This window comes from Streptomyces sp. NPDC107575, assembly GCF_055657265.1.
In genome coordinates this window covers 720,590-775,810 of sequence record NZ_JBVKBG010000004.1, presented here as the reverse complement: position 1 = coordinate 775,810, position 55,221 = coordinate 720,590, and the positions used below count along the sequence as shown (strand labels likewise).

General features: G+C 71.3%; 52 protein-coding genes (1 of these 52 running past the window's edge). 31 read left to right on the top strand and 21 right to left on the bottom strand.

The genetic code is table 11. The features are described from left to right. Positions 1-81 precede the first annotated feature (81 nt). The 3 genes from ACZ7L4_RS23225 to ACZ7L4_RS23215 form a co-directional block, all read right to left on the bottom strand. Positions 82-1,812 (bottom strand): purine-cytosine permease family protein, encoded by a 1,731-nt coding sequence (locus ACZ7L4_RS23225; protein ID WP_472105146.1) that lies wholly within the window; start codon positions 1,810-1,812, stop codon positions 82-84. A gap of 189 nt (positions 1,813-2,001) precedes the next feature. Further along, a complete protein-coding gene (locus ACZ7L4_RS23220; protein WP_472105145.1) occupies positions 2,002-2,754 on the bottom strand; it encodes a GntR family transcriptional regulator in 753 nt (250 codons plus the stop codon). Between the two features lie 182 nt (positions 2,755-2,936). Next, positions 2,937-4,052, bottom strand: coding sequence for a threonine synthase (locus ACZ7L4_RS23215; protein ID WP_472105143.1), 1,116 nt, complete (start codon positions 4,050-4,052; stop codon positions 2,937-2,939). Between the two features lie 182 nt (positions 4,053-4,234). Here ACZ7L4_RS23215 and ACZ7L4_RS23210 point away from each other — a divergent pair, with 182 nt between their 5' ends. Beyond that, positions 4,235-6,856, top strand: coding sequence for a discoidin domain-containing protein (locus ACZ7L4_RS23210; protein ID WP_472105142.1), 2,622 nt, complete (start codon positions 4,235-4,237; stop codon positions 6,854-6,856). On the opposite strand, the gene ACZ7L4_RS23205 is transcribed toward ACZ7L4_RS23210, so the two are convergent. The 4 genes from ACZ7L4_RS23205 to ACZ7L4_RS23190 all read right to left on the bottom strand — a co-directional run bounded on the left by ACZ7L4_RS23205 (position 6,793) and on the right by ACZ7L4_RS23190 (position 11,041). Continuing rightward, complete coding sequence (locus ACZ7L4_RS23205) at positions 6,793-8,253, bottom strand: sodium:solute symporter family protein (RefSeq protein ID WP_450811088.1); 1,461 nt, start codon at positions 8,251-8,253, stop codon at positions 6,793-6,795. The genes ACZ7L4_RS23210 and ACZ7L4_RS23205 overlap by 64 nt on opposite strands. Then, complete coding sequence (locus ACZ7L4_RS23200) at positions 8,250-8,480, bottom strand: hypothetical protein (protein WP_472105141.1); 231 nt, start codon at positions 8,478-8,480, stop codon at positions 8,250-8,252. The genes ACZ7L4_RS23205 and ACZ7L4_RS23200 overlap by 4 nt, the downstream gene beginning before the upstream one ends. Positions 8,481-8,517: 37 nt before the next feature. Beyond that, entirely contained in the window at positions 8,518-9,951 is a 1,434-nt protein-coding gene (locus tag ACZ7L4_RS23195) for an amidase (protein WP_472105140.1), read from the bottom strand. Positions 9,952-10,057: 106 nt separating this feature from the next. After that, positions 10,058-11,041: an Lrp/AsnC family transcriptional regulator gene (locus tag ACZ7L4_RS23190; RefSeq protein ID WP_472105139.1), complete on the bottom strand. Its 984-nt coding sequence runs from the start codon at positions 11,039-11,041 to the stop codon at positions 10,058-10,060. A 157-nt stretch (positions 11,042-11,198) separates the two neighbouring features. Here ACZ7L4_RS23190 and ACZ7L4_RS23185 point away from each other — a divergent pair, with 157 nt between their 5' ends. From ACZ7L4_RS23185 to ACZ7L4_RS23160, 6 genes are read left to right on the top strand one after another with little or no spacing between them, the layout of a single operon-like run. Then, positions 11,199-12,467 (top strand): flavin-containing monooxygenase, encoded by a 1,269-nt coding sequence (locus tag ACZ7L4_RS23185; RefSeq protein ID WP_472105138.1) that lies wholly within the window; start codon positions 11,199-11,201, stop codon positions 12,465-12,467. 10 nt (positions 12,468-12,477) lie between these two features. Next, a complete protein-coding gene (locus tag ACZ7L4_RS23180; protein ID WP_450811093.1) occupies positions 12,478-12,927 on the top strand; it encodes a RidA family protein in 450 nt (149 codons plus the stop codon). Positions 12,928-12,929: 2 nt separating this feature from the next. Next, the gene (locus ACZ7L4_RS23175) at positions 12,930-13,607 is read left to right on the top strand and encodes a DUF1028 domain-containing protein (RefSeq protein WP_472105137.1); all 678 of its coding nucleotides are present in this window, start codon (positions 12,930-12,932) and stop codon (positions 13,605-13,607) included. Continuing rightward, positions 13,604-14,743 (top strand): M20 family metallopeptidase, encoded by a 1,140-nt coding sequence (locus tag ACZ7L4_RS23170; protein ID WP_472105136.1) that lies wholly within the window; start codon positions 13,604-13,606, stop codon positions 14,741-14,743. The genes ACZ7L4_RS23175 and ACZ7L4_RS23170 overlap by 4 nt, the downstream gene beginning before the upstream one ends. A gap of 2 nt (positions 14,744-14,745) precedes the next feature. Continuing rightward, positions 14,746-16,086 (top strand): MFS transporter, encoded by a 1,341-nt coding sequence (locus tag ACZ7L4_RS23165; protein WP_472105135.1) that lies wholly within the window; start codon positions 14,746-14,748, stop codon positions 16,084-16,086. A gap of 39 nt (positions 16,087-16,125) precedes the next feature. Continuing rightward, a complete protein-coding gene (locus ACZ7L4_RS23160; protein WP_472105134.1) occupies positions 16,126-17,043 on the top strand; it encodes a LysR substrate-binding domain-containing protein in 918 nt (305 codons plus the stop codon). A gap of 3 nt (positions 17,044-17,046) precedes the next feature. Here the strand turns inward: ACZ7L4_RS23160 and ACZ7L4_RS23155 are convergent, their stop codons facing one another. Next, positions 17,047-17,658 carry a TetR/AcrR family transcriptional regulator gene (locus ACZ7L4_RS23155; protein WP_472105133.1) on the bottom strand — a complete coding sequence of 204 codons (612 nt, stop codon included), beginning with the start codon at positions 17,656-17,658 and terminating at the stop codon, positions 17,047-17,049. A 174-nt stretch (positions 17,659-17,832) separates the two neighbouring features. Here ACZ7L4_RS23155 and ACZ7L4_RS23150 point away from each other — a divergent pair, with 174 nt between their 5' ends. The 4 genes from ACZ7L4_RS23150 to ACZ7L4_RS23135 all read left to right on the top strand — a co-directional run bounded on the left by ACZ7L4_RS23150 (position 17,833) and on the right by ACZ7L4_RS23135 (position 22,774). Further along, positions 17,833-19,305 (top strand): aldehyde dehydrogenase family protein, encoded by a 1,473-nt coding sequence (locus ACZ7L4_RS23150; RefSeq protein ID WP_472105131.1) that lies wholly within the window; start codon positions 17,833-17,835, stop codon positions 19,303-19,305. 17 nt (positions 19,306-19,322) lie between these two features. Further along, complete coding sequence (locus ACZ7L4_RS23145) at positions 19,323-20,675, top strand: aminotransferase family protein (protein ID WP_472105129.1); 1,353 nt, start codon at positions 19,323-19,325, stop codon at positions 20,673-20,675. Positions 20,676-20,770: 95 nt separating this feature from the next. Next, a complete protein-coding gene (locus ACZ7L4_RS23140; RefSeq protein ID WP_472105128.1) occupies positions 20,771-22,282 on the top strand; it encodes an APC family permease in 1,512 nt (503 codons plus the stop codon). Between the two features lie 24 nt (positions 22,283-22,306). After that, the gene (locus ACZ7L4_RS23135; protein WP_472105127.1) at positions 22,307-22,774 is read left to right on the top strand and encodes a DUF7010 family protein; all 468 of its coding nucleotides are present in this window, start codon (positions 22,307-22,309) and stop codon (positions 22,772-22,774) included. A 12-nt stretch (positions 22,775-22,786) separates the two neighbouring features. Here ACZ7L4_RS23135 and ACZ7L4_RS23130 read toward each other — a convergent pair whose 3' ends face one another. From ACZ7L4_RS23130 to ychF, 3 genes are all read right to left on the bottom strand, one after another. Next, positions 22,787-23,200, bottom strand: a complete 414-nt coding sequence (locus ACZ7L4_RS23130) for a PIN domain-containing protein (protein WP_472105126.1) — start codon at positions 23,198-23,200, stop codon at positions 22,787-22,789. Further along, positions 23,182-23,466, bottom strand: a complete 285-nt coding sequence (locus ACZ7L4_RS23125; RefSeq protein ID WP_472105125.1) for a hypothetical protein — start codon at positions 23,464-23,466, stop codon at positions 23,182-23,184. Before ACZ7L4_RS23125 ends, ACZ7L4_RS23130 begins: the two co-directional genes overlap by 19 nt. A 104-nt stretch (positions 23,467-23,570) precedes the next feature. Then, a complete protein-coding gene (gene ychF / locus ACZ7L4_RS23120; protein WP_472105124.1) occupies positions 23,571-24,659 on the bottom strand; it encodes a redox-regulated ATPase YchF in 1,089 nt (362 codons plus the stop codon). 161 nt (positions 24,660-24,820) lie between these two features. On the opposite strand from ychF, the gene ACZ7L4_RS23115 reads away from it, so the two are divergent. Further along, positions 24,821-25,450 (top strand): DUF6542 domain-containing protein, encoded by a 630-nt coding sequence (locus tag ACZ7L4_RS23115; RefSeq protein WP_472105123.1) that lies wholly within the window; start codon positions 24,821-24,823, stop codon positions 25,448-25,450. An 18-nt stretch (positions 25,451-25,468) separates the two neighbouring features. On the opposite strand, the gene ppgK is transcribed toward ACZ7L4_RS23115, so the two are convergent. Continuing rightward, positions 25,469-26,218 (bottom strand): polyphosphate--glucose phosphotransferase, encoded by a 750-nt coding sequence (gene ppgK / locus ACZ7L4_RS23110; RefSeq protein WP_472105122.1) that lies wholly within the window; start codon positions 26,216-26,218, stop codon positions 25,469-25,471. A gap of 29 nt (positions 26,219-26,247) precedes the next feature. Continuing rightward, the gene (locus ACZ7L4_RS23105; RefSeq protein WP_450811107.1) at positions 26,248-27,264 is read right to left on the bottom strand and encodes a 4-hydroxy-3-methylbut-2-enyl diphosphate reductase; all 1,017 of its coding nucleotides are present in this window, start codon (positions 27,262-27,264) and stop codon (positions 26,248-26,250) included. Positions 27,265-27,339: 75 nt separating this feature from the next. Here ACZ7L4_RS23105 and ACZ7L4_RS23100 point away from each other — a divergent pair, with 75 nt between their 5' ends. The 4 genes from ACZ7L4_RS23100 (at position 27,340) to ACZ7L4_RS23085 (ending at position 30,988) form a co-directional block, all read left to right on the top strand. Further along, positions 27,340-28,719, top strand: a complete 1,380-nt coding sequence (locus ACZ7L4_RS23100) for an APC family permease (RefSeq protein WP_472105121.1) — start codon at positions 27,340-27,342, stop codon at positions 28,717-28,719. Positions 28,720-28,785: 66 nt separating this feature from the next. Continuing rightward, positions 28,786-29,997 (top strand): exodeoxyribonuclease VII large subunit, encoded by a 1,212-nt coding sequence (gene xseA, locus ACZ7L4_RS23095; protein WP_472105120.1) that lies wholly within the window; start codon positions 28,786-28,788, stop codon positions 29,995-29,997. 14 nt (positions 29,998-30,011) lie between these two features. Next, a complete protein-coding gene (locus ACZ7L4_RS23090; protein ID WP_472105119.1) occupies positions 30,012-30,257 on the top strand; it encodes an exodeoxyribonuclease VII small subunit in 246 nt (81 codons plus the stop codon). A 140-nt stretch (positions 30,258-30,397) separates the two neighbouring features. Beyond that, positions 30,398-30,988 carry a malonic semialdehyde reductase gene (locus ACZ7L4_RS23085; RefSeq protein WP_422474243.1) on the top strand — a complete coding sequence of 197 codons (591 nt, stop codon included), beginning with the start codon at positions 30,398-30,400 and terminating at the stop codon, positions 30,986-30,988. A gap of 71 nt (positions 30,989-31,059) precedes the next feature. Here the strand turns inward: ACZ7L4_RS23085 and ACZ7L4_RS23080 are convergent, their stop codons facing one another. Then, a complete protein-coding gene (locus ACZ7L4_RS23080; RefSeq protein ID WP_472105650.1) occupies positions 31,060-31,602 on the bottom strand; it encodes a DUF4245 domain-containing protein in 543 nt (180 codons plus the stop codon). 255 nt (positions 31,603-31,857) lie between these two features. Between ACZ7L4_RS23080 and glpX the strand changes: the two genes are divergently transcribed. Then, positions 31,858-32,892, top strand: coding sequence for a class II fructose-bisphosphatase (glpX, locus tag ACZ7L4_RS23075; protein WP_399227650.1), 1,035 nt, complete (start codon positions 31,858-31,860; stop codon positions 32,890-32,892). Between the two features lie 121 nt (positions 32,893-33,013). Here the strand turns inward: glpX and ACZ7L4_RS23070 are convergent, their stop codons facing one another. Both ACZ7L4_RS23070 and ACZ7L4_RS23065 read right to left on the bottom strand, forming a co-directional pair. Then, positions 33,014-33,382 carry a WhiB family transcriptional regulator gene (locus ACZ7L4_RS23070; RefSeq protein ID WP_472105117.1) on the bottom strand — a complete coding sequence of 123 codons (369 nt, stop codon included), beginning with the start codon at positions 33,380-33,382 and terminating at the stop codon, positions 33,014-33,016. Positions 33,383-33,541: 159 nt separating this feature from the next. Next, complete coding sequence (locus tag ACZ7L4_RS23065) at positions 33,542-34,228, bottom strand: DUF1707 SHOCT-like domain-containing protein (protein WP_472105115.1); 687 nt, start codon at positions 34,226-34,228, stop codon at positions 33,542-33,544. A 165-nt stretch (positions 34,229-34,393) separates the two neighbouring features. On the opposite strand from ACZ7L4_RS23065, the gene ACZ7L4_RS23060 reads away from it, so the two are divergent. Beyond that, the gene (locus ACZ7L4_RS23060) at positions 34,394-36,064 is read left to right on the top strand and encodes a fumarate hydratase (protein WP_472105113.1); all 1,671 of its coding nucleotides are present in this window, start codon (positions 34,394-34,396) and stop codon (positions 36,062-36,064) included. Between the two features lie 50 nt (positions 36,065-36,114). On the opposite strand, the gene ACZ7L4_RS23055 is transcribed toward ACZ7L4_RS23060, so the two are convergent. Then, positions 36,115-36,489, bottom strand: coding sequence for a VOC family protein (locus ACZ7L4_RS23055; RefSeq protein ID WP_472105111.1), 375 nt, complete (start codon positions 36,487-36,489; stop codon positions 36,115-36,117). Between the two features lie 98 nt (positions 36,490-36,587). On the opposite strand from ACZ7L4_RS23055, the gene ACZ7L4_RS23050 reads away from it, so the two are divergent. The 4 genes from ACZ7L4_RS23050 to ACZ7L4_RS23035 all read left to right on the top strand — a co-directional run bounded on the left by ACZ7L4_RS23050 (position 36,588) and on the right by ACZ7L4_RS23035 (position 41,634). After that, a complete protein-coding gene (locus tag ACZ7L4_RS23050) occupies positions 36,588-37,982 on the top strand; it encodes a class II fumarate hydratase (protein WP_472105109.1) in 1,395 nt (464 codons plus the stop codon). Positions 37,983-38,055: 73 nt separating this feature from the next. Next, entirely contained in the window at positions 38,056-38,733 is a 678-nt protein-coding gene (gene fomD, locus ACZ7L4_RS23045; RefSeq protein WP_472105107.1) for a cytidylyl-2-hydroxypropylphosphonate hydrolase, read from the top strand. A 419-nt stretch (positions 38,734-39,152) separates the two neighbouring features. Then, positions 39,153-41,159, top strand: a complete 2,007-nt coding sequence (locus tag ACZ7L4_RS23040) for an ATP-binding SpoIIE family protein phosphatase (protein ID WP_472105105.1) — start codon at positions 39,153-39,155, stop codon at positions 41,157-41,159. Between the two features lie 10 nt (positions 41,160-41,169). Continuing rightward, positions 41,170-41,634: a hemerythrin domain-containing protein gene (locus ACZ7L4_RS23035; RefSeq protein WP_472105103.1), complete on the top strand. Its 465-nt coding sequence runs from the start codon at positions 41,170-41,172 to the stop codon at positions 41,632-41,634. Here the strand turns inward: ACZ7L4_RS23035 and ACZ7L4_RS23030 are convergent. After that, a complete protein-coding gene (locus ACZ7L4_RS23030) occupies positions 41,631-42,668 on the bottom strand; it encodes an Lrp/AsnC family transcriptional regulator (protein ID WP_472105101.1) in 1,038 nt (345 codons plus the stop codon). The genes ACZ7L4_RS23035 and ACZ7L4_RS23030 overlap by 4 nt on opposite strands. An 88-nt stretch (positions 42,669-42,756) precedes the next feature. On the opposite strand from ACZ7L4_RS23030, the gene ACZ7L4_RS23025 reads away from it, so the two are divergent. Both ACZ7L4_RS23025 and ACZ7L4_RS23020 read left to right on the top strand, forming a co-directional pair. Continuing rightward, the gene (locus ACZ7L4_RS23025) at positions 42,757-44,037 is read left to right on the top strand and encodes an MFS transporter (protein ID WP_472105099.1); all 1,281 of its coding nucleotides are present in this window, start codon (positions 42,757-42,759) and stop codon (positions 44,035-44,037) included. Further along, positions 44,034-45,293, top strand: a complete 1,260-nt coding sequence (locus ACZ7L4_RS23020; protein ID WP_472105097.1) for an amidohydrolase — start codon at positions 44,034-44,036, stop codon at positions 45,291-45,293. The genes ACZ7L4_RS23025 and ACZ7L4_RS23020 overlap by 4 nt, the downstream gene beginning before the upstream one ends. A 4-nt stretch (positions 45,294-45,297) precedes the next feature. Here the strand turns inward: ACZ7L4_RS23020 and ACZ7L4_RS23015 are convergent, their stop codons facing one another. Continuing rightward, positions 45,298-47,532, bottom strand: coding sequence for a transglycosylase domain-containing protein (locus ACZ7L4_RS23015; protein ID WP_472105095.1), 2,235 nt, complete (start codon positions 47,530-47,532; stop codon positions 45,298-45,300). A 287-nt stretch (positions 47,533-47,819) separates the two neighbouring features. Between ACZ7L4_RS23015 and ACZ7L4_RS23010 the strand changes: the two genes are divergently transcribed. The 5 genes from ACZ7L4_RS23010 (at position 47,820) to ACZ7L4_RS22990 (ending at position 52,705) form a co-directional block, all read left to right on the top strand. Further along, positions 47,820-48,755: an SPFH domain-containing protein gene (locus ACZ7L4_RS23010; RefSeq protein WP_472105093.1), complete on the top strand. Its 936-nt coding sequence runs from the start codon at positions 47,820-47,822 to the stop codon at positions 48,753-48,755. Continuing rightward, positions 48,701-48,964, top strand: coding sequence for a type II toxin-antitoxin system antitoxin (locus tag ACZ7L4_RS23005; protein WP_472105091.1), 264 nt, complete (start codon positions 48,701-48,703; stop codon positions 48,962-48,964). Before ACZ7L4_RS23010 ends, ACZ7L4_RS23005 begins: the two co-directional genes overlap by 55 nt. A 125-nt stretch (positions 48,965-49,089) precedes the next feature. Then, entirely contained in the window at positions 49,090-49,617 is a 528-nt protein-coding gene (locus ACZ7L4_RS23000) for a PadR family transcriptional regulator (RefSeq protein ID WP_472105090.1), read from the top strand. Beyond that, positions 49,614-50,312 carry an ABC transporter ATP-binding protein gene (locus ACZ7L4_RS22995; protein WP_472105088.1) on the top strand — a complete coding sequence of 233 codons (699 nt, stop codon included), beginning with the start codon at positions 49,614-49,616 and terminating at the stop codon, positions 50,310-50,312. The genes ACZ7L4_RS23000 and ACZ7L4_RS22995 overlap by 4 nt, the downstream gene beginning before the upstream one ends. After that, positions 50,309-52,705: an FtsX-like permease family protein gene (locus ACZ7L4_RS22990; RefSeq protein ID WP_472105086.1), complete on the top strand. Its 2,397-nt coding sequence runs from the start codon at positions 50,309-50,311 to the stop codon at positions 52,703-52,705. The genes ACZ7L4_RS22995 and ACZ7L4_RS22990 overlap by 4 nt, the downstream gene beginning before the upstream one ends. Before the next feature lie 6 nt (positions 52,706-52,711). On the opposite strand, the gene ACZ7L4_RS22985 is transcribed toward ACZ7L4_RS22990, so the two are convergent. Then, positions 52,712-53,650 carry a LysR substrate-binding domain-containing protein gene (locus ACZ7L4_RS22985; RefSeq protein WP_472105649.1) on the bottom strand — a complete coding sequence of 313 codons (939 nt, stop codon included), beginning with the start codon at positions 53,648-53,650 and terminating at the stop codon, positions 52,712-52,714. A gap of 156 nt (positions 53,651-53,806) precedes the next feature. Here ACZ7L4_RS22985 and ACZ7L4_RS22980 point away from each other — a divergent pair, with 156 nt between their 5' ends. Next, on the top strand, positions 53,807-54,361 hold the full coding sequence (locus ACZ7L4_RS22980; RefSeq protein ID WP_399227668.1) for a peroxiredoxin: 555 nt from the start codon (positions 53,807-53,809) through the stop codon (positions 54,359-54,361). 2 nt (positions 54,362-54,363) lie between these two features. Beyond that, entirely contained in the window at positions 54,364-54,894 is a 531-nt protein-coding gene (locus ACZ7L4_RS22975) for an alkyl hydroperoxide reductase (RefSeq protein WP_425830090.1), read from the top strand. 95 nt (positions 54,895-54,989) lie between these two features. Here the strand turns inward: ACZ7L4_RS22975 and ACZ7L4_RS22970 are convergent, their stop codons facing one another. After that, positions 54,990-55,221 carry the 3' portion of an AI-2E family transporter gene (locus ACZ7L4_RS22970; RefSeq protein ID WP_472105083.1) on the bottom strand. The gene runs 1,082 nt beyond the window's last position, so the window shows 232 of its 1,314 coding nt (coding positions 1,083-1,314); the start codon falls outside the window, past its right edge; the stop codon is at positions 54,990-54,992.

Genomic DNA, 55,221 nt, shown 5'->3' with positions numbered 1-55,221 from the left:
CCACGGACCGAACGCGCGGACGACGGACGGAGGGGGCGCACCCGCGTGGGTGCGCCCCCTCCGTCCGTCGTCGGTACGGCGTCAGTGGGTACGAGAAGGCGTACGCACCTCCGGCATCGGCATCAGCACCGGCTCCCCCGTCGGCTTCTTGGTGCAGACGTCGCCGCAGTCGGCGTCGAGGGAACAGCAGAGCGAGCAGATCGGGCCGGAGTGGGCCGGGCAGTCGGCGATGTCCGGGAGTTCGTACGCCGTCTCGCAGACGGTGCAGGTGTGGGTCGCGGTGATGTCCTCCACCTCGACGTCCGGGCCGTTCACCGGGTTCGGCCGCGCCAGGTAGTACCTGCCCTTCGTGGCCCAGGCGATGAGCGGGCACAGGACCAGCGCGAGGCCCGCGGCGATGAACGTGGAGAAGGCCTCGGCGTACTCGCCGAAGAGCCCGAAGAACGCCAGGATCGAGACGGTCGAGGCGATCACCATGGCGCCGAATCCGGCCGGGTTCACCGCGTACAGGTAGGCCCGCTTGAACTCGATGTACTTGGGGCTCCAGCCGACCCGCTTGTTGATGACGAGGTCGGCGGCGACGGCCGCGATCCAGGCGATGCCCACGTTCGAGTAGAAGCCGAGGAGCTTGTTCAGGGCCGCGAACATGTTCAGTTCCATCAGCGTCAGCGCGATGGCGAGGTTGAGGAAGATGTACCAGACGCGGCCGGGGTGCCGGTGCGTCACGCGGGAGAAGAAGTTCGACCAGGACAGCGAACCGCTGTACGCGTTGGTGACGTTGATCTTGATCTGGGACACGACCACGAAGAGCGCGGCGATGGGCAGGGCGACCGGGCCGAGCCACGGCTTGAGCGCCTCGACCTGCGGGGCGATGGGTTCGAGGGCGTGCGTCTTGCCGACCGCTTCGAGGGCCACGAAGGCGAGGAGCGCACCACCGATCTGCTTGGCTGCACCGATGATCACCCAGCCGGGCCCTGCCGCCAGAACGGCCAGATTCCACCGCTTCCTGTTCGCCTCCGTCTTGGCCGGCATGAAGCGGAGGTAGTCGGCCTGCTCGCCGATCTGCGCGATGAGCGAGAGCGCGACGCCGGTGCCGAGACCGAAGCCGATCCAGGAGAATCCGCTGCCCGCGCCCTCGGTGCCGCCGAAGTGCGTGAACTCACCGAAGGAACCGGGAGAGTTGAACAGCAGGATCACGAAGGGGAGCACCAGGCCGATCAGCCAGACCGGCTGCGTCCACGCCTGCACCTTGGCGAGCGCACCCATCCCGCGGAACACGATCGGGATGACGATCAGCGTGGTCACCAAGTACCCGATGGGCAGCGGCAGTCCGAAGACCTCGTGCATCGCCTGCGCCATGATCGAGCCTTCGAGCGCGAAGAAGATGAAGGTGAACGAGGCGTAGATGAGGGACGTGAGCGTCGAGCCGAAGTAGCCGAAGCCGGCGCCGCGCGTGATCAGGTCCATGTCCAGGCCGTACTTGGCGCAGGCCCGGGCGATCGGGATGCCGGTGGTGAAGATGATCGTCGCCGCGCACAGGATCGAGGCGAGTCCGCTGGTGAACCCGTAGGTGAAGACGATGGACGCGCCGATCGCGAAGTCCGCGAGGTAGGCGATGCCGCCGAGCGCGGTGGAGGCGACCGTGGTCTCGGACCAGCGCCGGTAGGAGTGCGGGGCGTAGCGCAGCGAGTAGTCCTCGCGGGACTCGTCGGCGGCCAGCTTGGCGTAACTGCGCTTGGGGGCCCGCCCGTCGGGCCCTCCTGCGGGCGACCCGGACGCCGGGTCTGCGTGGGGTACGGCGGTCTCGGTCATGGCGGCTACCCGTTCCTCCGTCGGCGGTATACCAAGTGCGTTCGGAGAGGGAACATAGGAGCCGTACATGACAATCTGCGGCAGGGCTCGATTGCCTGCCTGTTACGGGAGTTGGGGCGCGGTTAACTCGGGATCACACGGCCCGGACGGCGCGCCCCGGCCATCGGGCACTGCTCCGGCTGTCACCGGCTATCTGACCGGCAGGTGGTATGCGATGCGGTAGCGGTCCGCGGGGACGACGACATCGGCCGTCTCGACCGGTCGGCCCGAGGCGAAGAAGGTCCGGTGGATGACGATCACGACATGCCCGGGGACGCCGCCGAGCGCGCTCAACTCCTCGGCGAGGCCGGGGCGGGCGGCCACTTCCTCCGTCACGTTGTCCACGATCACGTCGATCGCGGCCATCCGCTCGGCCACCCCGCAGCCGCCGAGCGGGCCCTCCTCCGGGAGCATCACCGGCGTGCGCCCCGTGACGGCGAGCGGCTCCCACGAGGTCGCGAGCATCATCGCCTCGCCCGCGTCCCGGTACACGTACTTGGTGCGCATCACGCGGTCGCCCGCGCGGATCGCGAGCCGGTCGGCGACGGAGGCGACCGCCTCCATCTGCTCGCTGCGCGACTCCCAGGTCCCGCGCGCGTCGGGATCGGCCTGCTCCTGCCGGAACGGCGTGGAACCACTGCTCGGCCGGTACCCGGAGCGGGCGACGCGGCGCGGCACGGGCAGCTCGCGCACATACGTCCCCGAGCCGGACCGGCCCTCGACGAGCCCCTCCGCCATCAGGACCTTGCGGGCCTCCAGCGCCACCGTGTCCGAAACCCCGTACTCCTCACGGATCTTGGCCTGTGAGGGAAGGCGGGTGTGCGGCGGCAGCGATCCACTGACGATCTTCTTGCGGAGATCACCCGCAACGCGGAGATACGCCGGCTGCTCACCGAATGTCACTGGTCGTCCCCTCAGATCCCCATCAGATTGACAGACAGCAACAGCGTGGCAACCGTGGGTTGAGGCGTGCAAGCAAAGGCCAAAGAATCACTCGATGTGATGACTTCCGACGTCGGAGGCCTTTACGCAGCGACTTTGCCCAGGTAGTGCATCATTCACACATCGGACCACGGTTCGAGCATTCATACGTTTCCGGGGTCGGGGACGAGTCCCGTCTTGAGTCCCGCGCCGCACAGCGGGACCACCGCGCTCCGGCCGCCGACGGTGCCGCCCTCCCGGGTCGCGGCCCAGCACACCGCGCTGGTCGACTCGACGTACAGGCCGCGGGAGGCGAGGTCCAGCTGGGCGTGCCGGATCTGGCTCTCCGTCACCGTGTGGAAGGCGCCGCCGGATTCCCGTACGGCGCGCAGGATCTGGCGGGCGCGCGGCGGGTTCGGGATGGCGATGCCCTCGGCGGCGGTCGGGGCCGGGGCGTCGTCGACCACGATCTCGTCCGAACCGGCCTGCCACGCGCGCGCGAGCGGGGCGACCGCGGCGGACTGCACGGCGTGCAGGGCGGGGCGGCGGTCGATGAGCCCCGCGTGGTGCAGTTCGGCGACGGCGAGGGCGGCGCCGAGCAGCAGCGTCCCGTTGCCGACGGGGAGGACCAGCACCTCGGGGAGGCGCCCGCCCATGTCCTCCCAGATCTCGTGGACGTACGTCTTGGTGCCGTGCAGGAAGTACGGGTTGTAGACGTGGCTGGCGTAGAACACGCCGTCCTCGTCGGCGGCGGCGCGCGCCGCGCGGGCCGTGGCCTCGCGGTCGCCGGGGACCACTTCGAGGCGGGCGCCGTGGGCGCGGATCTGCTCCAGCTTCTTCGCGGACGTGCTCTCGGGGACGTAGATCGTGCAGGCGAGGCGGGCGCGGGCGCAGTAGGCGGCGACGGCCGTGCCCGCGTTGCCGCTGCTGTCGGCGATGACGCGTTCGGGGCCGAGGCGGGCGGCGAGCGCGGCGAGCATCACCGCGCCGCGGTCCTTGAACGAGAGGGTGGGCATCAGGAAATCCAGCTTGGCGTCCACGTCCGCGGTGAGCGGGACGAGGGGCGTCCGCCCTTCGCCGAGGGTGCAGTCCGGGCGGGGCAGGGGGAGGCATTCGGCGTAGCGCCACATCGAACTGGTGCGGCCCGCGAGGGATTTGAGCGGGGCGGGGGTGGGCGAGTAGTCGAGGTCGAGGGGGCCGTGGCAGGTGGGGCAGCGCCAGGTGAGGGAGCCGGCGGGGATGCGGGTGCCGTCGGCGGGGCAGTAGGTGGTCAGGCTCATGCGGTGAGGTTAAGCGGACGTGTTGCGCTGGGACGGTGTTGCGGCCACGGGGCTCTGCCCCGGACCCCGCGCCTCAATCGCCGGCGGGGCTTGATTTGCTCACCCGCCGCAGAGCCTTGATGTACCCGCCTGCTCCGGCGCGCGTCCGCCGTTGGTGGGTGCGGACGGATCACCCTCTCCCCATGAAGCCAGCGCCTTTCCTTGCTCTCGCCACGCTCGTCGTCGGTGCCACGCTCGTTCCCGCCGCCCACGCGGCGCCCGGAGTCCCCGGTTGCGGTGGGCCCGGATGGGCCTTGAGCACCCGTACCGCCGACCCCGAGAGTCCGTACCACGCCTACGTCGGGAACGGGTATCTCGGTGTACGGGTGCCGCCCGTGGGGAGTGGTTATGCGAGGACCGGTGCGGAGGGGGACAAGACCGGGTGGCCGCTCTATACGCCGCCGTACGACGGCGCGTTCGTCTCCGGGCTCTATGGGCGGGGGCCGAAGAACACCGCTCACCGGGAGGCCGTCGCCGCGCTCCCCGGCTGGACCGCCCTCGATGTGCACGCGCGCGGGGAGACGTACGGGCCGGGCAGTCGTACCGCGGGCTATCGGCAGACGCTCGACATGCGCTGCGGCGTCGTGCGGACCGAGGTCACGTGGGTGCACGAGGACGGGAAGCGCACCGACCTCACGTACGAGGTGCTCGCCGACCGGGCGGATCCGCATGTCGGTGCGGTGCGGCTGCGTGTCGCTCCGCACTGGTCCGGCGAGGTCACCGTCACCGACCGCATCGACGCGCGCGGCGCCCGCCGGATCACCGGAACCGGCAGCGGCCCGGCGGGCAAGCGCACGGCCGCCGTCGGCTTCCGCACCGACGGGTCCGGGACCCCGGGCACCGTCGCCTCCACCCTCCGCTCCCCCGGCCGCACCCACACCGCCCGCCCCGCGAAGGGCTCGCTCGGCACCAGCCAGTCCGCCGACTTCCGGGCCACCGAGGGCGTCGCGTACGACGTCACGAAGTTCGTGGGCGTGGACACCGGTCTCACGTCGAAGGATCCGAGGGCCGGAGCGCTGGCGGCCTCGAAGCGCGCGGCGGCCGGCGGGTGGGACGCGCTCGTCCTGCGGCACAACGCCGCCTGGCGGAAGCTCTGGGCCGCCGACATCGAGACGCCCGGCCGCCCCGCGCTGCAGGCGCGGGTCCGCGCCGCCCAGTACGGGCTGCTGTCCTCGCTGCGGCCCGGCGCCCGCAACAGCATCGCGCCGACCGGACTGAGCAGCGACAACTACGCGGGCATGGTCTTCTGGGACGCCGAGACGTGGATGTATCCGTCGATGCTCGCCACGCGGCCCGAGTTGGCGGAGCCGGTCCTCGAGTACCGGTACCGGACGCGCGGCGCCGCCGCCCACAATGCGCTCAAGACCTCGCAGAAGGGGTTCATGTACCCCTGGACCAGCGCGAGTTCGGGCGACCTGTGGAAGGAGTGCCAGAGCTGGAACCCGCCGCACTGCGTCACCCAGAACCACCTCCAGGGCGACATCGCGCTCGCCGCCTGGCAGTACTACCAGGCGACCGGGGACCGTGCCTGGCTGCGCGAGCGGGGCTGGCCGCTGCTCAAGGGGCTCGCCACGTACTGGAGCGGACGCGTCACGCCGAACAAGGACGACGGCTCGTACTCCGTCAAGGACGTCGCCGGGCCCGACGAGTACAGCAACGGCGTCGACGACGGCGTCTACACGAACGCCGTCGCCGCGACCTCGCTGCGGGACGCGACGAAGGCCGCCGCGCTGGTGGGTGAGCGCGCCCCGGCCGTGTGGGAAGAGATCGCCGACCGGCTCCGGATCCCGTACGACCGCGACCGCAAGGTCTTTCTGCAGTACGCCGGGTACGACATCGACAAGGGCGCCGACATCAAGCAGGCGGACGCCGTGCTGCTGCTGTATCCGCTGGACTGGAAGCCGATGCCGAAGGGCGCGGCGGCCGCGACCCTCGACTACTACGCCGCGCACACCGACCGCGACGGACCGGCGATGACGGACTCCGTGCACGCGGTGGCGGCGGCCGGGATCGGGGAGCCGGGCTGCTCGACGTACACCTTCCTGGAGCGGGCCTCGCGGCCCTTCTTCCGGGGGCCGTTCGGCACGTTCTCGGAGTCGCGGGGCGAGAAGGCGGGCGCCGGGGACGCGCTCGCGGGGACGCCCGCGCAGGACTTCCTGACCGGCAAGGGCGGCTTTCTGCAGGTGTTCACCCATGGGCTGACCGGGATGCGGCTCCAGGACGACGACGCCGTGCGGCTCGACCCGATGCTGCCGCCGCAGCTCTCGACGGGCGTGAACGTCAAGGGACTTCAGTGGCGGGGGCGGACGTACGACGTCGAGATCGGGGCCAGGACCACCCGTGTGCGGCTCACCGGTGGCGCGCCCTTCGCCGTCGACACCCCGGGCGGGCGCAAGGTCGTGACAGGCGCCGGGCTCACCCTGCCGACCCGCCGCCCCGACCTCGCGCCGACCACCGACCTCGCCCGCTGCAAGGCCGCGAGGGCGACCTCCGAGGACCCCGGCCAGTACGCGGGCGCCGCCGTCGACGGCAATCCGGCGACGACCTGGCACCCGGCCGCACCCGGCGCCTCGCTCACGGTCGATCTGGGCGGGGACCGGCCCGTGAACAAGGTGGAGGTGACCGGGGCCAAGGAGTACAGGATCGACACGTCGCCCGACGGTGAGCACTGGAAGCCGTTCGACGGCGCGACGACCGGGCGTTACGTGCGGCTCACCGAGACCGGCGAATCGGCCGAGTCCGTCGGCGAGTTGACCGTGTCCTGAGCCCGGGGGCGTACGACGAGCTGGGCACCGGCCGTGACGACGATGTTGACGGCGAGCGCGATCAGGCCGGTGTCCACGGTGCCGACGTCGACCGAGCCGAACGTCAGCCAGGCGAGCACCGCGACGCCGGACAGGATGCCGATGAGCGCGGGCACCGCCCCCAGCCTGACCTTCTTCGCCAGGCCCATCACGATCGCCGGGGCGAGCTGGGTCAGGCCGCCGTAGGTCAGGAGCAGCAGGTCGGAGAGGAGGCCGGGGCGGGTCAGGCCGAGGACGAGGGCCAGGCCCGCGGCGGCCACCACGCACAGGTGGTTGGTGCGCAGCTGGGTCCGCTCGTTGCGGACGCTCAGGAGGTTGCGGGAGAGCAGGCTGGAGATGCCGACGACGATGGCGGCGGACGGCACCATCGCGGCGGAGGCGGCGGCGACCGCCACGAGTCCGACGAGCCAGCCCGGCAGGGTCTGTCCGGCGAGGGTGAGGGCGACGCCGTTCGGCTCGGTGCCCTTCTTCGCGAGCAGGACGCCGGCGAAACCGATGACGATCGGGATGCCGAGGGCGACCTGGTAGAGCGGCAGCCAGATCGCGTTGGAGCGCAGCACGCGACCGCTGCGGGCGGCGAGCACCGGCGGCCACAGGTGGGCCATGGTGCCGAGGCCGCCACCGATGCCGGAGATGATGACGGCGGTGACGAAGAACGTGCCGTCGTAGCCCTCCTGGTTCAGGGTGAGCAACTGCGCGTGGTCCGCGCGGATCGTCTCGAAGAGGCCGCCGATGCCGCCGTTGACGGACAGGGCGACGCCCGCGACCAGCACCACGAGCCCGATGATCATCAGCGCGTCCTTGAGGTAGGCGACCCGCGCGATGCCGCGGATGCCCGACCACAGGACGAAGACGACGGTCAGGACGGTGGCGAGGACCATGCTCAGGTTGCCGCCGGTGGTGCTGCCGGTCGCGAGCTGCACGATCATGCCGAGCCCGGTGATCTGCAGTTGCAGATACGGCAGCAGGAACACCGCTCCGACGACGGCGACGACCTTGCCGAGCAGCGGGCTGCGGTAGCGGTCGACGAAGAAGTCGGCCTGCGTCAAGTACCCGCCACGCTGGCCGAGTTGGCGCATCCGGGGAGCGGTGAAGTACTGCAGGATGAAGTTGATCGCGAGGTAGCAGACCGCGAAGGACGCCGCGACGCCGCCGCCGAAGGCGATGCCCGCGAGGCCGAGGAAGCTGAAGGTCGTGAAGGCCTCCCCCGCCTGGAGGAACCAGGTGGTGAAGGTCGAGAACCCGCGCTTGGCGACGGTCCACTCCCCCAGTTCCTTGCTGGGGGCGCGGCGGCCCGTGACGCCGACGGTCGCGATGGCGACGATGCCGAGGACCGTGATGACCATGGTGCTGTTCATGCGGCGGCCACCTCGTCCTCCACGTCCCCCTCTTCGGGCCGGCCGGCGAACACCAGCCGGTCGACGACGGCGAGAGCCACGGTGGTGCCCACCGTCCAGAGCAGGCACCAGGCCAGGACCGACGGGATGCCGAACCACAGGTGGGGCCCGTTGACGAACGGCAGGAACGGAGTGCTGAGAAAGGCCAGAACGGGCACGGCGGCCCACAACATGTGCGGAGATCTCATCGGGGCTCCAGCAAGGGGGAGTAAGGGCCCTGGGGGCCTAGGGAAGCCTGGGTGCGCGGCGTCCGTGCCCGGTGGCGGCCTCGTAGGCGGCGCCGATCTCCAGGACGGTGCGCTCGGCGCGCGGCGGGCCCACGATCTGCAGGCCGACCGGAAGGCCGGCATCGGTGAAGCCGGCGGGGACGGAGAGGGCGGGTGCGCCCAGGACGGTGAGCAGATACGCGGAGCGCATCCAGTCGAGGTACGTGTGCTGCTGTCGGCCGTCGATGACGGTCGGGTACTCCAGGTCGACGTCGAACGGCACGACCTGGCTGACCGGGGCGATCAGCACGTCGTAGCGCTCGAAGAAGGCGACGCCCGCGAGGTGCAGGCGGCTGTGCTCGGTGCGGGCGCGGGCCAGGTCGGCCGAGGTGAGCCCGAGACCCTCCTCGATGTTCCAGACCAGGCTGGGCTTGAGCTGCTCGCGGGAGGTCTCCAGGAGCGGGCCGAGGCCGGTGCGGAAGGCCTGCGCGCGCAGGATGCGGAAGACGTCCTCTGCGCCGTCGAGGTCGGGGCAGTCCTCGGTGACGTGGGCGCCCGCCGCCTCGAACACCTTGACCTGCTGGGCGACGACCTCGCGGACCTCGGGGTCGACGGGGACGCGGCCGCCGAGGTCGGGGGCGTACGCGACGCGCAGGCCCTTGAGGTCGCGCTCCAGCGGCGCGCGGAACACGGAACCCGGCGTCTCCAGGGACTGCGGGCAGCGCGGGTCCGGGCCCGCCATCGCCGACAGGAGCAGCGCGACGTCGGCGACGGTGCGCCCCATCGGCCCGGCGACCCCGAGCGTCTCCCACAGGTCGCCCGAGGGCAGCGAGGGCACGCGGCCCGGCGTGGTGCGCAGGCCGACGACGTTGCAGAACGAGGCCGGGTTGCGCAGCGAGCCGCCCATGTCGCTGCCGTCGGCGATCGGGGTGAGCCGGGCGGCGAGCGCGGCGGCGGCGCCGCCACTGCTGCCACCGGCCGAGCGGCTCGTGTCGTACGGGTTCCGGGTCGCGCCGAAGACCGGGTTGAAGGTGTGCGAACCGGCCGCGAACTCGGGGACGTTGGTCTTGCCGATGCGGATGGCGCCGGCCCCCTGGACCCGCTCGACGAGGAGTTCGTCCTCGTCGGGCACGTGGTCGGCGAAGAGCGGCGAGCCGTGCGTGGTGCGCATGCCGCGGGTGAGGTGGGTGTCCTTGAACGCGATGGGCAGCCCGTGCAGCGGCCCCAACTCGGCTCCCGACGCGGCCAGTTCGTCCGCCCGCCCGGCCGCCGCCAGCGCGCCTTCCGCGTCGAGCGTGACGATGGCGTTGAGCGCGGGGTTCACGCGCTCGATGCGGTCGAGGTGGGCGGAGACGACCTCGCGCGCCGACAGTTCGCGGCGGCGAATACGGTCGGCGAGCTCGACGGCGTCGAGCTCGCAGAGGGCGTCGGAATCGGTGGGGCGTACGGGCATGACCGTCCTCGGGCAGGAGGCGACTGTGTGCGCCCTCACACTGCGACCGGCTGACCGTTTAAGTCAATGCCTCGTACTGGATGAACTTTTCGGACGCCAAGATTCCTCAGCTGGCGTTTACGGTCATTCCGCTGCGCTTCCACGCCTCGACCACGAGATGGGACTGCACGGACTCGGCCCTGGCCACCCACGGCGCCTCCGTCAGGAAGGCGTGCAGCGCCTCCTTCGACGGCTGGGTCACGTCGACGAGCAGCTGGTGCTCCCCCATGACCACGGCCGCGTACCGCACCAGCGGTGACTCGACGAGCAGCCGGCCCACCTCCTCGACCTCGCCGGGCCGGGTCCTGATCCACAGCAGCGCCTGCACGGGCAGGCCGAGCAGCGCGGGCTCCACGACCGCGCGGATGCTGACGAGCCCGGCGCGGCTCAGCGCCTCGACGCGGCGCCTGGCCGTGGCGACCGAGACCCCGGCGACGGCGGCGAGTTCGTCGTTCGTGCACCGCCCGTCCGCCGCGAGGGCGCGCAGGATGGCCTCCTCGTCGGGGGCGAGTTCGATGTCGGTGAGGCCCACCCGGTCGTCCTGCCGCTCGCCGCCCCCGAGCGCCTCGGCCTCGGCGTCGTCGAGGATGCCGGGCGACCACTCGTGCACGGTGCGGAAGTAGCGCAGGACGGGCGAGACCTGCTGTTGCACGAGGCCGGGCAGGGCGGGCACGTCGTCCAGCATCAGGCGGCCCAACCGTCCGGGCGGGCATTGCAGTTCGGCCACGCAGTCGGCGACGCCCGCCAGCACGTACGAGAAGACGACGTCGGGCCGCCGCGCCGTGGCGAGCGCGGCCTCCCGCACGGACCCGGGCCGGCAGTTCATCCGCAGGATCACGGTCTCGCCGCGCACGACGAGCCCGCGCACCGCGACGTCCCCGCTCTCCACAAGCCGGTGCCCGCGCCGCGCCACCTTCCGCTCCGGCTCCCCCAGCACATCGGCGATCCGCCGCCAGGAGGCCCGCCCGTCGATCTGCAGGGCGGCGACGATGCGGCGGTCCAGCTCGTCGAGCGGGGCGGGGGGCGCGGTCGGATTCTGCTCGATGGTCACGGGACGACCCTAGTCGAGCCCTCCCAGGCCACATCTGAAAAACCGATCACTCTCCCCGGAAACATCTGTTGGACAGGGGTGGGAGCGCGTCGAAAGATGTCTCGTGCGGTGCCGCGGAACCAGCGATGGACCAACTACCGCTCAAGTGGAGGCTTTAATGCCCAATGAAGCTGCATTGCCCGGCGAAGAGACAGAGGTCGTCGTCGTGGGCGCCGGCCAGGCCGGCATCGCGATGAGCGAGCACCTGGGGAACCTGGGCATCCGGCACATCGTCCTCGAACGGGACCGGATCGCCGAGCGGTGGCGCACCCAGCGCTGGGACTCGCTCGTCGCGAACGGACCGGCCTGGCACGACCGCTTCCCGAACCTGGAGTTCCCCGACGTCGGCCCCGACGCCTTCGCGACGAAGGAGCAGGTCGCCGAGTACTTCGAGCGGTACGCCGAGAAGATCGACGCCCCGGTGCGGTGCGGCGTCGAGGTGTCCAAGGTGCGCAAGCACGAGGGCCGCGCCGGCTTCCTCGTCGAGACGTCCGAGGGCACCATCGACGCCGGGTTCGTGGTCGCCGCGACCGGCCCCTTCCAGCGCCCCGTGATCCCGCCGATCGTCCCGGAGGGCGCGGTGCGCACGCAGCTGCACTCCAGCGAGTACCGCAATCCGGAGCAACTCCCCGAGGGCGCCGTCCTGGTGGTCGGGGCCGGGTCGTCGGGCGTGCAGATCGCCGACGAGCTGCGCCGCTCCGGACGCCGCGTGTTCCTGTCCGTGGGGCCGCACGACCGTCCGCCGCGGCAGTACCGCGGCCGCGACTTCTGCTGGTGGCTCGGCGTGCTCGGCCTGTGGGACCTGACGACGCCGCCGCAGGGCGCCGCCCATGTGACCATCGCGGTCAGCGGGGCGCGCGGCGGCCACTCCGTGGACTTCCGCGAGCTGGCGGGCACCGGCATCGAGCTCCTCGGCATGACCTCCGCGTACGAGGAAGGGGTGCTGAGCTTCGCGCCCGACCTCGCGGAGAACATCGCGCTCGGCGACGAGAAGTACCTGGAGCTGCTGCGGGCGGCCGACGCGTACGCCGAGCGCAACGGGCTCGACCTGCCCGCGGAGCCCGAGGCGCACGTCCTCGGCCCCGACCCCGAGTGCGTCACCGACCCGCGCCTCGCCCTCGACCTCGCTGAAGCAGGTGTCACGTCGATCGTCTGGGCCACGGGCTTCGCCGCCGACTACAGCTGGCTCGACGTCGACGCGTACGACGAGAACGGCCGCCCCGACCAGCGCCGCGGGGTCTCCACCGAGCCCGGCGTCTACTTCCTCGGCCTGCCGTGGCTGTCCCGGCGCGGTTCGAGCTTCATCTGGGGCGTCTGGCACGACGCCAAGTACGTCGCCGACCACATCACGACCCGGCGCGGATACCTCGCGTACGGCAGCAACTAGGGAGAAGACCATGGCCAACGCCCCGATCGTGGCCGGCGGGCACACCCGGATCCGGCCGTTCAACACCCGCGACACCTACCCCGAGCAGAACCTCGACAACGACCTCTGCCAGGCCGTCGTCGCCGGCGACACGGTGTACGTCCGCGGCCAGATCGGCCAGGACCTCGACACCAGCGAGAACGTCGGCGTCGGCGACGCGGAGGCGCAGGCCGAGCGGGCCATGGCGAACATCAAGATGCTGCTGGAGGAGTCCGGCAGCCGGATGGAACACCTGGTCAAGCTGACGATCTACCTGATCGATCCGCGCTACCGGGAGGCCGTGTACCGCACGGTCGGCCGCTGGACCAAGGGCGTCCACCCCATCTCCACCGGCATCGTCGTCTCGGCGCTCGCCCGCCCGGAGTGGCTGTGCGAGATCGACGCGGTCGCCGTGATCCCTCAGTCGTCGAAGGAGGCCTAGCCATGACGTTCTCCCTCGTCGTACGCGACGGTGAGCGGTTCGGCATCGTGGGCAGCTCGTCGAGCCCCGCGGTCGCCGCCCGCATCGCCCATCTGCGGCCCGGCGTCGGCGCGGCGTCCTCGCAGAACATCACGGACCCGACGCTCGGCACGGCCCTGCTCGACGGCCTCTCCGAGCACGGCGACGCGGAGCGCGCCCTTGCCGGGGTCACCGGCGATCCGCGGCACGAAAAGACCATCGCCTACCGGCAGTTGACCGTCCTGGGCCGCACGGGCCCCGGTTTCGCGTACAGCGGTCCGCACACCCTCGGCACGTACGCCACCGCCACCGCCGAGGGCGCGGTGGCGGCCGGGAACATGCTCTCCGGGACCCACATCCCCGGCGTGCTCCTCCAGGCGTACGAGGAGGCCACCGGCGAGCTGGAGGAGCGTCTGGTCGCCGCCATGAAGGCCGCCGTCGCGGCGGGCGGCGAGGAGGGTCCCGTGCACTCCGCGGGTCTCGCTGTCGTCGCCGACGTCGGCTGGCGGGTCACCGACCTGCGCATCGACTGGGCCGACGACCCGATCGACCGGCTCGGCGAACTCCTCGACGTCTGGCTGCCGCAGCGCGACGACTACGTGACGCGCGGCCTCGACCCGGCGAGCTCGCCCTCGTACGGCGTCCCCGGGGACGAACGATGAGTGCCCTCAAGGACGCCGCCCGCAAGGAGGTCGACCGGCACGCCGCGCAGCTGATCGCGCTGTCCGAGCGGTTGCACGCCGACCCGGAGACCGCGTGGGAGGAGCACCGGGCGGCGGCCGCCGTGCCGGAGCTGCTCGACCGGGCCGGATTCGACGTCACGTCGAAGTACCTCGGCCTGGACACCGCCTTCCACGCCTCCTTCGGCAGCGGTCCGCGCCGGATCGCGCTGTGCGCCGAGTACGACGCACTGCCCGGCCTCGGCCACGCCTGCGGGCACAACCTCATCGCGGCCTCGTCGATCGGGGCCGCGCTGGGCCTCGCCGCCGTCGCCGACGACCTCGGGCTCACCGTGGAGGTCTACGGCACCCCCGCCGAGGAGGGCGGCGGCGGCAAGATCGAGCTGCTCGACCGGGGCGCCTTCGCCGGGGTCGACCTCGCGATGATGGCGCACCCGGCGCCGGTCGACGTCGCCGAGGCGCAGCCGTTCGCGGTCAGCCACTCCAAGGTGTCGTACACGGGCAAGTCGGCGCACGCCGCCGCCTACCCGGAGTCCGGGATCAACGCGGCCGACGCCTTCACCGTCGCGCAGGTCGCCATCGGCCTGCTGCGCCAGCAGCTCCCGTCCTCCGCGCGCGTGCACGGCGTCGTGACGCACGCGGGCGACGCCCCGAACGCCATCCCGGAGCGCGCCAGCGGGCGCTGGTACGTCCGGGCCGAAACCCTCGCCGAACTCGCCGAGTTGGAGCCGCGCGTCATGCGCGCCTTCGAGGCGGGCGCCCTCGCGACCGGCTGCGACCTGGAGATCGAACCGGAGAGCAAGCCGTACGCCGAGTTCCGCGCCGACGAGTCCGCGCTCGCGCACTACCGGGCCAACGCCCTCGCGCTCGGCCGGGAGTTCGCGCCGCCCGGCCAGGCGGCCCGCATGAACCGCGCCTCCACCGACATGGGCAACGTGTCGCAGGTGGTGCCCGCCATCCACCCCTACATCGGCATCGGCTCCCTGCCCGCCACCAACCACCAGCACGAGTTCGCCGCGTACTGCGTGGGCTCCACCGCCGAGCGGGCGCTGCTCGACGCGGCGGTCGCGCTGGCGTGGACGGGCGTGGACCGGGCCGGACCTTCCGAGGAGGCGTAGACATGACCGTGACCGAGCAGTCCGAGACCGGGGTGACCGCCGACACCGCCACCCTGCGCAGGAGCGTCGCGGCCGGGGCCGTCGGCGTTTTCGTCCACTGGTTCGACTGGGCCGCGTACGCGTATCTCGCGGGCACCGTCGCGACCGTGTTCTTCCCCGCCGACGACAGCACGACCGGGCTGCTCGCCGTGTTCGGCGTCTTCGCCGTCTCCTTCGGCGTCCGGCCGATCGGCGCCCTCGTCTTCGGGCCGCTCGGCGACAAGATCGGCCGCAAGCGCACGCTGTCCCTGGTCATCTTCATGATGTCCGGCGCCACGCTGGCGATCGGCCTGCTCCCCGGCTACGACTCGATCGGCATCGCCGCGCCGATCCTCCTCGTCGTGCTCCGGCTGGTCCAGGGCTTCGCGGCGGGCGGCGAGTTCGGCAGCGCCGCCAGCTTCCTCGCCGAGAGCGCGCCGCGCCGCCGCCGCGGCTTCGGCGTGAGCTGGCTGGAGGTCGGCTCGCTGCTCGGCTTCCTGGCCGGCTCCTTCGTCTTCCTGCTGCTGTCCTCGGGGCTCGACGACGCGCAGCTCACCTCGTGGGGCTGGCGGATCCCGTTCCTGATCGCGGCGCCGCTCGGCATCATCGGCGTCGTCATCCGCAACAAGATCGAGGACACCCCGGAGTACCGGGCCCTCGAAGCCAACGACACCGTCCCGCGCAGCCCCGCCCGCGAACTGCTGCGCACCCACAAGCGCCAACTGCTCCAGGCGGCGGGCCTGATGACGGCCATGCACGTGCCGTTCTACGCCGTGCTCACCTACCTCGTCACGTACGAGACCGACCACCTCGGTCACTCCGCCGACAGCGCGGCCCTGCTCTCCACCGTGATCTCCCTGCTGGGCCTGGTGCTCGTGCCGCTGTTCGGCGCGCTGTCCGACCGGGTGGGCCGCAAGCCGGTGTTCATCGGGGCGACGGGGGCCCTTCTGGTCCTCTCCACTCCCGCGTTCTGGCTGATGCGGACCGGGATGGCCGGGACCTGGGTCGGCGGGCTCGTGCTCGGCGCGATCCTGGCGGCGATCCTCGGCACGTACGCCGTGTGGTCGGCGGAGGTCTTCCCCACGCGCACCCGGCAGAGCGGGCTCTCCATCTCGTACAACGTGACGGCGGCGCTGTTCGCCGGCACCGTGCCGTACCTGATGACGCTGCTCATCTCGGCGACCGGGAGCACGCTCGTGCCCGGCCCGTACCTGATGGTGTTCGCCGTGGGCGGGCTCGTCGCGGCGCTGTCCCTGAAGGAGACGGCCGGTTCGGCGCTGCTGCACGCGGAGGACGTGTCCGGGAGTCCTTCGGAAGCGGCATAAGGTCGGGCCCGTACCCGGATCACCTGGCAAGGGCCCCGTATGACGTCACCGCTCGGTTTCACGCTCGTTCAGCTGCGCTACTTCCTGGTCGCCGCCGAGCGCGGCTCGATGACGGAGGCGTCGGCGGAGCTGCACATCGCGCAGTCCGCCGTGTCCGCCGCCATCCACAACCTGGAGCGCGACCTCCAGGTGCAGCTGTTCATCCGCCGCAGGGGCCGGGGTCTGACCCTGACCCCGGCGGGAGAGCGGCTGCGGGCGCAGGGCCGTGACCTCCTCGCCCGCGCGCGCGAGGTCGAGCGGGAGGCGCGCGGCGACGGCGCCGAGCTGTCCGGCCCGGTGACGGTCGGCTGCTTCGTGACCCTCGCCCCGTACTACCTGCCGCGCCTGTTCAGCGAGTGCACGCGCCGCCACCCCGGCATCGAGATCGACGTGGTGGAGGCCGAGGCCGACGAGCTCGTCGAGGCCCTGACGACCGGCCGCATCGACTTCGCCCTCACCTACGACCTGGGCCTGTCCACCGAACCGGAACTGCGCAGCGAGACGATCGCCCGCGCCCCCGCGTACGTCATCGTGGCGGCCGACCACCCGCTCGCGGGCCGCGACAGCGTGTCCCTGGCCGACCTGTCCGCGGAGCCCCTCGTCCTCCTCGACCTGCCGCACAGCCGCGACTACTTCCGCTCCCTCGTCGCCGCCACCGGCACCGCCCCCGACGTCCGCTACCGCACCCGCAGCTACGAGACGGTCCGCTCCATGGTGGCCCGCGGCCTCGGCTACTCCGTGCTCAACCAGCGCCCCGCGACCGGCCGCACCTACGGCGGCGGCGAGATCGCGGAGCTCGAACTCCGGGACGCCGGGCGCCCGTTGGAGGTCAGGATCGCCTCGCTCGGCGGCATGACGCAGAGCGCGCGGGCCCGCGCGGTGATGGACGTACTGCGGGAGAACTCGGGCGGGGTGTGACCGCTACAGGTCCGCGCACCCCGTCACCACGCGCGCGTGCACGCGGATCAGGCGCTGCGCCTCCTCCCGCGTCAGGGCGGCATTGCGGCTCACGATGTGCAGGCCGTAGCCGTCCTCCAGCGCCACCAGGTTCCTGGCGAGGTCCCCGACGGGCGCCGTCAGCGTGAACTCCCCGGTCGCGGCGCCCACTTCCAGCGCGGTGGCGTACAGGCCCACCTCGCTCGCGAACAGTGACGCCATCAGCTCGGCGTGCCCGGGGCTGCGGTCGGCCCTGCGGTGCAGCTCGAAGAGGAGCCCGTGCGTCGCGTCGCCGGGGTCGGACGGCAGACCGGAGGCGATCAGCGCGCGCAGCCGCTCCACCGGGTCGGCGACCTCGTCGGTGACCGCGTGCCGCGCGGCGAGGAAGCGCTCGACCGCGCCCCGGTGCACCTCCAGGACCAGCTCGTCGAGCTCCGGGTAGTAGTACAGGACCGAGCCCGCGGACATGCCGGCCTCCGCCGCGATGTCCTTGATGCGCAGCCCTTCGAGGCCCCGCTCCGTGATGGCCCGCCCCGCCGCGTCCACGAGCGCCTCGCGCCGCGCGGTCTGGTTCTTCGGTCTCCCCGGTTTTCCCATGCGGTTAATTCTCTGTTACGCAGTTCAAGAAAATCAAGCGGATCCGTTCCGAGGCATTGACGGACCCTTGGCGCATTGTTTGAATCCAACTTCAAAGATCCCGTCGCGGATCTCGCAGTTCTCGCACAGACCGCTCCCGTACGCCCCGCGCCGTACGCAATCGAAGGTCACCGCATGACGACGCACTCGCACTGGCGGCAGCGCGCCGCCGAGTTCGCACCCCGCACCCGCCTCTACATCGACGGAACGTGGGCCGACCCCTCCGACGGGGAGTGGCTCGCCACCGTCAACCCCGCGACCGGCAAGACCGTCGCCGACGTGGCGGTCGCCTCGCCCGCCGACGTCGACCGGGCCGTGGCCGCCGCCCGCGCCTCCTTCGAGGACGGCCGCTGGTCCCGCACCGACCCGGCCGAGCGCAAGCGCGTCCTCCTGAAGCTGTCCCGCCTCATCGAGGAGCACGGCGAGGAACTCGCCCTCTGCGACACCCTCGACATGGGCAAGCCCATCGCCGAGTCCTACGGCACCGACGTGCCCGGCGCCGCCGGTGTCTTCGCCTGGTACGCCGAGGCCATCGACAAGCTGTACGACGAGGTGGCGCCGGCCCCGCCCGGCAATCTCGCCCTGGTGCGGCGCGCCCCGCTCGGCGTGGTCGGCGCGGTCGTCCCGTGGAACTTCCCGCTGGACATCGCGAGTTGGAAGCTGGCACCCGCGCTGGCGGCCGGCAACAGCGTGGTCCTCAAGCCCGCCGAGCAGTCGCCGCTGTCGGCGCTCCTGCTCGCCGAACTCGCCACCGAGGCCGGGCTCCCTGACGGCGTCCTGAACGTGGTGCCGGGCCCCGGCGAGGTGACGGGCCGCGCGCTCGGCCTGCACCCGGACGTCGACACCCTCGTCTTCACCGGTTCGACCGCCGTGGCCAGGAAGTTCCTCGGCTACTCCGCCGAGTCGAACATGAAGCAGGTGTGGCCCGAGGCGGGCGGCAAGAGCCCCAACGTGGTCTTCGCCGACGCCGACCTCGACGCCGCCGCCGAACGCGCCGCGTGGGGCTTCGCGTACAACGCCGGGCAGGTCTGCTCCTCCAACACCCGGCTCCTGGTGGAGGCGTCCATCGCCGAGGAGTTCACCGCCCGCGTCGCCGAGCACGCCCGCGCCTGGATCCCCGGCGACCCGCTCGACCCCGCGACCCGGATCGGCCCGCTGGTCGACGAGGCGCAGGTGGAGCGCGTCCTCGCCGCGGTGCGGGCCGCGGGCGGGACGCTCGCCTGCGGAGGCACCCGCCCGGACGGCGAGGGCGCGTACCTGGACCCGACGGTCGTCACCGGCCTGTCCCCCGAATCGCCCCTCGTGCGCGAGGAGTTGTTCGGCCCGGTCCTCGTCGTCCTGCCGTTCCGCGACGAGGCGGAGGCGATCCGCCTCGCCAACGACTCCGCGTACGGCCTCGCCGCGTCCGTGTGGACGCGGGACATCGGCCGCGCGCACCGCGTCGCCGACGCGCTGACCGCGGGCACCGTCTCGGTCAACACCGTGGACGCGCTCAGCCCGCTCACCCCGTTCGGCGGCTTCAAGCAGTCGGGCCACGGCCGCGACCTCTCCCTGCACTCCTTCGACAAGTACACGGGCCTGAAGACCACGTGGATCGCGTACAGCTGAAAGGTTTTGACCTCACCATGAGCCGCACCGCAGACCAGCTCGCCGCCCTCGACCGGGCGCACATCATCCACCCCTACCTGCCGGGCAGCGCCACCGAGCGCGTCGTGATGACGGAGGGGTCCGGCTGCCGCCTGACCGACTCCGAGGGCCGCAGCTACCTCGACGCGACCGGTGGCCTGTGGCTGGCGCAGGTCGGGCACGGCCGCGAGGACCTGGCGGACGTCGCCCACGAGCAGATGAAGAAGCTGGAGTACTTCACCAGCTTCTGGGAGTTCTCCAACGACCGGGCCATCGAACTCGCCGCCCGACTGGCCGAGTTGGCGCCTGACCCGCTGAACCACGTGTACTTCACGTCCGGCGGCTCCGAGGGCAACGAGGCGGCCATCAAGATGGCCCGCTACTACCACCACCGCCGCGGCGACACCGACCGCACCTGGATCCTGGCCCGCGACAAGGCGTACCACGGCATCGGCTACGGCGGCGGCTCGGCCACCGGATTCCCGCTGTACCACGAGGGCTTCGCCCCGATGATGCCGCACGTCTCGCACCTCACGCCGCCGTGGCCGTACCGCACGGACCTGTACGGCGGCGAGGACCCGACGGACTTCCTGATCCGCGAACTCGAGGGCCGCATCGCGGAGATCGGCGCCGAGAACATCGCGGCGATGATCGGCGAGCCCATCATGGGCGTCGGCGGCATGCTGGTCCCGCCGGAGGACTACTGGCCGCGCGTGCGCGAGGTCCTCGACCGGCACGGCATCCTGCTGATCTTCGACGAGGTCGTCACGGCGTACGGGCGCGTCGGCGAGTGGTTCGCGGCCCAGTACTTCGGCGTGACGCCGGACATCATCGTCACGGCGAAGGGCATCACGTCCGGTTACGTGCCGCTGGGCGCGCTGATGGTCGCGGACAACGTCGCCGAGGTGCTGCTGCGGGACCACGGCTTCCCCATGGGCTACACGTACAACGGCCACCCGGTCGCGACGGCCGTCGCCCTCGCCAACCTCGACGTCATCGAGAACGAGGGGCTGCTGGGCCGGGCGAAGACGATCGGCGCGACGCTGCACGGCGAGCTGGAAGCCCAGTTGGGCGACCTGCCCATCGTGGGCGAGATCCGCTCCGTCGGCATGATGCTCGCGGTCGAACTGGTCGCGGACCGGGCGACGCGCGCCCCGCTCCCGCTGCACGCCGACCGCATGCCGCACGACGTGATCCGCCGCGAGACCGGCGTCATCGTCCGCGACTCCGCGCACAGCCTGGTCCTGTCCCCGCCGCTGATCATGACGGAGACCGAGACCAAGGAGGTCGCGTCCGCGCTGCGCGGCGTCCTGGAGCGCACGAACGCCTCCGGCGAGATCCGGGAGGCGTGACAGAACGGGGCCCGGCGGTACGCCGCCGGGCCCCGGCCCACATGGTCAGCCCGTACACCGCTCGCAGTCCCCGACTCCCTCCCTAGGAACTGCCCGTGTCGACGAACCTCCCCTCCGCAGAGCCACAGACGCCGCCCGACGCCTCCGCCTCGGACTCGAACCTGCGGCGCAGCCTGAAACGCTTCGACATCACGGCGATGGCCGTCGCCGCGGTGATCTCCTTCGACACCATCGGCCAGATCGCGACGGGCGGCGGCGAGGCGGCCACCTGGACCGCCGCCATCGCCCTGTTCTTCCTGCTCCCCTACGCCCTGCTGTTCGCCGAGACCGGCGCCGCGTTCCCGCAGGAGGGCGGCCCGTACGTCTGGGTGAAACTGGCCCTCGGCCGCCCTGCGGCCGCGCTCACGACCCTCTTCTACTGGGTCACCAACCCGATCTGGCTGGGCGGTTCGCTGGTCTTCCTGGCCGCCGAGACGTGGGACGGCTTCGTCTTCCACCTGGGCTCGGGCACGTTCGCGGACTACACGTTCAAGCTGCTCTTCGTGTGGATCGCGATCCTGACCGCGATCGTCTCGCTCAGCCGCGGCAAGTGGATCACGACGGCGGGCGCGGCGGTGAAGGTCCTGTCGCTCGCCCTCTTCACCGTCACCGCGATCCTGTACGGGGCGGAGCACGGCTTCCAGGGCCTGGCCACCGCCCACTTCGCCCCGACGACGGCCGGCTTCCTGGCTCTGGTCCCCATCCTCCTGTTCGCCTACGTGGGGTTCGAAGCGCCGAACGCGGCGGGCGAGGAAATGCACGACCCGCAGCGCGACGTCCCCGCGGCGCTTGGCCGCTCGGCGACGATCGCGGCGGCCTGCTACCTCCTGCCGGTCCTGGCCCTCCTGGCGGTCGTCCCGGCCTCGAAGGTCACCGGCATCGGCGGCTTCATGGAGGGCGTCCGCCTGGTCTTCGGCGTCTACGGACCGGCGGCCGGGCCGCTGTTGACCCTCACCGCGGTGATGTTCGTCTTCGCCCTCCTCACGCAGGGCAGCGCGTGGATGATCGTCAGCGACCGCATGCAGGCGATGGCGGCGGCCGACGGCGGCTTCTTCAGCCGCGCGCTGGGCGCCTTCCACCCGAAGCTCGGCACGCCGGTCCGCACGAACCTGCTGTCCGGCGCGGTGGCCACGGTGTTCATGCTCGCGGCCATGCAACTGGTTCGCGGCGACACGGGGGCGATCTTCAGCGTGGTCCTGACGGTGGCGGTGACGACGCTCCTGCTGTCCTACCTGGCGGTGGTCCCGGCCCTCGTGGTCCTGCGCCTGCGCCGCCCGGAGGTCCCCCGCCCCTACCAGGTCCCCTTCGGCAACCGGGGCTTCATGGCCTGCGCGGCCCTCGTCTACGCCTGGATCCTGGTCGGCTCCTGGTCGGCCCTCTTCCCCGGCGTCCTGGAGTCCGTCTTCGGCATCGACTACGACTTCATGGACGTCTGGGGCGTCTCCCGCACGACCTTCGAGACGTTCACGCTGGGGACGATCGTGGTGCTGCTACTTGTCGGCGCGGCGGGGCTGGTGGCGGCGAAGCGGTCCGGGCAACCGTCCACGGAGATCCGCGAAACCGTCTGACACCGTTGGCCTCCGCTCGCCCTGGTGTGGGCCTTCGCCGGCGCCTCCGGGACGGGCTCGGCGGCACTTGCTCTCGAGGCGGCGGCCGTCGCCCTCACCGCGGCGGCCGTGTACCTCGGCTACCGGAGGAGCGCGGCGCCTTCACCGCGCACGGTCGACCTGCCGCGGAACTGGGCCCGCGGCGTCGGCATCGTCAACGTCGCCGAACTCGTGGCCATCTTCGCGGTGATCGCCGCGGCGAACGCCTCGGGCCGCCCGGGGCTGATCCCCGCCGCCATCGCCCTCGTCGTGGGCCTGCACTTCTTCCCACTGGCACGGCTGTACGACCAGTGGCAGTACCGGTGGACCGCCGCCCTGCTGACCGCGGCGGCCGTCATCGGCGCCGTTCTCCACGCAACCGGCACCCCGGACGCAACAGTCCGCGCCACGGTGGGCCTCGCCTCCGCCGCGATCCTGTGGGGCTCGGCGTACCACCTGGCCGTACGCGGCTGAGCCTGTACGGCGTCAGACCTCTACGATCCGGACTCGAGCGCCGCAGAGCTTGGTCATGTCGTCGGCGTCGGAGGTCAACATAACTACGGGGCGGTGCTGTCGCAGCGCGGCCTCCGCGACCGCCGCGTCGATCGCGTACTTGTGCCCGTGCAGGCCGGTACTCACCAGCAACTTCGAGGCCGCCCTCGCCTCTTCGTCACCAACAGGGACCACGCGCACCCCGGAGAGCACCCAGTCCAGGCGGGACGTGTTCGTTCGGGCGTGGACGGCCTCGATGATGGTGAGCGCACTGATCACGACCTCCATGCCACGCGAGCGCGCCTCCGCGACCAGGGCCACCACTTGCTCGTCGTCGGCCAGCAGCTTCGAAAGACCCTCACTGTCGAGGACCAGGGTCCCTTCGTGAGTCAGCTTGCGGCGGGCCACTGGCCCTCCTCGGCGAACACCTCGTCGAAGACCTGCCGCGCCCGCTGGCGAGCCTGCTCTGAGACCGGCCCCTTGCGGCTCTCGTAGTCGGCCAGATACTCGTCGAGGACCTGTCCGCGCAGCTCCCGCTCCACCGCATCGGCGATGAACGCCGAGAACTCCCGCTTGCCCACCCGCGCCCGGATCGCCTCCGCGGTCCCTTCGGGCAGCGACAGGCTCACCCGCGTCGCCGGACCTTCCCCGATGCCGTACGTCGTCTCACCCATACCGCGATTGTGTCAAACGAGTAGGAAACCCGCCACGTTTCGTGCCACCCACGAAACGCCAAGGGCCCGACTCCGAAGAGCCGGGCCCTCTGCGACGACAACCGCTACACGTTGAAGCGGAACTCCACGACGTCCCCGTCCTGCATCACATAGTCCTTGCCCTCCATGCGCGCCTTGCCCGCCGCGCGGGCCTCGGCGACCGAGCCCGTCTCGACCAGGTCGGCGAAGGAGATGACCTCGGCCTTGATGAAGCCCTTCTGGAAGTCGGTGTGGATGACACCGGCCGCCTCGGGGGCCGTGGCGCCCTTCTTGATGGTCCAGGCGCGGGACTCCTTGGGGCCTGCCGTCAGGTAGGTCTGGAGGCCCAGGGTGTCGAAGCCGACGCGGGCCAGGGTCGCGAGGCCCGGCTCCTCCTGGCCGACGGACTGGAGGAGTTCGAGGGCCTCCTCCTCGTCGAGCTCGGCGAGGTCCGCCTCCAGCTTGGCGTTGAGGAAGATCGCCTCGGCGGGCGCGACGAGGGCGCTCTGCTCGGCCTTGAAGGCGTCGTCCGTGAGCTCGTCCTCGTCGACGTTGAAGACGTAGAGGAAGGGCTTCGTCGTCAGGAGGTGCAGGTCGTGGAGGAGCTCCTCGTTGCCCGAGCCCTGGACGATGCCCTGGGAGGAGAGCGTGTCGCCGCGCTCCAGGATCTCCTTGGCCGCCTCGACCGCCTTGACCTTCGGGGCGATGTCCTTCTTGATGCGCGACTCCTTCTGGAGGCGCGGGAGGACCTTCTCGATGGTCTGGAGGTCGGCGAGGATCAGCTCGGTGTTGATCGTCTCGATGTCGTTCTTGGGCGCGACCTTGCCGTCGACGTGCACGACGTTCTCGTCCTGGAAGGCGCGGATGACCTGGCAGATCGCGTCGGACTCGCGGATGTTCGCCAGGAACTTGTTGCCCAGGCCCTCGCCCTCGGAGGCACCGCGCACGATGCCCGCGATGTCGACGAAGTCGACCGTGGCCGGGAGGACCTTCTGGGAGGAGAAGATCTCGGCCAGCTTGGTCAGGCGGGAGTCCGGGACACCGACCACACCGACGTTCGGCTCGATCGTGGCGAACGGGTAGTTGGCCGCGAGCACGTCGTTCTTGGTCAGGGCGTTGAACAGGGTCGACTTGCCGACATTCGGCAGACCGACGATTCCGATCGTGAGCGACACGTTGCGACTTCCCGTACGTGGTGTGGGTGGGTGTGGGGCTGGGCAGTCCACCAGTCTACGGCCTCGCCGAACCCGACAGACTTGCGCCAAGTGCGGTCAAGCTCTGCCAAAGGGCGTGTCCCTTGGGCCATTGGGCACATAAGCGCATCTATCTTGGCCTTGTGGAGCAACCCAGGACGCGTCCCCCGCAGGCCAGGCCCCGCCGCACCGCACCGCTTCCGCCGCAGGCGCAGGGCGATCAGGACGGCGCCGTGCCGTCCGCCGAGTCGGCCACCGTGTACCGGGCCGCCCGCTCGGTCCGGCCGCCCGCCGGTGGCACGCGCCGGTCCTTCCGCTTTCCGAATCCACGGCTCACCGGGCGGGGCAGCGGGCTGTTCTGCATCGCCGCGATGCTCGTGGTCGGCTTCCTCGACCGGCTGCTGTTCGGCGGCTCCGGAGCCTTCTTCGGCGTGCTGTTCCTGCTGGTCGGCGGACTCACGGCGGTGTGGGTGCGCAATGCGGACCTGGTCACGGCGCCGGTCGTGGTCCCCATCGCGTTCGCCGTCGGCATCGTCCCGATCTCCGAGGGCACCGGCGGCATCGGCCAGCAGTTCATGGGGGTCGCGACGACGCTCGCCATGAACGCGATCTGGCTGTACGGCGGCACGCTCGTCACCGGTGTGCTCGTGACCGTACGGAAGCTGCGGCTGATGGCCCGGCGGGCCGCGGTGCGCCGGGCCGGCGGGCGGCAGCAGGCGTCCGGCGGCAAGGCCTCGTCCCAGGCGCCGGGCCCGCGGCGGCGCACCGCGTAGCCCGACCGTCCCGGGGCGCTACACGCGCGATGCCGCCATCGCCGCCCCCACGATCCCCGCGTTGTTCTGCAGCTCGGCCGGGACGATCTCGGCCTTGATGCCCTCGATCAGCGGCAGGAACTTGTGCGCCTTGCGGCTGATGCCGCCACCGATGATGAACAGCTCGGGCGAGCAGAGCATCTCCACGTGCGCCAGGTACTTCTGGACACGGTGCGCCCACTTCTCCCAGCTCAGGTCGTGGTCCTCGCGGGCCTTCGTGGAGGCGTGCTTCTCCGCGTCGTGCCCGTTCAGCTCCAGGTGGCCCAGTTCCGTGTTCGGCACGAGGACGCCCTCGCTGAACAGGGCGCTCCCGATGCCCGTACCGAAGGTGAGCAGGAGCACGGTGCCCTTGCGGCCGCGGCCCGCGCCGAAGCTCATCTCGGCGACGCCCGCCGCGTCCGCGTCGTTGAGCACCGTGACCGGCAGCCCGTCGAGCTTCTTGCTCAGCAGGGCCCGCGCGTCCACGTCGATCCAGCTCTTGTCGACATTGGCCGCCGTACGGATCGTCGAGCCGCCCGTGACGACGCCGGGGAACGTGATGCCGATCCGGTCCGGCCGGGCGTCGGCGAAGTGCTCGACGACCTGCCTGACCCCGTCGGCCACGCCCTCGGGCGTGGCCGGGTGCGGGGTCAGCACCTTGTGCCGCTCCTGGGCGAGATCGCCGCGCTCCAGGTCGACCGGGGCGCCCTTGATCCCGGATCCGCCGATGTCCACACCGAAGATCTGCATGACTCCACGTTACGACGGGAGACCGACAGTCACTCCTTGGAAGCGGACTCCCCGGCGCCGCCGACCAGCGAATCGGCCTCGGCGCGCAGGTCGCGGCGGAGCTCCTTGGGCAGCGAGAACGTGATCGACTCCTCGGCCGCCTTCACGATCTCCACGTCGGCGTAGTCGCGCTGCTTCAGGTACTCCAGGACCTCCTCGACGAGGACGTCCGGGACGGAGGCACCGGAGGTGACGCCGACGGTCGTGACGCCGTCCAGCCAGGACTCGTCGATCTCTGAGGCGTAGTCCACGAGGTACGCGTCCTTCGCGCCGGCCAGCTTGGCGACCTCGACGAGCCGCTTGGAGTTCGAGGAGTTGCGGGAGCCGACGACGATGACGAGGTCGGAGTCGGCGCCCATCTGCTTCACGGCGAGCTGGCGGTTCTGGGTCGCGTAGCAGATGTCGTCGCTGGGCGGCGAGACGAGACCGGGGAACTTGGTCTTCAGGGCGTCGACGGTCTCCATGGTCTCGTCGACGGACAGCGTGGTCTGGGAGAGCCAGACGACCTTCTCGGGGTCGCGGACCTCGACCTTGGCGACGTCCTCGGGGCCGTCGACGAGCGTGATGTGCTCGGGGGCCTCGCCGGACGTGCCGATGACCTCCTCGTGGCCCTCGTGCCCGATCAGGAGGATGTCGAAGTCGTCCTTGGCGTAGCGGATCGCCTCCTTGTGGACCTTGGTCACCAGGGGGCAGGTGGCGTCGATGGTGGCGAGCTTGCCGCGCTCGGCCTCCTCGTGGACGGTCGGTGCGACACCGTGCGCCGAGAACATCACGATGGAGCCCTCGGGGACCTCCTCCGTCTGCTCGACGAAGATGGCGCCCTTCCGCTCCAGGGTCTCCACGACGTACTTGTTGTGCACGATCTCGTGGCGGACATAGATGGGGGCCCCGTACTGCTCGAGGGCCTTCTCGACGGCGATCACGGCACGGTCCACACCGGCGCAGTAACCCCGGGGGGCGGCGAGCAGGACGCGGCGGGAGCCAGGCGTTGCAGTCATGCTCCCCATCGTAAGGGCGAGCCCAGGGGGCTAAAGATCGCGGCGGTGGGGAGACTGGGGGTCTGCGCGATCTACGGAGGCTCCATGTCCGCCGACACCACACATGAGGAAGCGGCACTGCGGCGCAGTCTCGGCTTCCGGGACCTCGTCGTCTACGGGCTCCTCTTCATCGCCCCCATGGCGCCCGTCGGCGTCTTCGGCACCCTGGACGCGAAGTCGCACGGCGCGGTCGCGCTCGTCTACATCGTCGCGACGATCGCGATGGCGTTCACCGCGTTCAGCTACGCGCAGATGGTCCAGGTGGCCCCGCAGGCGGGCTCGGTCTTCGCCTACGCGCGCGCGGGTCTCGGAAAGGGCCCCGGGTTCATCGCGGGCTGGATGGCGATGCTCGACTACGTGCTGATCCCCGCGGTGGCGTATCTCTTCGCTGGCATCGCGATGAACTCCCTGGTGCCGTCGGTCTCCCAGTGGGTGTGGACGGCGATCGCGGTGGTCGTCACGACGCTGCTCAACCTGTGGGGCGTGCGGGCGGCGGCGCGGGTCGGGTTCGCCGTCCTGGCGCTCGAGATCGTGGTCCTGCTGGTCTTCGTGGTCGCGGCGGTCGTGGTCCTCGCCACGGACGGCCCGCAGCGCGACTGGCTGTCCCCGCTGACCGGTGACGGCACGCAGGGCGCGTTCGCGCTGTCGGCGGTGATCGGCGCGGTGTCCGTGGCGGTCCTCTCCTACCTGGGCTTCGACGCGATCGCCTCGTTCGCGGAGGAGGTCACCGGAGGTTCGGCGAAGGTCGCGCGGGCGGTGCTGTTCTGCCTCGTCTTCACCGGTGTGCTGTTCGTCGTGCAGACCTACCTGGTGGCGCTGCTCGAACCCACCTCGTCGGCGCAGCTGGTCGCCGAACCGGGCAAGCAGGGCAGCGCGTTCTACGACGCCGTGGACGCGTCCGTCGGTTCGTGGCTGCACGACCTGGTGGCGGTGAGCAAGGCGATCGGCGCGGCGTTCGCGGCGCTGGCCGGGCAGGCGGCGGCCGGGCGGCTGCTGTTCGCGATGGCCCGCGACCGGCGGCTGCCGAAGGCCCTGGCGCGGACGTACTCCGGGGTGCCGCGGGTGGCGCTGCTGCTCGCCGCGGTGATCACGCTCGTCGCGGCGGTGTGGGCGGCGAGCCGGGACGACGGCATGGACCACCTGGTCTCGGTCGTCGACATCGGCGCCCTGACGGCCTTCACGCTGCTGCACGCGAGCGTGGTGGGGTATTTCGCGGTACGCCGCCGGGGCGGCGAGGTCAGCTGGTGGCGGCACCTCGTGATCCCGGTGATCGGCGCGGCGATCACGATCGCGGTGATCGTGGAGGCGTCCCCGACGGCTCAGGTGGTCGGCGCGATCTGGCTCGTCGTGGGGCTCGTGGTGCTGGCGGCGCAGCGGGGCCGGGAGCCGTCGCTGCCCGCTCGGGGCGGCGGCACGGCCGACTGAACCCGTTCCGGAGCACCGACACCCGGGACCACCTGCGTTGTCGGTGCCTGCGACTACGCTCACGGCATGGCTGTCAACACGTCCGCGGACGCCCCGCTGCCCGTCGGCCAGGTGTCGCGGCTCATCGGGGGATGGATCGACCGGCTCGGCGCCGTGTGGGTCGAGGGGCAGATCACGCAGCTGTCCCGCAGACCGGGCGCGGGCGTCGTGTTCCTGACGCTGCGCGACCCCTCGCACGAGATCTCGGTGTCGGTGACCTGCTACCGGCAGGTGTTCGACGCGGTCGCGGAGGTGGTGCGCGAGGGCTCCCGCGTCGTCGTGCACGCGAAGCCGGAGTGGTACGCGCCGCGCGGGCAGCTGTCGCTGCGGGCCGCCGAGATCCGGCCGGTCGGCGTCGGTGAGCTGCTGGCGCGCCTGGAGCAGCTGAAGAAGGCCCTCGCCACGGAGGGCCTGTTCGCGGACGACCGCAAGAAGCCGCTGCCGTTCCTGCCACAGCTCATCGGCCTGGTCTGCGGCCGCGCCTCGGCGGCCGAGCGGGACGTGCTGGAGAACGCGCGGCACCGCTGGCCCGCGGTCCGCTTCGAGGTGCGCAACGTACCGGTGCAGGGTGTGCACGCGGTGCCCCAGGTCGTCCAGGCGGTCAAGGAACTGGACGCGATCGACGACGTCGACGTGATCATCGTGGCGCGCGGCGGCGGCAGCGTGGAGGACCTGCTGCCGTTCTCCGACGAACAGCTGGTGCGGACGGTCTCCTCCTGCCGCACGCCCGTCGTCTCCGCGATCGGGCACGAGCCGGACAATCCGCTGCTCGACTACGTGGCCGACCTGCGCGCCTCGACGCCGACGGACGCGGCGAAGAAGGTCGTGCCGGACGTCGGCGAGGAGTACGAGCGGGTGCGCTGGCTGGCGGACCGGGCCAGGCGCAGCGTCGAGTCGCTCCTGGAGCGGGAGGAGCGGGGCCTCGCGGCGGCGCTGGCCCGGCCCTCGATAGAGGACCCGCACCGCATGGTCGACGAGCGGGAGGAGCAGATCGCCGCGCTGACCGAGCGCTCCCGCCGCACCCTCGGCCACCTCCTCGACCGCGCCGAGTCGGAGCTGACGCACACGCACGCGCGCGTGGTCGCGCTCTCCCCCGCGGCCACCCTGAAGCGGGGGTACGCGGTGCTGCAGAAGCCGGACGGGCACGTGGTGCGCGCGCCGGACGAGGTGGCGGCGGGCGAGGAGCTGCGGGCCCGCGTCGCCGAGGGCGAATTCACCGTACGAGCAACCGAAGCGTGAGGACGGACCAGAACATGACGACCAAGGCGGCCGACGAGGCGCTCGGTTACGAGCAGGCCCGGGACGAACTGATCGATGTCGTACGGCGCCTGGAGGCCGGCGGCACGTCCCTGGAGGAGTCCCTCGCGCTGTGGGAGCGCGGCGAGGAGCTGGCGAAGGTGTGCCGCCGCTGGCTGGACGGCGCGCGCGCCCGCCTGGACGCGGCGCTCGCGGAGGAGGCCGGGGACGACGAGGAGGAGGCGGCGGAGGACGAGGAGTGACCGGGGGCACCGCCTTGTGAACAGCGTCACGAAGGGTTTGGTTGAAGGTTGAACCTCATCGGCGTACGGTCTCTCATGTGGGCCGATCCGGGCAGAACGGATCGCCGCAGCCGTGACCGTCGCACCGAGAAGGTTGATCCATGTCTCTCGTTCTTGACCCCGCCGCGCAGGACCTGCTGTTCCGCGAGGCCCGCACCGCGAACACGTTCTCCTCGGAGCCCGTGACCGACGAGCAGGTCGCGGCGATCTACGACCTGGTCAAGTACGGCCCGACCGCCTTCAACCAGTCGCCGCTGCGCATCACCCTGGTCCGCTCCCCCGAGGCCCGCGAGCGCCTCGTCAAGCACATGGCCGAGGGCAACCAGCCGAAGACCGCCGCCGCCCCGCTGGTCGCGATCCTCTCCGCGGACCACGAGTTCCACGAGGAGCTCCCGCAGCTCTTCCCGCACGCCCCGGCGATCAAGGACATGTTCTTCTCCGAGCGCCCGGTCCGCGAGCAGGCCGGCACGCTGAACGCGACGCTGCAGGCCGCGTACTTCATCATCGGCATCCGCGCCGCGGGCCTCTCCGCCGGCCCGATGACCGGCCTCGACTTCGCCGGCGTCCAGAAGGAGTTCCTGGACGACGACCACACCCCGCTGATGGTCATCAACATCGGCAAGCCGGGCGAGGACGCCTGGTTCCCGCGCTCCCCGCGCCTGGAGCAGGAGCAGGTCATCACAACGATCTGAGCGACACCGCAGACATGAGGAAGGGCCCCGGCCGAAGCCGGGGCCCTTCCTCATGTCTGCGAGCGGAGCGGTTACGCCTTTTCGTGCTTCATCTCCAGCGCCTCGGCCATCTTCGTCAGCCGGTCGAAGTCGGCCGTGCCGGTCACGAGCGTGGTGGAGCCCTGCCGCTTCAGCACCAGGGCGTTGTACTTCTCGCCCTTGTAGCGCTCCCAGGTCTCGTCGCCGATCCGCTGCGTGCGGCCGGTCGCCGAGGCGCCCTGGCTCGCCTCGTTGATGAACCCCTTCGACCGTCCGGTCGCCTGCTCGACGGCGACGTACTGCCCCTCCGGGTCGAGGAACCCGAGGTGCCACGCGTCGTTCGCGGTGCCCTGGTAGCGCACGGAGGTCGGCTTCCAGTCGCGCGAGAGGCCCGTGGGCGCGGCCACCGGGTACGGCGCCGCACGGCGGGCCGTCGACAGCTCGACCTTGTAGTCGACGCGCTTGACCTGCGGTTTCCCGGAGTCGTCGTGCGGGACGAAGAGGTAGATCACGCCGGCCGCGAGGACGCAGACGCCGAGCGAGAGGACCAGGCTGCCGACCGTTTTCTTACCGTTTCTTGCTGCCACGCGCCCCATCGTCGCAGGTCGCCGGATGATCTCTGCCGGGAGGTCCGGATTCGCGCGGTCCGACATCCACCGGCCCGCTCATCCGTGGGGCGGTCTGCTCAGATTGTCGGACTGACGATAGAGTCCTCCCATACCAACCCCTCGTCCGCCCGCCCGTCGCCCGCCACCGCCCTTCCAACGAGCCCTTCGGGCGCCTCCCTTATTTGTCGTATCCCGGTGAAGCCGAACAACCCGGTGAATCCCGGAACAGAAAGGTGCGTCTCGATGACCGAGCATCACCAGCTTCCGTCCGAACTCGAGGTCCCTTCCGAGGCCCCCGACCGCAACCTCGCCCTGGAACTCGTCCGGGTCACCGAAGCCGCCGCCATGGCCGCCGGCCGCTGGGTGGGCCGCGGCGACAAGAACGGCGCGGACGGCGCGGCCGTGCGCGCCATGCGCACGCTCGTCTCCACCGTCTCGATGAACGGCGTGGTCGTCATCGGCGAGGGCGAGAAGGACGAGGCCCCGATGCTCTTCAACGGAGAGCACATCGGTGACGGGACGGGCGCCGAGGTCGACATCGCCGTCGACCCGATCGACGGCACCTCGCTCTGCGCGAAGGGCATGCCGAACGCGATCGCCGTGCTCGCCGCCGCCGACCGCGGCACGATGTTCGACCCGTCCGCCGTGTTCTACATGGACAAGCTGGTCACGGGCCCCGAGGCCGCGGACTACGTGGACATCAACGCCCCGGTGTCGGTGAACATCCGCCGCGTCGCCAAGGCGAAGAAGCGTGCGCCCGAGGACATCACCGTGGTCATCCTCGACCGGCCGCGGCACGAGGGGATCATCAAGGAGGTCCGGGAGACCGGCGCCCGGATCAAGCTGATCTCGGACGGCGACGTCGCCGGTTCGATCCTCGCCGTGCGCGAGGGCTCAGGCGTCGACCTACTGCTCGGCATCGGCGGTACGCCCGAGGGCATCATCTCGGCCTGCGCGATCAAGTGCCTGGGCGGCGTGATCCAGGGCAAGCTGTGGCCGAAGGACGACGCGGAGCGGCAGCGGGCGATCGACGCGGGGCACGACCTGGACCGGGTGCTGTCCACGGACGACCTGGTGTCCGGCGAGAACATCTTCTTCGTCGCCACCGGGATCACCGACGGTGAGCTGCTGCGGGGTGTGCGGTACGACTCCGAGCGGGCGCACACGTCGTCGCTGGTGATGCGGTCGAAGTCCGGGACGATTCGGCAGATCGACTCGACGCATCGGTTGAGCAAGCTGCGGGCCTACAGCGCGATCGACTTCGACCGGGCCAAGTAGGTTGCGGGGGTCCGTGGTTGACGCCTCGGGGCTCCGCCCCGGACCCCGCGCCTCAATCGCCGGCGGGGCTTGATTTTCCGGACCTTCGCTCGAAAGGTCCGGAAGCGCTCCAATTTGCCGGCTACCCGGCCGCGGCCACCGCCCGCGGCGCCTTCTTCAGCTCCACCTCGCGGCGGCGCCTGCGCGCCAGCACTACGCGGCGTTCCGCCGCCGTGAGGCCGCCCCAGACGCCGTACGGTTCCGGCTGGAGGAGGGCGTGTTCGCGGCACTCGACCATGACGGGGCAGCGGGCGCAGACCCGCTTGGCCGCCTCCTCGCGCGCGAGACGCGCGGCGGTCGGTTCCTTGGAAGGGGCGAAGAAGAGTCCCGCCTCGTCACGCCTGCACACCGCCTCCGTGTGCCATGGAGCGTCCTGGTCCCTGCCCCTGACTGGCTCGCGCTGCTGCGGTACGGCGGTGACCTGCAGGGACTGATGCGGCGGGTGCAGCACGGTCTACTCCTGACGACGGCTGACGACGGCTTTCGCGAGCGGGCGACGATGCAGCAAGCTCTACCCGCTGTGTCGGCTCCTATGCACTGAGTTCCGAAGCACGGAAGTTCCCGAGCGCATAAGGGAGTTCACCACCCAAAGGCCGCCGGAGCGCGGCCGTCAGCCGAGGTGCTTGCGCAGGTGCTTCTCCAGGTTCTGGATGAGCTTGCCGCGCTTCGGCTTCGCCTCGATGTTCCCGAGGACCGCGAAGCCGTCGACGTACACGACGGGCGCCTCGGGCTCGCGCGCGTCCAGCGTGTCCACCTCGAAATTCCCGAGGACGCCCGCGCCGCTGCCGCGCAGCGAGATGTTCTCGGGGACGCGGATCTCCACGTTCCCGAACACGGAGACCGCCTTGATGTAGATCTGCGGGTACTCGAAGATCGCCTCGCTGAGATCGATCTCCACGTTGCCGAAGATCGCGTACGCGTGCGTGCGGCGGCCGATGCGCCAGCGACCCTTGCGGGTCGTGGAGCTGAGGACCGCCACCAGGTTCTCCTCGGCCACCGGCGGGATCGTGCCGGGCGCCGGGCGGCTCGGGGCGGGGCCGGGCGCGGGCTCCGGGCGGGGCGCCGCGTGGTCGCCCGGCAGGTCCCGCACCAGCGGCTCCAGCTCGCCGACGGTCTTGGCGCGGTAGACCCCGTCGATCCGCTCGGCGTGCTCCTCCGCGTCGAGCCGGCCCTCCGCGAGCGCCTCGCGCAGGATGTCCGCGATCCGGTCGCGGTCGGCATCGGACGCGCGCAGGTCGGTCGGCTCCGCCACGGGAGCGCTGGGCGCGGGCTGCGAAGGGCGCTTTTGAAGGTCCACGACAGCAGACTACCGAAACGCGATAGATCGCGACGCCCCCCGTTCGTGGCCTCCCGGCGAGCAACTGAGCCTTACCTCACAGGCTCGGCCGCCCGACCAGGTTCTACGCTGGTTGGCGCTGCCAACGGATGCCAGCTGCTGACTGTCGAGTGAGGAATGGGCGAGATGCCTGAGTTCGCGTACACCGATCTGCTTCCCCAGGGCGAGGACACCACCAACTACCGCTTGGTGACCTCCGAGGGCGTCTCCACCGCCGAGGGGCCGGACGGCCGTACGTTCCTGAAGGTCGAGCCGGAGGCGCTGCGCAAGCTCGCCGAGGAGGCCATCCACGACATCCAGCACTACCTGCGCCCGACCCACCTCGCGCAGCTGCGCCGCATCGTCGACGACCCCGAGGCCTCGGGCAACGACAAGTTCGTCGCGCTCGACCTGCTGAAGAACGCCAACATCGCGGCCGCGGGCGTCCTGCCGATGTGCCAGGACACCGGCACCGCCATCGTCATGGGCAAGCGCGGACAGAACGTCCTCACCGAAGGTGAGGACGAGAAGGCGCTCTCCAAGGGCATCTACGACGCCTACCAGAACCTGAACCTGCGCTACTCGCAGATGGCCCCGCTGAACATGTGGGAGGAGAAGAACACCGGCTCCAACCTCCCCGCGCAGATCGAGCTCTACGCGACGGACGGCGACGCCTACAAGTTCCTCTTCATGGCCAAGGGCGGCGGCTCGGCCAACAAGTCGTTCCTCTACCAGGAGACGAAGGCGGTCCTCAACGAGGGCTCCATGATGAAGTTCCTGGAGGAGAAGATCCGCTCGCTGGGCACCGCCGCGTGCCCGCCGTACCACCTCGCGATCGTGGTGGGCGGCACCTCCGCCGAGTACGCCCTGAAGACCGCCAAGTACGCCTCCGCGCACTACCTGGACAACGTGCCCTCCGAGGGTTCCGAGCTCGGGCACGGCTTCCGGGACGAGGAGCTGGAGCAGAAGGTCTTCGAGCTGACGCAGAAGATCGGCATCGGCGCGCAGTTCGGCGGCAAGTACTTCTGCCACGACGTGCGCGTGGTGCGCCTGCCGCGGCACGGCGCCTCCTGCCCGGTCGCCATCGCCGTGTCCTGCTCCGCCGACCGCCAGGCCGTCGCGAAGGTCACCGCCGAGGGCGTCTTCCTCGAGCAGCTGGAGACGGACCCGGCGCGCTTCCTGCCGGAGACCACGGACGAGCACCTGGAAGAGGGCGACGTCGTCAAGGTCGACCTCAACCAGTCGATGGACGCGATCCTCGCCGAGCTCGCCAAGCACCCGGTGAAGACCCGCCTCTCCCTGACGGGACCGCTCGTCGTCGCCCGCGACATCGCGCACGCCAAGATCAAGGAGCGCCTGGACGCCGGCGAGGAGATGCCGCAGTACCTGAAGGACCACCCCGTGTACTACGCGGGCCCGGCGAAGACCCCCGAGGGTTACGCGTCCGGTTCCTTCGGCCCGACCACGGCCGGCCGCATGGACTCCTACGTGGAGCAGTTCCAGGCCGCGGGCGGCTCCAAGGTCATGCTCGCCAAGGGCAACCGCTCCAAGCAGGTCACCGACGCGTGCGACGCGCACGGCGGCTTCTACCTCGGCTCCATCGGCGGCCCGGCCGCGCGCCTCGCGCAGGACTGCATCAAGAAGGTCGAGGTCGTCGAGTACGAGGAGCTCGGCATGGAGGCCGTCTGGAAGATCGAGGTCGAGGACTTCCCGGCGTTCATCGTCGTCGACGACAAGGGCAACGACTTCTTCCAGGCCCCGGCGCCCGAGCCGACGTTCTCGCACATCCCGGTCCGCCAGGGCTCGCAGCTGTCCTGACCCCCACGGCGAACGAAGGCCCCCTCCGCCACGGAGGGGGCCTTCGCACGTCAGGCGCCCGGCAGGAAGAGACAGAACGGATGACCGTGCGGGTCACGCAGCACCCGCACGTCCCGCTGCGGCTGGTGCGCCTCCAGCGTCGCCCCGAGCGCGCAGGCCCGCCCGGCCTCCTGGTCCAGGTCGTCGACCTGGAGGTCGAGGTGCGCCTGCATCTGCTGGCTGCCGGGCCGCTGCGGCCACACGGGCGCCACGTGGTCGCCCTCCAGCTGGAAGGAGAGACCGGGGCGCTCGCGTTCCGGGGCCCGCAGGCGCACCCACTCGGGACTCCGCTCGGCCTCCTCCCAGCCGAGCAGGGCGCGGTAGAAGTCGGCGAGGGCGGGCGGGTCCGGGGTGCCGAGGACGAATCCTCCGAGCGTCGTCGTCATGTCACACGGGTTCCCGCGACACCCGGACGGGACACAGCCGGAATACCGGCCGGATGCGCGACGCTGGCACGGACAGAGCCACGAGGAGGCAGACGACGATGGCGAACGACGGCCGGTTCCGGATCGAGCACGACTCCATGGGCGAGGTACGGGTCCCCGCCGACGCGAAATGGCGGGCCCAGACGCAGCGCGCCGTGGAGAACTTCCCGATCTCCGGGCAGCGCATCGAGCGCGCCCACATCGAGGCGCTGGCCCGCATCAAGGGCGCGGCGGCGACGGTGAACGCGGAGCTGGGGGTGGTCGACAAGGACATCGCCGAAGCCATCGCCGCGGCGGCCGAGGAGGTCGCCGAGGGCCGCTGGGACGCGGAGTTCCCGATCGACGTGTTCCAGACCGGCTCCGGTACGTCGTCGAACATGAACACCAACGAGGTGCTGGCCACGCTCGCCACCGAGCGCCTCGGCCGCGACGTGCACCCGAACGACCACGTGAACGCCTCGCAGTCGTCCAATGACGTGTTCCCGTCGTCCATCCACATCGCCGCCACCGCTGCCGTCACCCATGATCTGATCCCGGCCCTCGAGCACTTGGCCGCGGCCCTGGAGCGGAAGTCGACCGAATTCGCCGACGTCGTGAAGTCGGGGCGTACGCATCTGATGGACGCGACACCGGTGACTCTCGGCCAGGAGTTCGGCGGCTACGCGGCGCAGGTCCGCTACGGCGTCGAGCGGCTCACCGCCTCGCTCCCCCGCCTCGCCGAACTCCCCCTGGGCGGCACCGCGGTCGGCACCGGCATCAACACCCCGCCCGGCTTCTCCGGCGCCGTGATCGCCGAGGTCGCGCGCACGACGGGGCTGCCGCTGACCGAGGCCCGCGACCACTTCGAGGCGCAGGGCGCGCGCGACGGGATCGTGGAGACGAGCGGCCAGCTGCGCACGATCGCCGTCGGCCTCACGAAGATCGCCAACGATCTGCGGTGGGCCGCCTCCGGCCCCCGTACGGGCCTCGCGGAGATCAACCTCCCCGATCTGCAGCCCGGTTCGTCGATCATGCCCGGCAAGGTGAATCCGGTCATTCCCGAGGCGACGCTGATGGTCGCGGCCCAGGTGACGGGGAACGACGCGACGGTCGCCGCGGCCGGCGCCGCGGGCAACTTCGAGCTGAACGTGATGCTTCCGGTGATCGCCAAGAACGTCCTGGAGTCGATCCGGCTGCTCGCCAACGTCTCCCGGCTGCTCGCCGACCGCACCGTCGACGGCATCACCGCCAACCGCGAGCGCGCCCGCGAGTACGCCGAGTCCTCCCCGTCCGTCGTCACGCCGCTCAACAAGTACATCGGCTACGAGGAGGCCGCCAAGGTCGCCAAGAAGTCCCTCGCCGAGCGGCGCACGATCCGCGAGGTCGTGCTCGACGGCGGCTACGTGGAGCGGGGCGACCTCACCGTGGAACAGCTCGACGAGGCGCTCGATGTCCTTCGGATGACGCGACCGTGACCGCGCGTGGCCAGTTGGCGTATTCGTGATACGCGCCGCAGCGTCGTATGCCGTTGGCACCTAATATCTGTGCATGACAGACGAGTACCGGATGACCGAGAGTGGAGGGCGCTGGGCGCCCGGTGAGCCGATCCTGTGGCGCTACCGCGCCAACGGGGGCGACGGCTTCCACATCTGCCGTCCGGTCACCGTCGTCCAGGACACCGACGAGCTGCTCGCCGTGTGGATGGCGCCGGGCACCGAGTGCGTGAAGCCCGTGCTCGCCGACGGCACCCCCGTGCACCGCGAGCCGCTCGCCACCCGCTACACCAAGCCCCGCACCCTGCAGCGCGACCGCTGGTTCGGCACGGGCGTGCTGAAGCTCGCGCGCCCCGGCGACCCCTGGTCGGTGTGGCTGTTCTGGGAGCCGGGCTGGAGCTTTCGCAACTGGTACGTGAACCTGGAGGCGCCGCGCGCCCGTTGGGCCGCGGGCATCGACTCGGAGGACCACTTCCTCGACCTGTCGGTGTACCCGGACGGCAGCTGGCGCTGGCACGACGAGGACGAATTCGCGCAGGCGCAGGCCGTGGGCCTGATGAGCCGCGAACAGGCGGCCGAGGTGCGCTCAGCGGGGCACCGGGCGATCGAGGCGATCGAGAACTGGCGGCGGCCGTTCTCGGACGGCTGGCAGCACTGGCGCCCGGACCCGGCGTGGCCGGTTCCCGCCCTGCCGGCCGACTGGGACCGTACGCCCGCGCACGTGTCCTCATGAGACCCTTGATGCGCCCCCCCTGGGGGAACCGTAGGATCGTCCTCCGCAAGAGAGCACCGGTCCGAATGTGCGGGTTCTACGGACAACTCTTGGCACGCACAACTGGTCTGACACGATGTCAACGAGGTCATCGAGGGGCGGCTGGACCGTGAACGTGGGTGAGACGACGCAGTGGGCGGGCCGGGTGGAACCGGCCGCCGGGACCGCGAGCACGGCTGTCCGCAGGTCCCCGGCACGGACGCCCGTACGGATTCCGTTCCCGGAGCACGGGTTCCGGGTATCCGGTCCTCTACGGGACACGCCGCAGGTCACCGGCAGCGGCAACACCCCCGACAGGCCCTGGCCCCAGCTGTTCCCCAACTGCCGGCGCACTGGCCAGTGACGCGGCGCGCAGCCCCGGACGGACGGAATCGACACGCGTGACGGAGTACCCCACCTCCCACGAAGGCCGCCACCACGGCACGGCGGCCCGCCCCGCCGACGCCCGCGGGGCCCTTCGGCACACCCCGGAGACCTCCACGCCCTCGGGCGAGAACTCCGGCGGCTTACCGGAACAGCCGCGGCGGGCCGCCGGACCGGCCGGTTCCGCCGCCGACGCCGAGCACGCGCAGCCCGCGGCGCCCTCCCCCGAGCCGGTGCGCCCCGGGCCGCCGGAAGGGCCGGACCGCCGCACGGGGCAGCCGCGTCCCGCCGGGCAGCCGACCGCGATGCGCCGCGACGGTGACCGGCTGCGCTTCGTCGGCGCCGCGACCCGGCGGATCGCCCGCGGCCTGGACCTCGACGAGATCGTGATGGGTCTGTGCCGGGCGACCGTGCCCACGTTCTCCGACGCGATCCTCGTGTATCTGCGCGAGCCGCTGCCGGTGGGCGACGAGCGGCCGACCGGGCAGATGGTGCTGCGTCTGCGCCGCACCGACCGGATCCCCGACTCCACCGACACCGCGGGCGACACGGACACCGACGGCGCGGGGCTCACGGTCCCGGTCACCCCGCAGCTCGAACTGACGGCGGGCTGCGCCGACTTGTGCGAGGTGCGCTCCGGTGGCGCGCTCGCCGAGGTGCTGCGCGGTGTGCGCCCGGTGTTCGCCGACTCGCCCGCGGCGCTCGCCGCGCTGCCCGAACTCCTCGGCTCCGACCGGCCGTTGCCGGGCGGCCAGCGCGCGATCCTGGCCCCGCTGCGCGGCAGGCGCCGGGTGATCGGCGCCGCGGTGTTCCTGCGCCGCCCCGACCGGCTCGCGTTCGACGCCGACGACCTGCTGGTGGCGGGCCAGTTGGCGACGCACAGCGCGCTCGGCATCGACAAGGCGGTGCTCTACGGGCGCGAGGCGTACATCGCGGACGAGCTGCAGCGCACGATGCTCCCGGAGACGCTGCCCAACCCGACCGGTGTGCGGCTGGCCTCCCGCTATCTGCCGGCGGCTGAGACGGCGCGGGTCGGCGGCGACTGGTACGACGCGATCCCGCTGCCGGGCAGCCGTGTCGCGCTGGTCGTGGGCGACGTCATGGGCCACTCGATGACCTCGGCAGCCATCATGGGCCAGCTGCGCACCACCGCGCAGACCCTCGCCGGACTCGACCTGCCCCCGCAGGAGGTCCTGCACCACCTCGACGAGCAGGCCCAGCGGCTCGGCACGGACCGCATGGCGACCTGCATGTACGCGGTGTACGACCCGGTCGCGCACCGCATCACCATCGCCAACGCCGGGCATCCGCCGCCCGTCCTGCTGCACCTCGGCGGGCGCTCCGAGGTGCTGCGGGTGCCGCCGGGCGCTCCGATCGGCGTCGGCGGCGTCGACTTCGAGGCGGTCGAGCTGGACGCCCCGGCGGGCGCGACGCTGCTCCTGTACACGGATGGGCTCGTCGAATCGCGCCTGCGCGACGTATGGACCGGCATAGAGCAGCTGCGTGAACGGCTCGCCGCCACCGCCCAGTTGACCGGCCCGGACCACCCGCCGCCCCTTGAGGCCCTGTGCGACGAGGTGCTCGACATGCTCGGCCCGGGCGACCGGGACGACGACATCGCGCTGCTCGCCGCCCGGTTCGACGGGATCGCGCCGAGCGACGTCGCGTACTGGACCCTGGAGCCGGAGGACGCGGCGCCGGGCCGGGCCCGCAGGCTGGCCCGCAGCGCCCTGGACCGCTGGGGCCTCGAGGAGCTCACGGACTCGGTCGAGCTCCTGGTGAGCGAGGTCGTGACGAACGCGGTGCGCTACGCCACCCGTCCGGTGACCCTGCGCCTGCTGCGGACCGACGTGCTGCGCTGCGAAGTCGGCGACGACGTACCGCAGTTGCCGAGGCTCCGGCAGGCGCGGGCGACGGACGAGGGCGGCCGCGGCCTTTACCTGGTGAACCGGCTCGCCCGGCGCTGGAGCGCGACGCGCCTGTCCACCGGCAAGGTCGTCTGGTTCGAGCTCCCGGTGCCGTAAATATGTGGCCATGTGCCACTACTGCGGATGCCGTGAGATCCCGCTCATCAAGGAGTTCATCGCCGAGCACGAGCGCGTCACCGACGCCGCCGGTGACGCGCTGCGAGCCCTTGAGCGCGGCGACGTGGCGGCCGCGCGGACGCTCGTCGACGCCATGGCGCGGGAGCTCGCCGCGCACTGGAAGGGCGAGGAGGACGGCCTGTTCGCCGTGATGCGGGACGACCCGGAGTACGCCGGCTACATCGACGCCCTGGTTGCCGAGCACCGCGAGCTCGGCGCGCTCCTTCCCACCCTCGACCTCACGGACCCCGGCGACGTACAGCGCCTGAGGGACGAGACGGACGAGCTGCACCGGCACATCGCCAAGGAGGAGGACGGCCTCTTCCCCGCGTCGCTGACGGCGCTGTCCGGGGACGGCTGGGACGCGTCGATGGCGGCGTGGCGGGCGGCGCACCCGGCGCCGAGCGGCGACTAGAAGCCCACCGGCACGTACCCCGTGGCCCGCCCCCGGTCGTCCAGCACCCGCCCCATCCGCTTGACCGTGCGCAGCGTCACCGTGCGGTCCTCGACGCGCAGGGCGGGGAACCGGGCGTCCAGATGGGCCTCGAGCGTGGCCATGCCGTCGAGGTCGCGGAGCCAGACCTGGAAGAGCAGGTTGCAGGAGCCCGTGACCGAGGTGCACAGGCGCATCTGCGGGAGCCGGGCGAGCGCCGAGCCCGTGCGGTCCAGTTCGCCGTGCGGGACGGTCGCCCGGTACGTGGCGAGGGCCGGCCAGCCCGCCAGCTGCTGGGCCAGATCGCAGCGCAGCAAAATCTCCCGGTCGCGCAGTTCGCGGGCGAGCCTGCGCCGCACGGTCGACTCGCCGACGCCGACGACCGCCGCCAACTCGGCGTATCCGGCACGCCCGTTCGCGCCCAGCTCGCGCAGGAGCGCCATGTCGACCTCGTCGCGGGGCCGGAACGGGCGCGACGGCGCGGACGGCCCCGGCCCCGCCGTGCTGAGCCGCGCACGCCCCGCCCGGTCGAGGGCGCGCACCTTCCAGCCGCTGCCCTCCTGGTAGAGCCGCATGCTCAGCCGGGTCCGCGTGCCGCGCACGCCCGGCAGCCGGCCCAGGTCGTCGCTGACCCGGCGACCGAGCGCGGGCAGATCGGGCGCGGCGACCGAGAGCAGCAGGTCGTAGTCGCCGACCACGTGCTCGGCGCTGAACACCCACGGCAGGCCCACCAGGCGGGCGGTCAGCTCCTCCAACTCACCCGGTGTGCAGGTCACTTCGATGTACGCGACCGTGGCCGTCGTCGGCCCCGCGTACGCCGTCACCCAGGCCAGGCCCGCGTCCTCCAGGCGTGCCCAGCGGCGGGCCGCGGTCGTCGCGTCGACGCCGACGGCGGGGCCGACCCGGCTCCACGGGGCGCGCGGATCGGTCTGCAGGGCGTCGATCAGGGCGAGGTCGGCCTCCTCGAAGGCGGCGGATTCCGGCACCAGACCGTGCGCGAAGCCGTTTTCCGGCATTTGAGGCCCCCTCTCGCACGGCGGCCGGATTCTGTCCCCACTTCCGAGCCGCCCCCACACCAGCACGCCCACTCTAGAAGGAGTGCCTGTGGTCCCACCCTCGCAAGGCCCCGCACGTGAACGCCTCGACAGAGGCGCCAAGATCACGGTCACGCTGCTCTTCGCCGCCTGGCTGATCGACTACATCGACCGCCTCGTCATCAATCTGGCCCTGCCCTCGATCGGCCGGGAATTCGACCTCAGCCGCGCCCAGCAGGGCCTCGCGGTCTCCGTGTTCTTCGTGGCGTACGCCGTCTGCCAGATCCCGGGCGGCATGCTCGCCGACCGGTTCGGCGCCAAGCGCGTCACCTGCTGGGCGCTGCTCATCTGGTCCGCGTTCACGGCGGTCACCGGCCTCGCCGGCTCGTTCGCGATCCTCCTCGTGGTGCGCTTCCTGTTCGGTGTCGCCGAGGGGATCTTCCCGGGCGCCTCGATGAAGGCGGTGAGCGAGCGCACCACTCCGGGGCAGCGGATGAGCGCCAACGGCGTCGTGCAGTCCTCGAACGCCGTGGCCGCGGTGGTCGCCCCGCTGATCGCCGCGCCGCTCATCGCCCACTTCGGCTGGCGCTCGGCGTTCTTCACCGTCGCCGCCGTCGGCGTCTTCGTGTACGCGGCGGTCCGCCTGTGGCTGCCGGAGCGGGAGCGGACGGAGGCCGTCACGAAGGCGGCCGGCGGCACCCGCACCGTGCTCCGCTCGTGGACCATGTGGGCGTTCGCCGGGATGTTCTTCGGCTACGACATCATCGTGTGGGGCCTGAACACCTGGGTGCCCTCGTACCTCAACGAGGAGCGCGGGCTCGCGCTGACCTCGGCGGGCGCGCTGTCGATCCTGCCGGCGGGCGCGGCGACCGTCTCCGTGATCGTCGGCGGCCGGCTCGCGGACCGCTTCGAGGGCAATCAGCGCAAGATCGTGGTGCCCGCCATGGCGGTCTCCTCGGTGGCCCTGATCCTCATGGCGACGGCCTCCGGCACGGTCGCGTTCATCGGCTGGATGACGGTGGCGATCGCGTCCGCCTCGCTGGGCTACATGCCGATCTTCGCGGTGCCGCTGCGCAGCCTGCCACCCGAACTGACCGGCGCGGCGGCCGGGTTGATCACGTTCGGCGGGCAGGCCGGCGGTGTCGTCGCGCCGACCGCGATGGGGCTGCTCGCGGACTCGGCCGGGTTCGGCGCCGCGTTCGGCTTCCTCGTCGTCGGCGCGGTGCTGGCCGCCGTCCTCGCCTGCGTCACCCCGCAGACCACGCTCACCTTCCGCCGGGCGCTGCGGCTGACCGACGCGGCCCCCACCACTCCCGTACCCACGGCCCCCGTAGAGAGCGAGACCCGATGACCACCCTCGACAGCCTGCTGCCGTCCCTGCGCGAGCTCTACCGGGACCTGCACGCCCACCCCGAACTCTCCCTTCAGGAGACCCGCACCGCCGGGATCGTCGCGGCCCGGCTGCGCGAGCAGGGCGGCTGGGAGGTGACCGAGGGCGTCGGCGGCACCGGCGTCGTCGGGGTCCTGCGCGGCGGCGAGGGCCCGACCGTGCTGCTCCGCGCCGACATGGACGGGCTGCCCGTCCTGGAGGCGACGGGCCTGTCCTACGCGTCCGAGGCCCGCGGCACCGACCGCGACGGCAACGACGTACCGGTCATGCACGCCTGCGGCCACGACATGCACGTGACGTGTCTGCTGGGCGTGACGGCGCTGCTCGCGGCGGAGCGGGACAGCTGGCGCGGCACCGTCGTCGCCGTGTTCCAGCCCGCGGAGGAGATCGGCCGCGGGGCCAGGGACATGCTGGACGACGGGTTCGCGGAGCGCTTCCCGAAGCCGGACGTGTGCCTCGGTCAGCACGTCGGACCGTTCCCGACGGGGGTCGCGGTGACCCGGCCCGGAGCGGTGATGGCGGCCTCCGACAGCTACCGGGTGCGGCTCTTCGGGCGCGGCGGACACGGCTCGACGCCCGAGTCGACGGTCGACCCGGTGGTCCTCGCGGCGGCCGTCGTGATGCGCCTGCAGACCGTCGTCTCGCGGGAGGTCGGTGCCTCGCAGACGGCCGTCGTGACGGTGGGCTCGATCCACGCCGGCACGAAGGAGAACATCATCGCCGACGAGGCCGAGCTGAAGCTCAACATCCGCTCGGTCGACCCGGTGGTGCGCGAGCGGGTGCTCGCCGCGGTGCGCAGGATCGTCCGGGCGGAGGCGGAGGCCTCGGGCTCGCCGAAGGAGCCGGAGTTCACCTCGCTCGGCTCCTTCCCCGTCACGGAGAACACCGACGACGCCACCGCCACGACGATCGAGGGGCTGCGCGGGGCGCTCGGCGAGCACGGCGTCCTGGTGCTGCCGCAGCCGATCAACGGCAGCGAGGACTTCGGCCTGTTCGGCAAGGAGCTCGGCGTGCCCTCGGTGTTCTGGCACTTCGGCGGGGCCGACCCGGCCGCGTTCGCGGGCCTGGACGCGGGCACGCTCGCCTCGCGCGGCCTGCCCGCCGGGATCCCGGTGAACCACTCGCCGCAGTACGCGCCGCTCCAGGACCCCACGATCGAGCTCGGGGTGCGGGCCCTGCTGGGAGCGGCCCGCACCTGGCTCGGCGCGCGCGAGTAGCGCGTCAGTCCCGGGGCCTGGCGCCGCCGTTCTCCGGGTCGATCGGGTCGTCCGGCCAGCTCTCGGTCGGGCTGTCGGTCGGGACCGGGAGCGTCTGCGTCGGCTCGTCGGTCGGCGTCTCACTGGTCGGCGTCTCGCTCGGCGTCGACTGCGTGGGCGTCGGCTCGGTCGACTCCGTCTCGCTCGGCGTCGGATCGGTCGACGGCTCCTCGGTCGGGGTGGCCGGGGCGGTCTTCGTGGGCTGGACGGCCTTGCCCATGTCGGTGTCCAGGTCGAACTTCCCGTTCGCGCTGGACGAGTTGAAGGTGTACTGCGCCCAGATCTGCGCCGGGAAGCTGCCGCCGTCGACGCGGGGCAGTCCGCCGGCGCCCTCCATGGACACGTGCGCGCCCGCCTCGGACGACTTCAGCGCGCCCTCGCCGAACAGGCCGACCGAGGTGACCAGGTCCGGCGTGTACCCGGTGAACCAGGCCGACTTGTTGTCGTCGGAGGTACCGGTCTTGCCCGCGACCTGCTGGCCCGCGCGGGCCGGGTTGTCGCGCACCGAGGTCTTCGCCGTACCGTCGTCGACCACGCCGGTGAGGACCGAGGTCACCGAGTCGGCGGCGCCGCGGCTGATCACCTGCTCCTCGGCCGGGTCGTCGAGCGGGATCTTGTCGCCCTGCTTGGAGACCGCCTTCACGATCCGCGGGGTGACCTTCTTGCCGTGGTTGTCGAGGGTCGCGTAGACGCCGGCCATCTCCATCGGGCTCGCGCCCATGGTGCCGAGGGTCTGCGCGGGGAACGGCTTGAGGTCGCCCGAGTCCATGCCGAGCTTCTTCGCCGTGGCCATCACCTGGTCCATGCCGACATCGACGCCGAGCTGCGCGAAGACGGAGTTGACGGACTTGTTCATGGCGGTCTGGACGGTGACCGGGCCGTAGCTCTTCTTGTCCTCGTTCGGCGGGGCGAAGCCGACCTTCTCGCCGTCGTCGACGACCGGCCGCTTGCTGGTGCCGTCGTAGATCGTGTCCGCGGTGATCCGCTGACCGGACTGCGTCGTGGCCTCGTTCTCCAGGGCGGCCGCGAGGATCAGCGGCTTGAACGTGGAGGCGGGCTGGTAATCGGTGCGGGTCGCGTTGTTGACGTAGTGCTCGCTGAGCCCCTCGCCGCCGTACATCGCGAGGACCTTGCCGGTCTTCGGGTCGAGGGATACGGCGCCGGCCTGCACGCGCGCGTCGGCCTTCTTGTCCTTGCGGTCGAGCTTGTCGTTCAGCTGCTGCTCGACCGACTTCTCCAGCTGCTTCTGCTTCTTGCGGTCGACGTTCAGCGTGATCGTGTAGCCGCCGGCGGTGAACTGCGCCTCGGTGAGGTTCAGTTCCTTCATCACCTCGTCCTTGGCGGCCTCGTAGAGGTAGCCCTCCTGGCCCTGGAGCCCGGACGCGGCCTTCGGCGGGATCGGCTTGTCGAACGTCATGTCCTGCCGCTTGCTCGCGTCCAGCCAGTGCATGTCGACCATGTTGTCGAGCACGTAGTTCCAGCGCGCCTTGGCCAGTTGCTTCCCGGTGTCGGACGCGATCGCCCAGTCGTACTGGTTCGGGGCCTGGAGCAGCGCGGCGAGGTACGCGCCCTGCGACACGGTCAGCTTCGAGGCGTCCTCGCCGTAGTACGCCTCGGCCGCCGCCTGGATGCCCCAGGCGCCGCGCCCGTAGTAGCTGGTGTTGATGTACCCGGCGAGGATGTCGTCCTTGGACTGCTTCTGGTCCACCTTCAGCGAGATGACCAGTTCCTTGAGCTTGCGGGAGACGGTCTGTTCCTGGGTCAGGTAGTAGTTCTTCACGTACTGCTGGGTGATCGTCGAACCACCCTGCTTGCCCTTGCCCAGGACGGTGTTGAGCACGCCGCGGGCGGTGCCCTTCAGGTCGACGCCCTTGTCCGTGTAGAACGTCTTGTTCTCGGCGGCGACGAAGGTGTGCTGGACGCCCTCGGGCACCTCGGCGAGGTCCACCAGCTCCCGGTTCACCTTGCCGGTGCGGGCCATCGTCGAACCGTCGCTGTACTTGTAGATGTTGCTCTGCACCTGGGCGTCGGGGTTGCCCTCCGGTACGTCGATCACCAGGTACAGCACGACGAACGCGCCCATGCACAGCAGCACGAGCCCGAAGAACGTGCCCAGGAGCTTCTTCCAGGTGAAGAAGCGGCGTATGCCCGACGGCCGCGCCGCGCGCTTGCGCGCCTTCCTCGCATCCGCTCGGCCCATGACCTCAGTCGCTCCGCTTCTTGTCCTTGTACGTGTACGCCTTCGCGTACGGGTACGAACCCAGTTCTCACGATCGTGCTGAATCGGCTCAAGAACCTAACCCGTCACTTATGTCGAATCTCCGTTGATTCGGCCATATCGGACGTGACAATCAGCACCTGCCCCATGGGAACCGACGAGCGAGAGGTGCGGATGGTTGCCGGACGCGATAAAGTGATATCACTTTGCTAGACCACGTTCGGGGCCTCGCGGCGACGAACGACCAGCTCAGAGAGACGGGGACAGCCATGTCCGAGACGGACGCCACACCGAACACTCCCGACGTACAGATGCCGAAGGCGCACGTGCGCGAGTTCACGGCCCACAGCATCGGCGGCGGACTCGCCCTGCTGCTCGGCCTCATCGGCCTGATCGTCGGCGGGGGCCTGATCGCGATCGCGGGGTCCACCGAGTCCGGGGGCGCCAGGGGCGCGCTCATCGCGGCGGGCGTCGTGGTCGCGATCGGCTCGGTCTTCGCCATGGCGGGCCTGAACATGGTGGCGCCGGGCGAGGCCCGCGTCGTGCAGCTCTTCGGCCGCTACCGGGGCACGATTCGCACGGACGGACTGCGCTGGGTCAACCCGCTGACCTCGCGCACCAAGATCTCGACGCGTGTGCGCAACCACGAGACGGCGGTCCTCAAGGTCAACGACGCGTACGGCAACCCGATCGAGCTCGCCGCGGTCGTCGTCTGGAAGGTCGAGGACACGGCCCAGGCGACCTTCGAGGTCGACGACTTCCTGGAGTTCGTCTCGACGCAGACCGAGGCGGCCGTCCGGCACATCGCCATCGAGTACCCGTACGACGCGCACGACGAGGAGGGCCTGTCGCTGCGCGGCAACGCCGAGGAGATCACGGAGAAGCTCGCCCTCGAGCTGCACGCGCGCGTGGAGGCGGCCGGCGTCCAGATCATCGAGTCCCGCTTCACGCACCTCGCGTACGCCCCCGAGATCGCGTCGGCGATGCTCCAGCGCCAGCAGGCGGGCGCGGTCGTGGCGGCCCGCCGCCAGATCGTCGACGGGGCGGTGGGCATGGTCGAGGCCGCGCTCGCCCGGATCGCCGAGCAGGACTTCGTGGAGCTGGACGAGGAGCGAAAGGCGACCATGGTCTCCAACCTGCTGGTCGTGCTGTGCGGGGACCGCGCCGCCCAGCCGGTCCTGAACACGGGAACGCTCTACCAGTGAGCCCGCGAGCGCCCCGCAAACAGGTCCTGCTGCGGCTCGATCCGGCCGTGCACGACGCGCTCGCGCGCTGGGCGGGCGAGGACCTGCGCTCGACCAACGCGCAGATCGAGTTCCTGCTGCGCCGGGCCCTCAAGGAGGCGGGGCGCCTACCGGGTTCGGCGGGGCCGATACCGAGGCGGGGCCGCCCCCCGGCCGACGAGACCGACTGAACGACACGGGGCTCCGCCCCGGACCCCGCTGCTCAATCGCCGCAGGGGCTTGAAACACCAAGCTCCTGCGGCGTCTTCATGGCCAGCTATACACACCGTGTATACGTGGTGTGTATAGTCACCGCATGTCCATCGGCCACACCCTCCTCGGGCTGCTCGAATCCGGGCCCCGCCACGGTTACGACCTCAAGCGCACCTTCGACGAGACGTTCGGGCACGACAAGCCACTGCACTACGGGCAGGTCTACTCGACCATGTCCCGCCTCCTGAAGAACGGCCTCGTCGAGGTCGACGGGATCGAGGCCGGCGACGGCCCGGAGCGCAAGCGGTACGCGATCACCGAAGCCGGCGTCACCGACGTACAGCGATGGCTCGCGACGCCGGAGAAGCCGGAGCCGTACCTCCAGTCGACCCTCTACACCAAGGTCGTCCTCGCCCTGCTGACCCGGCGCGACGCCACCGAACTCCTCGACGCGCAGCGCGCCGAGCATCTGCGCCTGATGCGCATCCTCACGGACCGCAAGCGCAAGGGCGACCTCGCCGACCAGCTCATCTGCGACCACGCCCTGTTCCACCTGGAAGCCGACCTGCGCTGGCTGGAACTGACCGCCGCGCGCCTCGACAAGCTCGCCGCGGAGGTCCGTCCGTCATGAGTTCCCCCACCGCACCCGCCGGCTCCCTGCTGGCCGCCGCCGACCTGCACAAGACGTACGGGCCGACCCCGGCCCTCGACGGCGCCTCCTTCTCCGTCCACCCGGGCGAGGTCGTCGCCGTCATGGGCCCCTCCGGCTCGGGCAAGTCGACGCTGCTGCACTGCCTCGCCGGGATCGTCACGCCGGACTCCGGCACCATCACGTACAACGGCCGCGAGCTGACCGCCATGTCCGACGCGGAGCGCAGCGCGCTGCGTCGCGGCGAGTTCGGCTTCGTGTTCCAGTTCGGCCAGCTGGTCCCGGAGTTGACGTGCGTCGAGAACGTCGCGCTCCCGCTGCGCCTGAACGGGGTGAAGCGCAAGGAGGCCGAGCGCCGGGCCGCCGAGTGGCTCCAGCGGCTGGAGGTCGACGACCTCGCGGGCAAGCGCCCGGGCGAGGTCTCCGGCGGCCAGGGCCAGCGCGTCGCCGTCGCCCGGTCGCTGGTGACGGGCCCGCGCGTGCTGTTCGCCGACGAGCCCACCGGCGCCCTCGACTCCCTCAACGGCGAGCGCGTCATGGAGCTGCTCACGGACGCCGCCCGCAGCACCGGCGCCGCCGTCGTCCTGGTCACCCACGAGACGCGGGTCGCCGCCTACTCGGACCGCGAGATCGTCGTACGGGACGGCAAGGCCCGGGACATGGAGTTCGCCCGATGACCCTCCTCGACGACCGGCCCGCCCAGGCCCCACCCGCACCCACGGCCCCCGGCCTCGCAGGCCGACTGCGCGACCTCGCGCTCGGCGTCCGCTTCGGCTTCTCCGGCGGCCGCGAGGGCTGGATCCGGACGCTGCTCACCGCGCTGGGCGTCGGCCTCGGCGTCGCCGTGCTGCTGGGCGCCGCGGCCGTGCCGAACTTCACGAGCGCGCGCAACGACCGCTACGACGCCCGCATGGTCAGCACGCTCGAACAGGACGTGCCGCGGTCGGACCGCACGCTGCTCACGCTCGACGGCTCCTCGGAGTACCGGGACGAGAGCATCGGCGGCTACATGGTGCGGCCCGAGGGCGGGCACCCCGTCCTGCCGCCCGGCGTCGACAAGCTGCCCGGCCCCGGCGAGATGCTGGTCTCGCCCGCGCTGCGCGACCTCCTCGCCTCCCCGAAGGGCGAACTGCTCAAGCAGCGCTACCACTTCCGCGATGTCGGCACCATCCACAACGCGGGCCTGAGCGATCCCTTCGACCTCTACATGTACGCGGGCAGCGACAGCCTGAGCACGGACCGCGGCGCCATCCGCGTCGACCACTTCGGGCAGCAGGGCGAGAGCAGTCCGCTCGACCCGGCCCTCGTACTCATGATCATTCTGGCCTGTGTGGTGCTGCTCGCGCCCGTCGCCGTCTTCGTCGCGACCGCCGTGCGGTTCGGCGGCGAGCGGCGCGACCGCAGGCTCGCCGCGCTGCGCCTGGTCGGTGCGGACGCCCGGATGACGCGGTGGGTGGCGGCCGGTGAGGCACTGCTCGGCACCCTCCTCGGGCTCGTGGCCGGCCTGCTGTTCTTCTTCGCCGGCCGGCAGGTGCTCGCCCACGTCGAGCTGTGGCGACTGGCCGCGTTCCCCGAGGACTTCACGCCGGTGCCGGTGCTCGCCGCGCTGATCCTGCTGGCGGTGCCGCTGTCCGCGATCGCCGTCACGGTGTTCGCCCTGCGCTCCGTGGCCATCGAGCCGCTCGGGGTCGTGCGGGGCGGCCGGGTGCGCAGCCGCAGGCTGTGGTGGCGACTGCTGTTCCTCGCCGTCGGCATCCTGATCCTGCTCCTGTCCGGCTCCGCCGCGGGCGCGTCCAGCCGCGGCATGATGCTGATCGCGGGCGGTGTCCTGCTCTCCCTCACCGGCCTGGTGCTCGTCCTCCCCTGGCTGGTGGAGGCCGTCGTGCGGCGACTGCGGGGCGGCCCCGTTCCCTGGCAACTGGCGACCCGCAGGCTCCAGTTGAACAGCAGCGGCGCCACCCGCGCGATCTCCGGCATCACCATCGCGGTGGCCGGCGGCATCGCCCTTCAGATGTACACCGTCGGCATCAACGACAGCTTCAGCACCTCGACCGGCCAGGACCCCCACCGCGCCCAGATCGGCGCGAACACCAACTTCGCGAGCGGTGCGATGGCCGACCAAATGGTCAAGGAGTTCCGGACCACCGAGGGCGTCAAGAAGGTCATCGGCACGGTCATCACCTCGGCCGAACTCGTGGGCGCGAAGCCCGCGGAGGACGGTTACCCCCCGTCCACCTCGCTGTCCGTCGGCTCCTGCCCCTCGCTGCGCGAACTCGCCCACCTGCCGTCATGCTCGGACGGCGACGTCTTCCGCGTGACCCGCTCCCACGACTCGTACAACGACGAGCAGTTGGAGAAGGTCGCCGTGCCCGGCGGGCGGCTCGTCGTGGACGACCCCGAGGACTCCGGCCGCCCCGGTCCGAAGCCGGTGCACTGGTCGCTGCCCGAGGACGTGCGCACCGTCGACTCCCGCAAGGACCCGGCGGGCGAGTACTACGGCGGCATCCTCGCCACTCCGGGCGCGCTCGACGCGTCGACCCTGCACACCGCGTCGACCAGCGCGCAGATCCAGATCGACGAGAACGTTCCGGACGCCGCGGACCACGTGCGCAACACCGCGTTCGCGATCGACCCGGGCATGCAGGTGTGGACGAACGCGTTCGTGTCCCGCGACAAGGAGTACGCGAGCATCCGCACGGCCCTGTTCACGGCCGCCGCCCTCACCATGGTGATCATCGCGGCGTCGATGCTGGTCTCGCAGATCGAGCAACTCCGCGAACGCAAGCGGCTGTTGTCGGTGCTCGTCGCCCACGGCACCAAGCGCTCGACACTCGCCTGGTCCGTGCTGTGGCAGACGGCGATCCCGGTCGCCCTCGGCATGGCCATCGCCGTGACGGGCGGACTGACCCTCGGCTGGCTGATGCTGCGCCTGGTCGACAAACCGGTGACCGACTGGCTGCTGTTCCTCCCACTGACCGGCGTGGGTGCCGCCCTCGTCGCGGCGGTCACCCTGCTGTCCCTGCCCCCGCTGTACCGCATGATGCGCGCGGAGGGCCTGCGCACGGAGTGACGCGGGTCAGCCGCCGAGGATCCGGACCGGCAGGCCCTGCAGGGCGGTGCGCAGGGCCGCGGCCAGCTCCTCGTACTCCGCGGAGCGCGCCGCCCCCGTCCGCATGGCGAAGGCCACGCGGCGCGAGGGGGCGGGCTCCGCGAAGTACCCGGTGAGCAGCTGGCTGCTCCGGCTGGTCTCGACGGACACGGCGGTGCGCGGCAGCAGCGTCACCCCGAGGCCGCCCGCGACGAGCTGGACCAGCGTGGCGAGCCCGGCGGCGGTCGTGGCGACGGGAGCGTCGTCGCGGCCCGCCTCCCGGCAGATGTCGAGCGCCTGGTCGCGCAGGCAGTGCCCCTCGTCCAGGAGCAGCAGGTTCAGCTCGCGCAGCGCCTCCCGTGGAATCCCCTCCCGGCCGCCGAGCCAGTGGTCGAGCGGCGTGACGAGCACGAAGTCCTCGTCGAACAGCGGGAGTTCGGTCATGCCCGGCACCCCGAGCGGCACGGCGAGCAGCAGCAGGTCGAGCCGCCCCGCGCCCAGGCCCTCGATGAGCGAGGACGTCTGCTCCTCGTGCACCTGGAGGTCCAGGTCGGGATACCTGTCGTGGACGAGCCGCAGCACCGTCGGCAGCAGATACGGCGCCACCGTGGGAATCACCCCGAGCCGCAGCACGCCCGTGAACGGCGCCCGCACCGCCTCGGCCTCCTCGACGAGCGCGCCGACCTCGTCGAGCACCGCCTTGGCCCGCACCGCGATCCGCTCCCCGGCCGGCGAGAGCAGCACCTTTCTCGTCGTACGCTCGAGAAGGGTCACCCCCAGTACCTCCTCGAGCGCCGAGACCGCGCCCGACAGCGCGGGCTGACTCATCCCGATCGCCGCCGCCGCGTCCCGGAAGTGCAGATGCTCCGCGACCGCGGCGAACGCCCGCAACTGCGCCAGGCTCGGCTGCCTGCGCCGAGCCCCCACGGGCTTTCCGTTCTGGGCGCCCACTGATAGCCACCTCCGATCAACATGACCGAGTCTAGCTATTTCCATAATCAATGCACCCTGTGCCACGATCTTGAGCAGTCCAACCCATGGAAACAGCCCCAAAAGGGATGTCTCCTACTGCAAGGAGTTCGTGTGCTCACTGTCGGTGACAAGTTCCCCGAGTTCGACCTGACTGCCTGTGTCTCGCTGGAGAAGGGCTCTGAGTTCGAGCAGATCAACCACAAGACCTACGAGGGCAAGTGGAAGATCGTCTTCGCGTGGCCCAAGGACTTCACCTTCGTGTGCCCCACCGAGATCGCCGCGTTCGGCAAGCTGAACGAGGAGTTCGCCGACCGTGACGCCCAGATCCTCGGCTTCTCCGGCGACTCCGAGTTCGTGCACCACGCCTGGCGCAAGGACCACCCGGACCTGACGGACCTGCCCTTCCCGATGATGGCCGACTCGAAGCACGAGCTCATGCGTGACCTCGGCATCGAGGGCGAGGACGGCTTCGCGCAGCGCGCCGTCTTCATCGTCGACCAGAACAACGAGATCCAGTTCACGATGGTGACCGCCGGCTCCGTCGGCCGTAACCCGAAGGAGGTCCTCCGGGTCCTCGACGCCCTCCAGACGGACGAGCTCTGCCCGTGCAACTGGAGCCAGGGCGAGGACACCCTGGACCCGGTCGCGCTGCTGGCCGGTGAGTGAGCATGGCCCTCGATGAACTGAAGTCCGCCGTTCCGGACTACGCCAAGGACCTGAAGCTCAACCTGGGCTCGGTCATCGGCAACTCGGACCTTCCGGCCCAGCAGCTGTGGGGCACGGTCCTGGCGACCGCCATCGCCTCCCGGTCCCCGCGCGTGCTGCGCGAGCTGGAGCCCGAGGCGAAGGCGAACCTGTCGGCGGAGGCGTACACCGCCGCGAAGTCGGCCGCCGCCATCATGTCGATGAACAACGTCTTCTACCGCACGCGTCACCTGCTCTCGGACAACGAGTACGGGACGATGCGCGCGGGTCTGCGGATGAACGTCATCGGCAACCCGGGTGTCGACAAGGTCGACTTCGAGCTGTGGTCCTTCGCGGTCTCCGCGATCAACGGCTGCGGCATGTGCCTCGACTCGCACGAGCAGGTCCTGCGCAAGGCCGGTGTCGACCGTGAGGTCGTCCAGGAGGCCTTCAAGATCGCCTCTGTGATCCAGGCGGTCGGCGTCACGCTCGACGCGGAAGACGCGCTGGCGTAACACTTTTAAGCCCCTGCGGCGATTGAGCAGCGGGGTCCGGGGCAGAGCCCCGAGGCCTCAGCCACGGCACCGCCTGCTCAATCGCCGCAGGGGCTTTATTTGACGTGGGCCTCCTGGGACCACGCCCGCAAGTAGACGACCACCGTGTTCGTGACAGCCACCAGCGGCACCGCCACCACCGCTCCCCCGATGCCGGACACCATGCCGCCCGCGGCCACCGCCAGGACGACGGCCAGCGGGTGCACGCGCACCGCGCGGCCCAGGATGAACGGCTGCAGGATGTGGCCCTCGATCTGCTGCACCGCGAGCACCACGCCCAGCGTCATC

Bases quoted from the DNA above. Each gene is read 5' to 3' on its own strand.
- ACZ7L4_RS23225 (WP_472105146.1), bottom strand. From the start codon at position 1,812: ATGACCGAGACCGCCGTACCCCACGCAGACCCGGCGTCCGGGTCGCCC.
- ACZ7L4_RS23215 (WP_472105143.1), bottom strand. From the start codon at position 4,052: ATGAGCCTGACCACCTACTGCCCCGCCGACGGCACCCGCATCCCCGCC.
- ACZ7L4_RS23210 (WP_472105142.1), top strand. From the start codon at position 4,235: ATGAAGCCAGCGCCTTTCCTTGCTCTCGCCACGCTCGTCGTCGGTGCC.
- ACZ7L4_RS23205 (WP_450811088.1), bottom strand. From the start codon at position 8,253: ATGAACAGCACCATGGTCATCACGGTCCTCGGCATCGTCGCCATCGCG.
- ACZ7L4_RS23200 (WP_472105141.1), bottom strand. From the start codon at position 8,480: ATGAGATCTCCGCACATGTTGTGGGCCGCCGTGCCCGTTCTGGCCTTT.
- ACZ7L4_RS23195 (WP_472105140.1), bottom strand. From the start codon at position 9,951: ATGCCCGTACGCCCCACCGATTCCGACGCCCTCTGCGAGCTCGACGCC.
- ACZ7L4_RS23185 (WP_472105138.1), top strand. From the start codon at position 11,199: ATGCCCAATGAAGCTGCATTGCCCGGCGAAGAGACAGAGGTCGTCGTC.
- ACZ7L4_RS23180 (WP_450811093.1), top strand. From the start codon at position 12,478: ATGGCCAACGCCCCGATCGTGGCCGGCGGGCACACCCGGATCCGGCCG.
- ACZ7L4_RS23175 (WP_472105137.1), top strand. From the start codon at position 12,930: ATGACGTTCTCCCTCGTCGTACGCGACGGTGAGCGGTTCGGCATCGTG.
- ACZ7L4_RS23170 (WP_472105136.1), top strand. From the start codon at position 13,604: ATGAGTGCCCTCAAGGACGCCGCCCGCAAGGAGGTCGACCGGCACGCC.
- ACZ7L4_RS23165 (WP_472105135.1), top strand. From the start codon at position 14,746: ATGACCGTGACCGAGCAGTCCGAGACCGGGGTGACCGCCGACACCGCC.
- ACZ7L4_RS23160 (WP_472105134.1), top strand. From the start codon at position 16,126: ATGACGTCACCGCTCGGTTTCACGCTCGTTCAGCTGCGCTACTTCCTG.
- ACZ7L4_RS23155 (WP_472105133.1), bottom strand. From the start codon at position 17,658: ATGGGAAAACCGGGGAGACCGAAGAACCAGACCGCGCGGCGCGAGGCG.
- ACZ7L4_RS23150 (WP_472105131.1), top strand. From the start codon at position 17,833: ATGACGACGCACTCGCACTGGCGGCAGCGCGCCGCCGAGTTCGCACCC.
- ACZ7L4_RS23145 (WP_472105129.1), top strand. From the start codon at position 19,323: ATGAGCCGCACCGCAGACCAGCTCGCCGCCCTCGACCGGGCGCACATC.
- ACZ7L4_RS23125 (WP_472105125.1), bottom strand. From the start codon at position 23,466: ATGGGTGAGACGACGTACGGCATCGGGGAAGGTCCGGCGACGCGGGTG.
- ppgK (WP_472105122.1), bottom strand. From the start codon at position 26,218: ATGCAGATCTTCGGTGTGGACATCGGCGGATCCGGGATCAAGGGCGCC.
- ACZ7L4_RS23105 (WP_450811107.1), bottom strand. From the start codon at position 27,264: ATGGGGAGCATGACTGCAACGCCTGGCTCCCGCCGCGTCCTGCTCGCC.
- ACZ7L4_RS23100 (WP_472105121.1), top strand. From the start codon at position 27,340: ATGTCCGCCGACACCACACATGAGGAAGCGGCACTGCGGCGCAGTCTC.
- xseA (WP_472105120.1), top strand. From the start codon at position 28,786: ATGGCTGTCAACACGTCCGCGGACGCCCCGCTGCCCGTCGGCCAGGTG.
- ACZ7L4_RS23090 (WP_472105119.1), top strand. From the start codon at position 30,012: ATGACGACCAAGGCGGCCGACGAGGCGCTCGGTTACGAGCAGGCCCGG.
- ACZ7L4_RS23085 (WP_422474243.1), top strand. From the start codon at position 30,398: ATGTCTCTCGTTCTTGACCCCGCCGCGCAGGACCTGCTGTTCCGCGAG.
- ACZ7L4_RS23080 (WP_472105650.1), bottom strand. From the start codon at position 31,602: ATGGGGCGCGTGGCAGCAAGAAACGGTAAGAAAACGGTCGGCAGCCTG.
- glpX (WP_399227650.1), top strand. From the start codon at position 31,858: ATGACCGAGCATCACCAGCTTCCGTCCGAACTCGAGGTCCCTTCCGAG.
- ACZ7L4_RS23060 (WP_472105113.1), top strand. From the start codon at position 34,394: ATGCCTGAGTTCGCGTACACCGATCTGCTTCCCCAGGGCGAGGACACC.
- ACZ7L4_RS23055 (WP_472105111.1), bottom strand. From the start codon at position 36,489: ATGACGACGACGCTCGGAGGATTCGTCCTCGGCACCCCGGACCCGCCC.
- ACZ7L4_RS23050 (WP_472105109.1), top strand. From the start codon at position 36,588: ATGGCGAACGACGGCCGGTTCCGGATCGAGCACGACTCCATGGGCGAG.
- fomD (WP_472105107.1), top strand. From the start codon at position 38,056: ATGACAGACGAGTACCGGATGACCGAGAGTGGAGGGCGCTGGGCGCCC.
- ACZ7L4_RS23035 (WP_472105103.1), top strand. From the start codon at position 41,170: ATGTGCCACTACTGCGGATGCCGTGAGATCCCGCTCATCAAGGAGTTC.
- ACZ7L4_RS23030 (WP_472105101.1), bottom strand. From the start codon at position 42,668: ATGCCGGAAAACGGCTTCGCGCACGGTCTGGTGCCGGAATCCGCCGCC.
- ACZ7L4_RS23020 (WP_472105097.1), top strand. From the start codon at position 44,034: ATGACCACCCTCGACAGCCTGCTGCCGTCCCTGCGCGAGCTCTACCGG.
- ACZ7L4_RS23015 (WP_472105095.1), bottom strand. From the start codon at position 47,532: ATGGGCCGAGCGGATGCGAGGAAGGCGCGCAAGCGCGCGGCGCGGCCG.
- ACZ7L4_RS23010 (WP_472105093.1), top strand. From the start codon at position 47,820: ATGTCCGAGACGGACGCCACACCGAACACTCCCGACGTACAGATGCCG.
- ACZ7L4_RS23000 (WP_472105090.1), top strand. From the start codon at position 49,090: ATGTCCATCGGCCACACCCTCCTCGGGCTGCTCGAATCCGGGCCCCGC.
- ACZ7L4_RS22995 (WP_472105088.1), top strand. From the start codon at position 49,614: ATGAGTTCCCCCACCGCACCCGCCGGCTCCCTGCTGGCCGCCGCCGAC.
- ACZ7L4_RS22990 (WP_472105086.1), top strand. From the start codon at position 50,309: ATGACCCTCCTCGACGACCGGCCCGCCCAGGCCCCACCCGCACCCACG.
- ACZ7L4_RS22975 (WP_425830090.1), top strand. From the start codon at position 54,364: ATGGCCCTCGATGAACTGAAGTCCGCCGTTCCGGACTACGCCAAGGAC.